The organism is Mesorhizobium sp. NBSH29, assembly GCF_015500055.1.
GTDB lineage: Bacteria > Pseudomonadota > Alphaproteobacteria > Rhizobiales > Rhizobiaceae > Neomesorhizobium.
The window spans coordinates 1-55,686 of the sequence record NZ_CP045493.1; the positions used below are offsets into that span (position 1 = coordinate 1).

General features: G+C 61.3%; 52 protein-coding genes and 10 pseudogenes (1 of these 62 only partly in view). 39 read left to right on the top strand and 23 right to left on the bottom strand.

Annotated elements, in window-relative coordinates; genetic code table 11:
* Positions 1-82 precede the first annotated feature (82 nt).
* Complete coding sequence (locus GA830_RS17960) at positions 83-808, bottom strand: IS6 family transposase (RefSeq protein ID WP_195165045.1); 726 nt, start codon at positions 806-808, stop codon at positions 83-85.
* On the opposite strand from GA830_RS17960, the gene GA830_RS17965 reads away from it, so the two are divergent.
* Positions 783-1,565, top strand: coding sequence for an FtsX-like permease family protein (locus GA830_RS17965; protein WP_195165046.1), 783 nt, complete (start codon positions 783-785; stop codon positions 1,563-1,565). The two genes, GA830_RS17960 and GA830_RS17965, sit on opposite strands and share 26 nt — an antisense overlap.
* Positions 1,566-1,619: 54 nt before the next feature.
* On the opposite strand, the gene GA830_RS17970 is transcribed toward GA830_RS17965, so the two are convergent.
* Positions 1,620-2,096: a hypothetical protein gene (locus GA830_RS17970; RefSeq protein WP_195165047.1), complete on the bottom strand. Its 477-nt coding sequence runs from the start codon at positions 2,094-2,096 to the stop codon at positions 1,620-1,622.
* Between the two features lie 164 nt (positions 2,097-2,260).
* Here GA830_RS17970 and GA830_RS17975 point away from each other — a divergent pair, with 164 nt between their 5' ends.
* The gene (locus GA830_RS17975) at positions 2,261-2,662 is read left to right on the top strand and encodes a PepSY domain-containing protein (protein ID WP_195165048.1); all 402 of its coding nucleotides are present in this window, start codon (positions 2,261-2,263) and stop codon (positions 2,660-2,662) included.
* A gap of 130 nt (positions 2,663-2,792) precedes the next feature.
* Here the strand turns inward: GA830_RS17975 and GA830_RS17980 are convergent.
* The 8 genes and pseudogenes from GA830_RS17980 to GA830_RS18015 all read right to left on the bottom strand — a co-directional run.
* Positions 2,793-2,986: pseudogene (locus GA830_RS17980) on the bottom strand (IS630 family transposase); the annotation flags it as partial.
* 35 nt (positions 2,987-3,021) lie between these two features.
* A complete protein-coding gene (locus GA830_RS17985; RefSeq protein WP_195165049.1) occupies positions 3,022-3,462 on the bottom strand; it encodes a CBS domain-containing protein in 441 nt (146 codons plus the stop codon).
* 99 nt (positions 3,463-3,561) lie between these two features.
* Positions 3,562-3,948 (bottom strand): succinate dehydrogenase, hydrophobic membrane anchor protein, encoded by a 387-nt coding sequence (sdhD, locus tag GA830_RS17990; RefSeq protein ID WP_195165050.1) that lies wholly within the window; start codon positions 3,946-3,948, stop codon positions 3,562-3,564.
* Between the two features lie 5 nt (positions 3,949-3,953).
* Positions 3,954-4,358: a succinate dehydrogenase, cytochrome b556 subunit gene (gene sdhC / locus GA830_RS17995; RefSeq protein WP_195165051.1), complete on the bottom strand. Its 405-nt coding sequence runs from the start codon at positions 4,356-4,358 to the stop codon at positions 3,954-3,956.
* Between the two features lie 23 nt (positions 4,359-4,381).
* On the bottom strand, positions 4,382-5,296 hold the full coding sequence (locus GA830_RS18000) for a succinate dehydrogenase iron-sulfur subunit (protein ID WP_258045709.1): 915 nt from the start codon (positions 5,294-5,296) through the stop codon (positions 4,382-4,384).
* Complete coding sequence (locus GA830_RS18005; protein WP_195165052.1) at positions 5,293-5,613, bottom strand: DUF6522 family protein; 321 nt, start codon at positions 5,611-5,613, stop codon at positions 5,293-5,295. Before GA830_RS18005 ends, GA830_RS18000 begins: the two co-directional genes overlap by 4 nt.
* Positions 5,614-5,666: 53 nt before the next feature.
* Positions 5,667-6,041: a hypothetical protein gene (locus tag GA830_RS18010; protein ID WP_195165053.1), complete on the bottom strand. Its 375-nt coding sequence runs from the start codon at positions 6,039-6,041 to the stop codon at positions 5,667-5,669.
* 171 nt (positions 6,042-6,212) lie between these two features.
* Positions 6,213-7,436, bottom strand: a complete 1,224-nt coding sequence (locus GA830_RS18015) for a hypothetical protein (RefSeq protein ID WP_258045710.1) — start codon at positions 7,434-7,436, stop codon at positions 6,213-6,215.
* A 504-nt stretch (positions 7,437-7,940) separates the two neighbouring features.
* Between GA830_RS18015 and GA830_RS18020 the strand changes: the two genes are divergently transcribed.
* From GA830_RS18020 to GA830_RS18045, 6 genes and pseudogenes are all read left to right on the top strand, one after another.
* Positions 7,941-10,469 (top strand): heavy metal translocating P-type ATPase, encoded by a 2,529-nt coding sequence (locus GA830_RS18020; protein ID WP_195165054.1) that lies wholly within the window; start codon positions 7,941-7,943, stop codon positions 10,467-10,469.
* Positions 10,470-10,528: 59 nt separating this feature from the next.
* Positions 10,529-10,795: a glutaredoxin family protein gene (locus GA830_RS18025; protein ID WP_195165055.1), complete on the top strand. Its 267-nt coding sequence runs from the start codon at positions 10,529-10,531 to the stop codon at positions 10,793-10,795.
* Positions 10,796-10,809: 14 nt separating this feature from the next.
* Positions 10,810-11,840, top strand: a pseudogene (locus tag GA830_RS18030) (2Fe-2S iron-sulfur cluster-binding protein).
* A gap of 84 nt (positions 11,841-11,924) precedes the next feature.
* Positions 11,925-12,122, top strand: a complete 198-nt coding sequence (locus tag GA830_RS18035; RefSeq protein ID WP_195165056.1) for a heavy-metal-associated domain-containing protein — start codon at positions 11,925-11,927, stop codon at positions 12,120-12,122.
* 56 nt (positions 12,123-12,178) lie between these two features.
* On the top strand, positions 12,179-12,559 hold the full coding sequence (locus GA830_RS18040; protein WP_195165057.1) for a YkvA family protein: 381 nt from the start codon (positions 12,179-12,181) through the stop codon (positions 12,557-12,559).
* Between the two features lie 29 nt (positions 12,560-12,588).
* Positions 12,589-13,464 (top strand): WD40/YVTN/BNR-like repeat-containing protein, encoded by an 876-nt coding sequence (locus tag GA830_RS18045; protein ID WP_195165058.1) that lies wholly within the window; start codon positions 12,589-12,591, stop codon positions 13,462-13,464.
* A gap of 84 nt (positions 13,465-13,548) precedes the next feature.
* Here GA830_RS18045 and GA830_RS18050 read toward each other — a convergent pair whose 3' ends face one another.
* Positions 13,549-13,812 (bottom strand): hypothetical protein, encoded by a 264-nt coding sequence (locus GA830_RS18050; RefSeq protein WP_195165059.1) that lies wholly within the window; start codon positions 13,810-13,812, stop codon positions 13,549-13,551.
* Between the two features lie 264 nt (positions 13,813-14,076).
* On the opposite strand from GA830_RS18050, the gene GA830_RS18055 reads away from it, so the two are divergent.
* Positions 14,077-14,478, top strand: a complete 402-nt coding sequence (locus GA830_RS18055; RefSeq protein ID WP_195165060.1) for a FixH family protein — start codon at positions 14,077-14,079, stop codon at positions 14,476-14,478.
* A gap of 215 nt (positions 14,479-14,693) precedes the next feature.
* Positions 14,694-16,643 (top strand): annotated as a pseudogene (locus tag GA830_RS18060) (efflux RND transporter permease subunit); the annotation flags it as partial.
* 188 nt (positions 16,644-16,831) lie between these two features.
* Here GA830_RS18060 and GA830_RS18065 read toward each other — a convergent pair.
* Both GA830_RS18065 and copM read right to left on the bottom strand, forming a co-directional pair.
* A complete protein-coding gene (locus tag GA830_RS18065; protein WP_195165061.1) occupies positions 16,832-17,164 on the bottom strand; it encodes a four-helix bundle copper-binding protein in 333 nt (110 codons plus the stop codon).
* Positions 17,165-17,212: 48 nt separating this feature from the next.
* The gene (gene copM / locus GA830_RS18070; RefSeq protein WP_374939337.1) at positions 17,213-17,647 is read right to left on the bottom strand and encodes a CopM family metallochaperone; all 435 of its coding nucleotides are present in this window, start codon (positions 17,645-17,647) and stop codon (positions 17,213-17,215) included.
* A gap of 179 nt (positions 17,648-17,826) precedes the next feature.
* Here copM and GA830_RS20085 point away from each other — a divergent pair, with 179 nt between their 5' ends.
* From GA830_RS20085 to repC, 6 genes and pseudogenes are all read left to right on the top strand, one after another.
* Positions 17,827-17,952 carry a hypothetical protein gene (locus GA830_RS20085; RefSeq protein ID WP_258045711.1) on the top strand — a complete coding sequence of 42 codons (126 nt, stop codon included), beginning with the start codon at positions 17,827-17,829 and terminating at the stop codon, positions 17,950-17,952.
* Positions 17,953-18,255: 303 nt separating this feature from the next.
* The gene (locus GA830_RS20090; RefSeq protein ID WP_258045393.1) at positions 18,256-18,684 is read left to right on the top strand and encodes a transposase; all 429 of its coding nucleotides are present in this window, start codon (positions 18,256-18,258) and stop codon (positions 18,682-18,684) included.
* Positions 18,624-19,037, top strand: a pseudogene (locus GA830_RS20460) (transposase); the annotation flags it as partial. The gene GA830_RS20090 and the pseudogene GA830_RS20460, both read left to right, overlap by 61 nt.
* Before the next feature lie 317 nt (positions 19,038-19,354).
* Positions 19,355-20,539: a plasmid partitioning protein RepA gene (gene repA / locus GA830_RS18080; RefSeq protein ID WP_195165062.1), complete on the top strand. Its 1,185-nt coding sequence runs from the start codon at positions 19,355-19,357 to the stop codon at positions 20,537-20,539.
* Between the two features lie 182 nt (positions 20,540-20,721).
* Complete coding sequence (gene repB, locus GA830_RS18085) at positions 20,722-21,735, top strand: plasmid partitioning protein RepB (RefSeq protein ID WP_195165063.1); 1,014 nt, start codon at positions 20,722-20,724, stop codon at positions 21,733-21,735.
* A gap of 160 nt (positions 21,736-21,895) precedes the next feature.
* Positions 21,896-23,224: a plasmid replication protein RepC gene (gene repC / locus GA830_RS18090; protein WP_195165064.1), complete on the top strand. Its 1,329-nt coding sequence runs from the start codon at positions 21,896-21,898 to the stop codon at positions 23,222-23,224.
* A 14-nt stretch (positions 23,225-23,238) separates the two neighbouring features.
* Here the strand turns inward: repC and GA830_RS18095 are convergent, their stop codons facing one another.
* The gene (locus tag GA830_RS18095) at positions 23,239-24,171 is read right to left on the bottom strand and encodes a recombinase family protein (protein ID WP_195165065.1); all 933 of its coding nucleotides are present in this window, start codon (positions 24,169-24,171) and stop codon (positions 23,239-23,241) included.
* Between the two features lie 154 nt (positions 24,172-24,325).
* Here GA830_RS18095 and GA830_RS18100 point away from each other — a divergent pair, with 154 nt between their 5' ends.
* Entirely contained in the window at positions 24,326-24,568 is a 243-nt protein-coding gene (locus GA830_RS18100; protein WP_195165066.1) for a type II toxin-antitoxin system Phd/YefM family antitoxin, read from the top strand.
* Positions 24,568-25,002, top strand: coding sequence for a type II toxin-antitoxin system VapC family toxin (locus tag GA830_RS18105; RefSeq protein ID WP_195165067.1), 435 nt, complete (start codon positions 24,568-24,570; stop codon positions 25,000-25,002). The genes GA830_RS18100 and GA830_RS18105 overlap by 1 nt, the downstream gene beginning before the upstream one ends.
* A gap of 27 nt (positions 25,003-25,029) precedes the next feature.
* Here GA830_RS18105 and GA830_RS18110 read toward each other — a convergent pair whose 3' ends face one another.
* On the bottom strand, positions 25,030-26,268 hold the full coding sequence (locus GA830_RS18110) for a site-specific integrase (protein ID WP_195165068.1): 1,239 nt from the start codon (positions 26,266-26,268) through the stop codon (positions 25,030-25,032).
* Between the two features lie 125 nt (positions 26,269-26,393).
* Between GA830_RS18110 and GA830_RS18115 the strand changes: the two genes are divergently transcribed.
* The 6 genes from GA830_RS18115 (at position 26,394) to GA830_RS18140 (ending at position 31,525) form a co-directional block, all read left to right on the top strand.
* On the top strand, positions 26,394-27,350 hold the full coding sequence (locus tag GA830_RS18115; RefSeq protein WP_195165069.1) for a DUF1403 family protein: 957 nt from the start codon (positions 26,394-26,396) through the stop codon (positions 27,348-27,350).
* 2 nt (positions 27,351-27,352) lie between these two features.
* On the top strand, positions 27,353-28,039 hold the full coding sequence (gene scpB / locus GA830_RS18120; protein ID WP_195165070.1) for an SMC-Scp complex subunit ScpB: 687 nt from the start codon (positions 27,353-27,355) through the stop codon (positions 28,037-28,039).
* Between the two features lie 526 nt (positions 28,040-28,565).
* Complete coding sequence (locus tag GA830_RS18125; protein ID WP_195165071.1) at positions 28,566-29,327, top strand: flavodoxin family protein; 762 nt, start codon at positions 28,566-28,568, stop codon at positions 29,325-29,327.
* A gap of 95 nt (positions 29,328-29,422) precedes the next feature.
* The gene (locus GA830_RS18130; protein WP_195165072.1) at positions 29,423-29,854 is read left to right on the top strand and encodes a DUF6789 family protein; all 432 of its coding nucleotides are present in this window, start codon (positions 29,423-29,425) and stop codon (positions 29,852-29,854) included.
* 63 nt (positions 29,855-29,917) lie between these two features.
* Positions 29,918-31,138, top strand: coding sequence for a bifunctional alpha/beta hydrolase/OsmC family protein (locus tag GA830_RS18135; RefSeq protein ID WP_195165073.1), 1,221 nt, complete (start codon positions 29,918-29,920; stop codon positions 31,136-31,138).
* Positions 31,139-31,291: 153 nt separating this feature from the next.
* On the top strand, positions 31,292-31,525 hold the full coding sequence (locus GA830_RS18140) for a hypothetical protein (RefSeq protein WP_195165074.1): 234 nt from the start codon (positions 31,292-31,294) through the stop codon (positions 31,523-31,525).
* A gap of 5 nt (positions 31,526-31,530) precedes the next feature.
* Here the strand turns inward: GA830_RS18140 and GA830_RS18145 are convergent.
* Positions 31,531-32,177: pseudogene (locus GA830_RS18145) on the bottom strand (IS6 family transposase).
* Positions 32,178-32,201: 24 nt separating this feature from the next.
* Positions 32,202-32,654 carry a hypothetical protein gene (locus GA830_RS18150; protein WP_195165075.1) on the bottom strand — a complete coding sequence of 151 codons (453 nt, stop codon included), beginning with the start codon at positions 32,652-32,654 and terminating at the stop codon, positions 32,202-32,204.
* A gap of 427 nt (positions 32,655-33,081) precedes the next feature.
* Here GA830_RS18150 and GA830_RS18155 point away from each other — a divergent pair, with 427 nt between their 5' ends.
* The 3 genes from GA830_RS18155 (at position 33,082) to GA830_RS18165 (ending at position 34,599) form a co-directional block, all read left to right on the top strand.
* Positions 33,082-33,402 carry a hypothetical protein gene (locus GA830_RS18155; protein ID WP_258045712.1) on the top strand — a complete coding sequence of 107 codons (321 nt, stop codon included), beginning with the start codon at positions 33,082-33,084 and terminating at the stop codon, positions 33,400-33,402.
* A 151-nt stretch (positions 33,403-33,553) separates the two neighbouring features.
* Positions 33,554-34,003, top strand: a complete 450-nt coding sequence (locus tag GA830_RS18160) for a DUF305 domain-containing protein (RefSeq protein ID WP_195165077.1) — start codon at positions 33,554-33,556, stop codon at positions 34,001-34,003.
* Between the two features lie 197 nt (positions 34,004-34,200).
* Positions 34,201-34,599 (top strand): host attachment family protein, encoded by a 399-nt coding sequence (locus GA830_RS18165; protein ID WP_195165078.1) that lies wholly within the window; start codon positions 34,201-34,203, stop codon positions 34,597-34,599.
* A gap of 21 nt (positions 34,600-34,620) precedes the next feature.
* Here the strand turns inward: GA830_RS18165 and GA830_RS18170 are convergent, their stop codons facing one another.
* Positions 34,621-35,952: a DUF2254 domain-containing protein gene (locus tag GA830_RS18170; RefSeq protein ID WP_308460482.1), complete on the bottom strand. Its 1,332-nt coding sequence runs from the start codon at positions 35,950-35,952 to the stop codon at positions 34,621-34,623.
* 107 nt (positions 35,953-36,059) lie between these two features.
* Between GA830_RS18170 and GA830_RS20565 the strand changes: the two are divergent.
* A pseudogene (locus tag GA830_RS20565) lies at positions 36,060-36,217 on the top strand (ATP-binding protein); the annotation flags it as partial.
* Between the two features lie 389 nt (positions 36,218-36,606).
* Here the strand turns inward: GA830_RS20565 and GA830_RS18175 are convergent.
* Positions 36,607-36,822: a hypothetical protein gene (locus GA830_RS18175; protein ID WP_195165080.1), complete on the bottom strand. Its 216-nt coding sequence runs from the start codon at positions 36,820-36,822 to the stop codon at positions 36,607-36,609.
* 312 nt (positions 36,823-37,134) lie between these two features.
* On the opposite strand from GA830_RS18175, the gene GA830_RS18180 reads away from it, so the two are divergent.
* The 4 genes and pseudogenes from GA830_RS18180 to GA830_RS20100 form a co-directional block, all read left to right on the top strand.
* Positions 37,135-39,948, top strand: coding sequence for a xanthine dehydrogenase family protein molybdopterin-binding subunit (locus GA830_RS18180; protein ID WP_195165081.1), 2,814 nt, complete (start codon positions 37,135-37,137; stop codon positions 39,946-39,948).
* The gene (locus tag GA830_RS18185; RefSeq protein ID WP_195165082.1) at positions 39,945-40,487 is read left to right on the top strand and encodes a (2Fe-2S)-binding protein; all 543 of its coding nucleotides are present in this window, start codon (positions 39,945-39,947) and stop codon (positions 40,485-40,487) included. The genes GA830_RS18180 and GA830_RS18185 overlap by 4 nt, the downstream gene beginning before the upstream one ends.
* The gene (locus GA830_RS18190; RefSeq protein ID WP_195165083.1) at positions 40,484-41,752 is read left to right on the top strand and encodes a cytochrome c; all 1,269 of its coding nucleotides are present in this window, start codon (positions 40,484-40,486) and stop codon (positions 41,750-41,752) included. Before GA830_RS18185 ends, GA830_RS18190 begins: the two co-directional genes overlap by 4 nt.
* A gap of 12 nt (positions 41,753-41,764) precedes the next feature.
* Positions 41,765-41,901: pseudogene (locus GA830_RS20100) on the top strand (DedA family protein); the annotation flags it as partial.
* A 107-nt stretch (positions 41,902-42,008) separates the two neighbouring features.
* Here GA830_RS20100 and GA830_RS18195 read toward each other — a convergent pair.
* Positions 42,009-42,386: a hypothetical protein gene (locus GA830_RS18195; protein ID WP_195165084.1), complete on the bottom strand. Its 378-nt coding sequence runs from the start codon at positions 42,384-42,386 to the stop codon at positions 42,009-42,011.
* Between the two features lie 183 nt (positions 42,387-42,569).
* Positions 42,570-43,200: pseudogene (locus GA830_RS18200) on the bottom strand (recombinase family protein).
* 125 nt (positions 43,201-43,325) lie between these two features.
* Here GA830_RS18200 and GA830_RS18205 point away from each other — a divergent pair.
* Together GA830_RS18205 and GA830_RS18210 are read left to right on the top strand one after the other, a co-directional pair.
* Positions 43,326-46,211, top strand: coding sequence for a Tn3 family transposase (locus tag GA830_RS18205; protein ID WP_195165085.1), 2,886 nt, complete (start codon positions 43,326-43,328; stop codon positions 46,209-46,211).
* Between the two features lie 295 nt (positions 46,212-46,506).
* Complete coding sequence (locus tag GA830_RS18210; protein ID WP_195165086.1) at positions 46,507-47,517, top strand: sensor histidine kinase; 1,011 nt, start codon at positions 46,507-46,509, stop codon at positions 47,515-47,517.
* Between the two features lie 92 nt (positions 47,518-47,609).
* On the opposite strand, the gene GA830_RS18215 is transcribed toward GA830_RS18210, so the two are convergent.
* Positions 47,610-47,969: a response regulator gene (locus GA830_RS18215; protein ID WP_195165087.1), complete on the bottom strand. Its 360-nt coding sequence runs from the start codon at positions 47,967-47,969 to the stop codon at positions 47,610-47,612.
* Between the two features lie 720 nt (positions 47,970-48,689).
* Between GA830_RS18215 and GA830_RS18220 the strand changes: the two genes are divergently transcribed.
* Together GA830_RS18220 and GA830_RS18225 are read left to right on the top strand one after the other, a co-directional pair.
* Positions 48,690-52,310 carry a chemotaxis protein CheB gene (locus GA830_RS18220; RefSeq protein ID WP_195165088.1) on the top strand — a complete coding sequence of 1,207 codons (3,621 nt, stop codon included), beginning with the start codon at positions 48,690-48,692 and terminating at the stop codon, positions 52,308-52,310.
* The gene (locus GA830_RS18225) at positions 52,267-52,641 is read left to right on the top strand and encodes a response regulator (protein WP_374939338.1); all 375 of its coding nucleotides are present in this window, start codon (positions 52,267-52,269) and stop codon (positions 52,639-52,641) included. The genes GA830_RS18220 and GA830_RS18225 overlap by 44 nt, the downstream gene beginning before the upstream one ends.
* 43 nt (positions 52,642-52,684) lie before the next feature.
* On the opposite strand, the gene GA830_RS18230 is transcribed toward GA830_RS18225, so the two are convergent.
* A complete protein-coding gene (locus tag GA830_RS18230) occupies positions 52,685-53,713 on the bottom strand; it encodes a chemotaxis protein CheB (protein ID WP_258045713.1) in 1,029 nt (342 codons plus the stop codon).
* A 330-nt stretch (positions 53,714-54,043) separates the two neighbouring features.
* Between GA830_RS18230 and GA830_RS18235 the strand changes: the two are divergent.
* The 3 genes and pseudogenes from GA830_RS18235 to GA830_RS18245 form a co-directional block, all read left to right on the top strand.
* A pseudogene (locus GA830_RS18235) lies at positions 54,044-54,393 on the top strand (IS256 family transposase); the annotation flags it as partial.
* A gap of 207 nt (positions 54,394-54,600) precedes the next feature.
* Positions 54,601-54,780, top strand: a pseudogene (locus GA830_RS18240) (recombinase family protein); the annotation flags it as partial.
* A gap of 148 nt (positions 54,781-54,928) precedes the next feature.
* A protein-coding gene (locus tag GA830_RS18245) for a sensor domain-containing diguanylate cyclase (RefSeq protein WP_195165091.1) crosses the window boundary here: on the top strand, positions 54,929-55,686 show its 5' portion. 187 nt of this gene lie beyond the right edge of the window; the window shows 758 of its 945 coding nt (coding positions 1-758); it begins with the start codon at positions 54,929-54,931; its stop codon lies off the right edge, out of view.

Here is a 55,686-nt window from a genome sequence, read left to right on the forward strand (position 1 = left end):
TCGATGGGATTAAGGTCAGGGCTGTAGGGGGTGGCGTCGCCTTAACCGAGCGTAAGACGCGATAGTTGCTTCGGGGTGAATTTCACGCCTCAATCGGCAAGCAGATTTCCCGCCAGGTCGTGATGGCGTGGGCCCGGAGTTGGCGATGACCGGCAGCGGTCAGGTGTTTTCGATGAAGATGGAAAAGATTGGCGATCTGGCCATGGGTTGAGATGAAGCACTGGCATTGTCGCGCCGACTTGAACCGCATCATGCGGCGCTCTCGTCGTCGCACAGGAAGGTGTGAATTCTCGGCGCGGTTGTTGAGCCCTTTGTGTGAACGATGCTCGACGCCCGGCATGATCTCCCGCTTTACTGCATCGTAAGAGCGCAGCTTGTCCGTTACCATCACGCGTGGCGTGATGCCCTGGCTCTTCAGCAGCTTTCGCATCAGCCGAAGAGCGGCCTTTCTGTTTCTGCAGCTTTGCAGCAGAGCATCGAGAACGTAGCCGTCAGCATCAACGGCGCGCCACAGCCAGTACTTCTTGCCTTTGATGGAGACGACCATCTCATCGAGATGCCACTTGTCAGCAAAGTTGCCGCGCGAGCGTCGCCGAAGTTGATCGGCGAATTGGCGGCCGAACTTTGCGGCCCATTCGCAGACAGTCTGAAACGAGACATCGATCCCGCGTTCCGCAAGCAGGTCTTCAACATCGCGCAAGCTCAACGGGAACCGATAATAGAGCCATACCGCATGGGCGATGATCTCGGCAGGAAAGCGGTGGCGTTTGTAGCGCGCTACCGTGTCGGCGTTTGAAAGCTTTGTCATCACAGGTGGATATCACCCAGATCAATGCATATCCGTTAAGGCGACGCTACCTACGATCAACCTTCGCCTGATCAACGCGAGCGACAACCAGTACCACGTCGTCCCCTTCAAATTCATCGGGGTGGCGCGTGAATTCCCGACCGCGCCACGGGATTCCTTCCTGGTGGCGAATTCAGCCTACATCGCCAAGATGAGCGGGACGAACGTCTCCGAATACGTTCTTATGCGCGCGACAGGTGACCCCGCGCAGCTCGCGAAGACGGCTAAAGCCGCTTTGGCGAGCGATCCCACGCTGCAGGTGAAGGATGTCGGCATGGCATCTCATATAATTGGCTCCAGCCTGACCGCGGTCGATCTGTCGAGCCTGACCACGACTGAACTGGCGTTCGCGGTTGCGATGGCTGCCGCGTCTGCGGGTCTGATGCTGGCCCTTGGCTTTATCGACCGCCGTCGGAGCTTTGCGATCCTGACCGCTATTGGAGCAAAGCGCGATCAACTCGGTTCGTTCCTTTGGGCTGAAGGCGCCCTTGTCGCCCTCGGTGGCACAATCTTTGGATTGCTCTCCGGGACAATGACCGCATGGATGCTGGTGAAGCTGCTCACCGGCGTGTTCGACCCGGCGCCCGATGCGTTGTCGATCCCATGGCTTTACATCGGCGCTGTCGTCACGCTGGTTATCGTATCGGTGATGGCGGCCGTGGGCTTTACAAACGTCCGGTCAGCAAGCGCCACCGTGGAAAGCTTACGCGACCTTTAACAGTCTCGTCCGGCGGCTGGGCAGTCGTCCAACCGCCATCTCCGCAAGCGCCCCCTAATTCACAGCCGGCTTACCCAGCTCTGCACATCCGACGGTCAATGCCGTGGTTAAACCAGCTCGTCTCGTCCTCGTTTCCGTACAACGAGCCAGGATGTTGTCATTGCGCAGGACATAGACTGTCGCTTGGACCGACACCGGCGTGACATGGTCGAGAAGAATTGTCTGAATCACGAAACCGTCCGAAATATAGTCGGAGAGCGTCTTGTCGACAGGTTTCCACTGATCCTGTATCTGGGCTCGTGCCGACGCTACGTGGGCCGCCCCAAGGGCGGCAAGGCCAACAACTATGATTGTACGGGCCATCGATTGGCGACCTGCAAGCATTTTGAAGGATCCTGCCTTTTTCAACCCAACCAGCGTATACGACCGCGCCACACAATGTCCTCTCAAATCGCGTATCTTCGACTGACATCGCAAGTTGCCGCGATTGACCAGCCCAGCAGGAAGGCCGCGAGACAGCGTGGTCAACATGAGCGCTCGGAACGCCGGCCGCTTCAAAGTGCCATTCCGAAATGAGGCAGCGATGCCTCAAGTCTTACGAATCGGTAACTGGCGCGCAAAGTGGCCGAGAGAACAGTGCGGCAATCTCCGTGACGAAGAGAAGGCATGGTGCCGTCTCAACAATGGAGACTAAAATGAAAAAGAACATGATTCTTGCCGCCGCCATGATCGCGGCCAGCGTCAGCGCAGCCAGCATCGGTGTCGCTCTCGCCGACAATCACGGCTCGAAAAACGAAGCCGCTGAAATCCAGTCCATGCTGGGCGCCAAGATCACCGCCGTACAGGCCGCCCAGGCAGCCGAGGTCAAAGCCGGCGGCAAGGCAGCGTCGGTGTCGTTCGAAGGCGAGAACGGAAAGCCGTTCTACGAAGTCGAGATCGTGACCACCGACGAGATGCGGCAGGATGTTTCCGTCGACGCGACCTCCGGCGAAGTGACCAAGATGGCCGCTGCTCAGGAAGACGAGCAGTCCGGTCAGAATGGCGACGAGAACGGGGAGTCAGAGAACGGCGAGTCGGGCGAGAACGTCCAGCAGTAACGCCGACGCTGTTGTCAACTCGCGTCGAGCGGCGTCCGAGACAACCTCGGACGCCGCTCATGTTCGGGAAATTCCGCGAGCGGGATTGCGCCTCATTATGGCCCGAATAACGGAGCCATCTTCCTGACAGTCTCTGCATGCACCGGCCCACCACCTTGCCGTCCACGTCAAGGCAGCAAATAAGGTCGTGGTGCCGTGGCGCTTGTAGTCATACGTCATGATTCGGGCGCGGCCGCGCCTCATTGGGAGCCCGGGATGAACGCGGTCGAGCGCCTGGATCTGGCTCTTCTCATCGATGGACAGGAATACGGCGCCAGCGTCCGGAAGCTCTTCCAGATGACGACAGGTCCGAATATCGATCAACGATATCCGATGCCCATCACATAGTCGCGCAGCAATAACTCCTCGTCTTCCGACTCATGCAGAAGTGCCTGAAGCGCGACCCGCGCATTAAGCACACCTATCGGCCGTGCCTCATCGTCAGTGATCGGAACGTTCTTCAATCCGTGCTCCTTCATCTGCGACCAGACGTCGTTCAAGCCATCGCCGGGGCGGCAGACGACAACGTCCCGGGTCATCACCAATGAAGCCGCCGTTGCGCAAATGGTCCCTTGGCAGTGGCTGATCTGACTGACGACATCGGTCTTCGTAATGACCCCCGCCAGTACACCGGTGGGACTGCAGATGACGACGAGATCGGTCCCGGCACCAAGAAGCTTTGCCGCCTCGATCAGCGGCGCGTCATCCGCAATCATGACCAGCTTCTCGCGCGCTGCCGGCAATACTCTCTCCACGAACATCACTTCTCCTTCCGGTCATATCGCGGCATTGAGCGTCCTTGTCGGAGGTCGATGCAAACCTTGCCCATCGATACCATACGCCCCTCATGCATCATCCGCTCAGCCGCCGAAGGCGATGCGTAAGGTGGCAATGACGCCGGAGGCAGCGAAAGCAAAGCAGCCAAGGCGGACCGCTACCACGATTGGGAGCTTAGCGCCGGTGTGAACGTAGTCCTCGACTACTACCTGGAGGCCGAGCGCAGTATGGTAGAAGAGCGCGATCAGCAACAGCACCATGAAGGTTGTCGCGAACGGCGTTCCAAGCCAGGCGATGAAGGCGGCATAGTCGCTGCCGCTGTGCGCGATGATCGAAGCGACGAACCACAGCGTCAGAGGCACGAGAGCGACCGCCGATACGCGCTCCATCCACCACTGTTGGGAGCCATGCTTGGCCGAGCCAAGCCCGACGGCTCGAGACCGCGGCGAGCGCGTGTCCTGACGATCCATCGGCTCTACCCCGCCACAAAGTAGCTGACAACCCATGCTGCCACGGTGAGCCCGCCGCTCGCTACCACCACCGCCCATCCCGAGATATAGATCGAACGCAGCTCGAAGCCGTGAACGGTGTCCCAAACGAGATGCCGGACGCCGCCGCACAGATGCAGAAAGAAGGCAAAGGTGAATCCGAACAGCACGATCTGCCCGAGCCAAGATGTGATGGCGCCTTGCACGACGGAATAGGGCTGGGGGCCCGCAGCCGCCGCGACCAGCCAGATGACCAGCACAACGGCGCCGGCGCTCAACGCGACGCCGGTGATCCGGTTTGCGATCGAAAGGACCGACGTTAACTGCGGGCGATAGATCTGGATATTGGGAGAAAGCGGTCGGATCCGCTTTTCCGTGGAATTGGGGAGCATCGTTTTTCCAGTTCTGAGGCGATTTAGATTTGCCGTTCGATCACCATCTTTTTGATCTCGGCGATTGCTTTTCCGGGATTCAGCCCCTTGGGACAAGTCCGGGTGCAGTTCAGAATGGTGTGGCATCGGTAGAGGCGGAACGGGTCTTCCAGATTATCTAGCCGTTCTCCCGTCGCCTCGTCCCGGCTATCGGCCAGCCAGCGGTAGGCTTGGAGCAAAACGGCGGGTCCGAGGAAGCGATCGCCATTCCACCAATGACTCGGGCACCCGGACGTGCAGCAAAAGCAGAGGATGCATTCGTAGTAGCCGTCGACCTTGGATCGTTCTTCAGGGGACTGAAGCCGCTCCCTCTCGGGATTCGGCGTCTTCGACTGAAGCCAGGGCTCGATCATCTCATACTGCGCGAAGAGATGCGTGGTGTCGGGAACCAGATCCTTGATGATCCTCATATTGGCCAGAGGGTAGATCGTCGCCGGCGTGCCCATGTCAGAAATGAACCTCGTGCAGGCCAGCCAATTCGTACCATCCATGTTCATGGAGCAGGAACCGCAGACGCCCTCCCGGCACGAGCGGCGGAAGGTGAGCGTCGGATCCACCTTGTTCTTGATCCAAATAAGCGCGTCGAGAACCATCGGCCCGCAGTCTTCGAGATCGACTTCGAACGTATCGAGGCGCGGGTTGCGATCGGCATCGGGATCATACCGATAGACTTCGAAAGTCTTCACGCGCGTGGCGCCGGCAGGAGCCGGCCATTTCCGTCCTCGCTCAATCCGCGATTCCGGCGCAACGTTGAAGTTCCTCGGGACCGGAAATCGCTTGAATAGCGTGGCGCGCGGCACTTGATCCGACGATTCAATGATCATCGGTAGCGCCTTGCCTTCGGCTGGAGGCACGAGCAGCGTGGCGCGTGGCAATTCATCCGACGGCTTGACAGTCATCGTTCGCTCTTTGCCTTGGGCTGGGGTTGTTCGCCCGGCCTGTGCATCGAGGCCGGAAGATTTCGCTCGCCGAAGTTAACTGACGAACGTTGGTGCACGTTCCCAGCCTCGTCGACGATCAGGCGGAAGCGCCGGCTTGCCGAAAAGAAAGTCAGCCGACAGAGGCCGTCATCCTCGTCGACCCCTCGCTCGCATAGGCTGGTAATCTTCCCTTCGCGCATCTGAGTCTGGACAAGCGAAGGCGCGATCCCAAGACCCTCTCCGACAATCGTCGCATCGACCTGAATGGCAGCGTCTTCGAACTCAATCTTTGGCATTTCAAGCTCCATTTACGCGACCGATCGCAGACGCGGCCGATCCGAGGATTTGTTTAGGACGGTTCTCCGCTGTGGAAGCGAGAAGCCCGCTCGACCAGATCAACCATGTGGTCCGCCGCACGAGTGGTCAGCGGATGAGGTATGAAGCCTGGCCTCGGAGATATATAGGGTGCCATTTCGCGAGCCAGCTCGAGCTGACGATCCGACGCGCCGGCGAGCAGGGCAATAACCAGGTTCTCCAGGGCGATGACCCGGATGTGGAGCGACACTAACTCCGCTTCGCCCATGTTCGGAACCGGAGCTGGATCGTTCGACGCCGGAGCTTTCTGTGGGCCATCTGGCCCGGCGCCACCCTCGTTGTCCCACCTGGAAAGCGCTCGTTGCCGCAACAGCGAGGCGTCGGGCGGATTGGAGTCCGGGTGCGTCATTCAGCTATTCCCTTCGAAGGCGTCTCGGTGACGCTCTGCTCTGCCTTGCACCAAACATCGAGAAGCAAGGTCCAGATCGGCGCCATCGCGTACCGAGGCGTGTTCATAATCCAGCGTGCCGATCAACGTCGAAACACCATGTCCAGAACGTCCGGAGTTTCGTCGCGTGCATCAGTCAGTGTCGCCGATCGCAGAGGGCTCGAAAAGCTCTTCCTCGCGTTGCGGGCCGTGCGGCTGTTCCGGACTGTAGGAATGGGTCGCCCTCTCTTCGGGCGTTGCATCGCCCTCCGCGCCAAAGAACGTGGCGTGTAGACCCCAGTAGCTCGACGCCACCACCACAAGCGCCATCGTGAGGCCCGCCGGTACGGCGACCAGTCGCCGCTTCTGATGCGCCGGCGCCGGTGCGATCGCTTCGGAGGCGTAATCCCTTCGAATGGGATCGACGGCGATCAGAACAAGGGCGGCCATGATCATCGCGTGGCCGACGAGATCGATGCGCCCGAACGGGTAAACGGCAGTGGTGAAGATCACGAGCAGCGAGATCGCTGACAGACGCCGCACCAGCGGGCTCCAGATCAGTCCGAAACCAAGCGTGAATTCAGCGATGCCGGCCATTGGAATGAACACGTCCCGCGGCAGCCCGAAGGTGAGGAACGGCCGCTCCTCGACCAGCGGGTAGAACCAGCTCGGATAGGCGAACTTCTCAAGGCTCGACCACATGAGTGCGATCGCCACGCCCCAGAAAAGGACGGTGAACCGCTTCTCGTGCCAGCGAGGGTTGTCGAGCGAGGCCAGAAGCAGATAGCCGGCGACGCCGACGCCGAGGGCGAGATAGTCGAGAAGATGAAAAAGTTCGTAGTCGCGCAGCGCGATCAACCAGAGGACAATAATACCCGCAGCCGAAAACGGCATGGTCTTGCGCGAGAAGATGCCTGCGGCGATGGCCAACTGTGCCCACGACACCAGCTCCGACGGCGTCTTCAGATCCGGCGTCAGATAGACGCCGCCTACGGCGAAGACCGCGACGAAGAAGGCGGCCGTCGTGGCCCGCATGAAATCGTCCGCCCGCCGCGCCCCCGGCCCAGTCAAGCGATCAAGGCCGGCGAGCACGGTTTGACCCAACGCGCGGAGTTCGACGACGATCGTGGCCAGAAGGAAGAGCAGAACCAGAATGATTCCGGTCCAGAACCAGGTGTTTGTCAGTGTCTCGCTGATCGGCTGCGGAGCTGCGTCGACGATATAGGGAGCAAACCACTTGACATGGGCCTCTGCCGCTCCGGACGAAATAGCGATCGCTCCGGCCGCCGAGAGGACGGTGATGGGAACGCGTTGCATGGCAGCGCCTTTGATCCGACTTGCGCTCGCCCGTGCAGCTGGCGGATTTTCAAAGAGCATAGCGTGTTATCCAGAAGCTGGCGACGATACAGGCTGTGATCGTCAGACGCGGCAAGGTGAATGATTTCGAGGTCCCCCGCTGGCGGATATTGTGAATGGACGCTGGGCGAAAGCCTAACGGATAGAACCTTAACCTGCATTTGCAAGATGGCCAACGTTTCCATGCTAGCCAGTCGTATTGGAGGAAACGACGAATTTGCGCCGATCTTCAACTAACTTAAGGCCTGTTGAGATTCGTCGCGGACAGGGCAGGGCGGCTCCACATGCAGTTTTATTAAACCGTACAAGTTCCAGTGACGGGAAGGTCAAGAGGAATACGTGACCACTGCCGCGTTTGTGAGTATGATGATCGCCAAGTCTCGCATGGCGCAACTGCAACGCTGTCGGCTCAGCCGCATAACCCCTTGTTCAAAAAGGCGCCGCGAACACAAAATAGGCCTTGACCTTCCAGTCGTGGGAAAGTGCAAACGTGTATGCACCACCGTTTTAAACCGGAGTTGCATCATGAATAATTCTTCACTTTCCGCTCCTGGCGGGACTATCCGCCAGTTCTCAATCGAGGGCATGACCTGCGCGTCATGCTTCGGCCGGGTAGAGCGCGCCATCGCTAAATTGCCGGATGTGTCCAAGGCATCCGTCAATCTCGCGACCGAGCGCGCAGAAGTCACCTTCGCAGGAGCGCCGGATGTCGGCGCTGTCGTGCAGGCCATCGCGGACGCCGGCTATTCCGTGCCGGAGGACAAGGTCGAACTCTCCGTCGAAGGAATGACTTGCGCGTCCTGCGTCGGCCGGATCGAAAAGGCGCTGAGGGCCGTACCGGGCGTGACCGACGCTTCGGTCAACCTCGCCACGGAACGCGCGGCTGTCCGCTATCTGCGCGGCGTGGTAGATATCGGCAGCCTGATCGGGGCCGTCCGCGCCGCCGGCTACGAAGCGCGCGCCGCTTCGACCGAAACCGGGAATCAGGAGCAGGAAGCCCGTGCGGCCGAGATGACGCGGCTGCAGCGCAGCCTCGCTGTCGCGGCGGCGCTGACGCTGCCGATCGTCGTCCTCGAAATGGGATCGCATTTCGTGCCCGCCATCCACGATTTTGTCATGAACAACATCGAGATGCGACAGAGCTGGTTCGTCCAATTCGCTCTGGCTTCCTTGGTGCTGTTCGGGCCGGGCCTGCGTTTTTATCAGAAAGGCGTTCCAGCGCTGTTTCGCTTCGCGCCCGACATGAACTCCCTGGTCGCCCTCGGCACGATCGCGGCCTGGGGCTATTCGGTCGTGGCGACATTTGCGCCGCAAACCCTCCCGGCCGGAACCGCCAATGTCTATTATGAGGCGGCGGCCGTGATCGTGACGCTGATCCTGCTCGGCCGCTTTCTGGAGGCGCGGGCCAAGGGGCGCACTAGCGAAGCCATCAAACGGCTGGTCGGGCTTGCGCCCAAGACCGCCCGCATCGTCCGCGACGGCCAGAGCCTCGAACTTGCGATCGAGGAGGTGCGGGTCGGCGACATCGTCCTTGTCAGGCCGGGCGAAAAGGTGCCGGTAGACGGCGAAGTCGTCGAGGGCTCGTCCTTCGTCGATGAATCCATGATCACAGGCGAGCCCATGCCCGTCTCCAAGGGAGAGGGTGCGCAGGTTGTCGGCGCCACCATCAACAAGACGGGAAGCTTCTCCTATCGGGCGACCAAGGTCGGTGCGGACACCGTGCTGGCGCAGATCATCCGGATGGTGGAGCAGGCGCAGGGCGCAAAGCTGCCGATCCAGGCGCTCGTCGACAAGGTGACGATGTGGTTCGTGCCAGCCGTCATCGCGGTGGCTGCGCTCACCTTCCTCGTTTGGCTCGTGTTTGGGCCGGAGCCTGCGCTCACCTTCGCGCTGGTCAACGCTGTGGCGGTGCTGATCATCGCCTGCCCGTGCGCCATGGGGCTCGCCACGCCGACCTCGATCATGGTCGGGACAGGGCGCGCCGCCGAGATGGGGGTGCTGTTCCGCAAGGGCGACGCGCTCCAGACGCTCCGGGACGCCGAGGTGATCGCTGTCGACAAGACAGGCACGCTGACCTGCGGCCGGCCGGAGCTGACCGACCTGGTGACCGTTCAAGGGCTGGACCGCAACGAGGTATTGGCTCTGGTCGCTTCGGTGGAGACACGCTCCGAGCACCCCATTGGGGAAGCTATCGTCGAGGCGGCCGGACGTCGGGGGCTAACGCTCGAAGCCGCCCACGGCTTCGAAGCCACACCGGGCTATGGAGTGCAAGCGATGGTCGGCCGCCGCAAGGTCGAGGTCGGCGCGGATCGCCTGATGGCGAAGCTCGGCCATGATCTGTCCGTGTTCGCCGATGCCGCGCGCCGGTTGGGCGAAGAGGGGAAGTCGCCGCTTTATGCGGCGATCGACGGCAGGCTGGCGGCAATCATCGCGGTCTCCGATCCGGTTCGGGAAACCACGCCGGAAGCGATCAAGGCGCTGCATGCGCTGGGACTGAAGGTGGCGATGATCACCGGCGACAACCGCCGCACCGCCGAGGCGATCGCGCGCCGGCTTGGCATCGACGAGGTGATCGCCGAGGTGCTTCCGGACGGCAAGGTCGACGCCGTGAAGCGGCTCGCCGCCAACTGCCGCAAGATCGCCTTTGTCGGCGACGGCATCAACGATGCGCCCGCACTGGCCCAGGCCGATGTCGGCATCGCCATCGGCACCGGCACGGATGTGGCGATAGAATCGGCCGACGTAGTGCTGATGTCGGGAGACCTGCGCGGCGTGGCGAACGCGATCGCGCTGTCCAAGGCGACGATCCGCAACATCAAGCAGAACCTGTTTTGGGCCTTTGCTTATAACGTGCTGCTGATCCCCGTCGCCGCCGGCCTGCTCTACCCGGCCTATGGCTGGCTGTTGTCGCCGATGCTCGCTGCGGGCGCGATGGCGTTCTCCAGCATCTTCGTTCTGTCGAACGCGCTGCGCCTGAAGGCCTTCCGCCAGCCACTCGGGCGCGGCGAAAGCGCTCCCGCGGTCGGCGAGACGCAGCTCGCCCCTGCTGAATGAATGTGGAGCCGCCGCCAGGCGGCTCCCTCATCCCATCCCGATTTTCGAAGGCAAAAGCCATGTCCAGCCATCACCATCCCTGGATCGAGATTTTTTCCACTCCGACCTGCCCCGATTGCCGCGCGCTGAAGGCATGGCTCGAAAGCCAGGGCATCCCCTTCGTCGAGCGCGACCTCCGCGACCCGGCGATCGCCGAGGAGGCCAAGCGCCGCACCGGCGTCCGCGTGGCGCCGATCACCATCGTCGCCGGCGACGTGTTTTACGGCACCTTCCCGCAACAGAAACCCCGGATCGCGGCCGCTCTCGGCCTCATCCAAGCCGCCTGAGAGGAGATACTTCCATGCCGAAAGTCTTCATTCCGCAGGCCGGACGCAGCCTCGAAGTCAATAACGGCCAGACGATCCTGCTCGCTGCGCTCGCCGCCGGCATTCAGTACCCGCACGGCTGCAAATCGGGACGCTGCGGCTCCTGCAAATCGCGCCTTGTCAGCGGCGAGGTCGCCCTTTTGCCCCACACGCCGTTCGCGCTCTCTCCGGAGGAGCGGGCGGACGGGGACTGATCCTTGCCTGCCGGGCGCAGCCGCTCACCGACGCTACAGTCGCCTGGCTCGGAGGCGCCGACGAGATCGCCGATATCCCGGTCTGCCGGTTCGAAGGCGCCATCGCGGCGGTGGAGGATGCGACCCACGACATCAAGCTGATCCGGGTCCGACTCGACGATCGCGGCGCTTTCACCTTTAGGGCCGGGCAGTATGCCCGCTTGTTCTACCCGGGCGCGCCGTCCCGCGACTATTCGGTCGCGAGCCGGCCGGACGAGGAACTGGTGGAGTTCCATGTCCGGCGTGTTCCCGAAGGCGCGGCGAGCCAGCGAATCTGGGCGCGCGCCGCAGTCGGGGACAGGATCGCCATCGAAGGTCCGCTCGGCTCAGCTTTCCTGCGGGAGAAGCATTCCGGCCCGATCCTCGGTATCGCCGGCGGCTCGGGCCTGGCGCCGGTCAAGGCGATGGCCGAGACCGCGCTCGCCAGGGGCATGGGCCATCCGATCCGCATCTATTTCGGCGCGCGATCGGAGCGCGACCTCTATCTGCTCGACCGGTTCGCCGCGCTGACGGAAAGGCACGCAAACCTCAGCTTCGTCCCGGTCCTGTCGGAGGATTCCGGCTCAAGCTTCCGGCCGGGCTACGTCTCCGACGCGGTCGCGGCCGACCTCGGCGATCTCGACGGCTGGAAAGCCTACCTGGCAGGTCCGCCAGCAATGGTGGACGCCGCCGGACCGATACTGCTGGAACGCGGCCTTCGCGCCGCAGACATCCATGCGGACGTCTTCTACACCCCGGAACATGGCGAGAGAACCACGGTAACGCATCCGTGATCGCGTTGGGGTTTGACCTTCCAGCGACTGGAAACCCCATGTTCAAGTCCTGGCGACATGCCAAATCATATGAAGGAGACTGAAATGCTGAAATTGAACGTGCCTGACATGACCTGTGGGCACTGCGTGGGAACCGTGACGAAGGCGGTGAAGAGTGTCGATAGCAGCGCGGCTGTGACCGTGGATCTCCCGTCGAAAATCGTGACGATCGAAACTACCGCCGATGCTTCAAAAATTTCGCAGGCAGTAGAGACTGCGGGATATGCGAACAAGGCGGCCTGACAGCGGCGCCTCTGTTCGGCTCGCGCAGAGAGCCTGTTCGGAGGTAGGATCATCCGATGCTCGACAGGCTGAAATACTGGGCGCGCACGATCAAGCGTGACGTGCATGCCGTCTACCTTGCCGCCGGCGACCCTCGCACACCTTGGTATGCGAGGGCGTTGGCGCTTTGCGTTGCCGGATATGCCTTGTCGCCGATAGACTTGATCCCGGATTTCATTCCGATTTTGGGATATTTCGACGACGTGATAATCGTGCCGGTCGGCATTCTGGCCGTGGTGAAGATGATCCCGCCGGAGGTTATGGCCGAGCACCGAACTGCCGCGGCTCTCGCTGGACGGCGTCCCGCGAGCCGAACCGCCGCAGTGGTGATCGCGTGCATATGGGCAGCGTCTATCGCGCTGACGGCATGGCTCGGGTATCGCTATCTCCGCAACTGAACTTCAATCTCACAAGCGCGGTGCACAAGATGAGAACATTTATGGGAATGATCGCCGCAAACCTGATCGCAGGCCTTGCAATTGCAGCCGTCGCGGCAGGCTCGGCGGCAGGAACCGAGGCCCTCTCGGCTTCGCAACTGAAGGAGCGCACGCACATTCACGGGCTGGCCGTCGACATGCAGGATACGGAAAAGCTTCTCATCGCAACCCACCATGGGATGTTCCGCGCCGGGCCGGACGGCAAAACGGAGCTCATTTCGCCCGTGCAAGACTTCATGGGATTCACGCCCGACCCATCCGACCCGAAGACGCTTTACGCCAGCGGCCATCCGGCTGGCGGCGGCAATCTGGGCTTCATCGCTTCCACCGACAATGGCGTCACCTGGGATCAGATTTCGCCGGGAGCAAACGGTCCAGTCGACTTCCACCAGATGACGGTCAGTTCTGCCGATCCACAGGTTCTCTACGGAGCCTATGGCGCGCTCCAGGTGAGCCGCGATGCCGGGAAGACATGGTCGATCGTTGGTCCGCTGCCGGAAAAGCTGATCGACCTTGCCGCGTCGGCAAAGGATGCCGACACGCTTTACGCAGCCACGGAGGCAGGCTTGTCCGTCAGCAGGGACGGGGGTCAAAGGTGGGAAACGGTCTTGGATGGCACGCCCGTCAGTCTCGTCGAGGTGGCGGCCGATGGTTCGGTCTACGCGTTCGTGCTTGGGCGTGGCCTTGTGCGGTCCGCTGAGTCCAACATCGACTTCAAGACGATTTCCGATATCTGGGGCGAACGAATCCTGCTGCATCTCGCGGTCGACCCGGCGGACAAGAACCGGATATTCGCGGCATCTCAACAAGGCGACATTCTGGCCAGCACCGACGGCGGCGCCAGTTGGACCGAACTTGGGGGTTGACGCAATCGCGCCCGGACATGAATGCGCTCCGCCTGCTGAGACTGGTCCATGGAAGGGCACGTCCGGACGACACCTTCTTGGAGATCACGTTACAATGATGAGTCTGTTCAAGCCTTCGGCGCTGTGACATCTTGGGTTGATGAACCTCTGGTCGCCCTTGAGCCGCCTCCTGCTGCCACTGGCCCTTTTCGCGCTGGTGCTTGCGCCTATGGCTGCTCCGTCGACTGCATGGGCGATGGCGGCGCCTGAGATGGCATCGATGATGCCGGTCGACATGCCCTGCTGCCCGGACGACCAGTCCGTGGTACCGGACTGCGCCAAGGATTGCCCATTTGCGGCGCTGTGCATATCGGGCCTCCTCAGCGGGACGGTCGCGGAGTCGCCTTCGTTTGTCCGTTTCCCGGTGCGGGACGGATACCTCAATGGTTGGGAAGCCGTCCTTACCTCGCTTGGCGGAGAGCCGCCGCCGAGACCTCCCAAATCCTGACTGCCATAGGCGCTCTCAGCGCCTGAACCCGTGCGGCCGAAAGCTGCGCGGGCGAAGCCGCATGGCGTTCGCCATGCCCAATGCCGCGCGAATACGCGGGTCCATGCCAGTCGGAACCTTGATCCATGAAATCGAATTTTTCCCTTCGCGCCGCGATGCTGGCGCTCGCGTCCCTCGTCGCTGTTTTCCAGGCGGCTGAGGCCGGGCCTAAAGACTACGAATTTCAGCTTGTCGACAATGAAATCAAGCAAGGTGACGGCGCGCCCGTGGCGGTCCGGCTAATCGACAAGCGGACAGGCAATCCGGTCACCGACGCGGTCGTCTTCGCTACCCGGATGGACATGGAGCCCGACGGAATGGAGGCGATGACCTCGCCCGTAGAGGCGATGCCGTCCAACGAACCCGGCGTTTATCGCTTCAGGACCAATCTGGTCATGGCCGGAGGCTGGCGTTTTTCGATCGCCGCAAAGGTGCAGGGCGAGGCTGAGACTGTCGAGAGCAGGCTGGTTCTTAAGGTCGTCCAATGAGCAGGGCCGGAGCATTCCTGGCGTTTGTTGTTGCCGTGGGAACCGGCGTCGGCGGATATTTAGCGGGACAGCGCGATCTGTCTGTCCCGACCGCCGGCGTGCGAGACATAAAGGCGATCGCGATGCGAGCGCTTGGCGCCGAGCCGGAACCGATGTCTTCAGATTCGCACCCGTCGGCAACGGTCATCTACTACCGCCATCCCGACGGAGATCCGATCGAGAACGCCCACAAGCATCTGGAGCGAGCACCGCCGGACAAGCCGAGGATCGAGGTGCTGATCGAGGCGGCGAGCGAGGTCGGCCCGGCGCTGTTTTTCAGCCTGCTGATCATCACGGTCTCGTTCCTGCCTATCTTCACGCTGGAAAGCCAGGAGGGACGGCTGTTCGGCCCGCTCGCCTTCACCAAGACGTTTGCGATGGCCGCGGCCGCGCTCCTGTCGGTGACGCTGGTTCCGGCGTTGATGGTGGTATTCGTGCGCGGCCGGATCGTGCCGGAGCACAAGAACCCGCTCAACCGGCTGCTGATCGCGCTCTACCGACCGATCATAAAGGGCGTGCTCCGGGCGAAGACTTTTACCATCCTGCTCGCGATCATGGCCCTTGCCGTGACTGTCTGGCCGGCGCGGCAGCTCGGGTCGGAGTTCATGCCGGCTCTCGACGAAGGCACGCTGATGTATATGCCGACGACGCTACCCGGCCTGTCGGTCACCAAGGCGGCGGAACTTATGCAGATGCAGGACCGCATCATCAAGTCGTTTCCCGAGGTGGAATCGGTGTTTGGCAAGGCCGGGAGGGCACAGACCGCGACCGATCCGGCGCCGATCGAGATGTTCGAGACCATCATCAACCTGAAGCCGAAGGAGGAATGGCGCGACGGCGTCACGTCCGAAAGCCTGAAGAGCGAAATGGACGCGGCGCTGCAATTTCCGGGCGTGTCTAATGCCTGGACCATGCCGATCCGCGCCCGCATCGACATGCTGTCGACCGGCATTCGCACGCCTGTCGGCGTCAAGGTCTATGGAACCGATCTCGGCGAGATGGAAAAGCTCGCGCGACAGGTCGAGGCGGTGCTGCGGAATGTGCCCGGCACTTCCAGCGCCTATGCCGAGCGCGTCATCGGCGGCTACTTCCTCGACATCGTCCCGAACCGCCAGTCCCTCGGCCGCTATGGCCTGTCGGTCGGCGACGTGCAGGACGTGATCGCGATGGCGCTCGGAGCGGAAGTCATCACCTCGACGGTCGAGGGACGCGAGCGCTACGGCGTCGCCATCCGCTATCCGCGCGCGCTCCGCAGCGACCCGCAGGCGATCGCGCGCGAGGTGCAGGTGGCGCTGCCCGGCGGCGGCTTCGTGCCGCTGGGCGAGGTTGCGAAGGTCGAGCTGACGCGCGGCGCGACCTCGATCCGCACCGAGAACGGCCAGCTCGCCGTCTACATCTTCGTCGACATCGCCGGCCGCGATCTCGGCGGCTATGTCGCCGACGCGCAGGCCGCGGTCGCCGCCGGCGTGGAGCTGCCAACCGGCTATTCGCTCGGCTGGAGTGGCCAGTTCGAATATCTGGAACGTGCGGAAGCAAGGTTGAAGATCGTAGTGCCGCTGACGCTGGCGCTGATCTTCCTGCTGCTGTTCCTGAATTTCCGCCGGATGACCGAGACGCTGATCGTCATGCTGTCGCTGCCGTTCGCGCTGGTCGGCGGCATCTGGCTGATGTGGTGGCTGGGCTTCAACACCTCGGTCGCGGTCGCGGTCGGCTTCATCGCGCTTGCGGGAGTCGCCGCCGAGACCGGGGTGATCATGCTGATCTATCTCGATCACGCTCTGACCGACGTCAAGACAAGATGCGCAGCTGAAAAACGCGCGTTCACGCGGGACGATCTCCATGCCGCCATCATGTTCGGCGCGGCGGAGCGCGTCAGGCCGAAGATGATGACCGTCGTCGCCATCATGGCTGGCTTGCTACCGATCCTCTGGAGCACCGGCGCCGGATCGGAAGTCATGCAGCGGATCGCCGTGCCGATGATCGGCGGTATGATCTCGTCGACGATCCTGACGCTGGTCGTCATCCCGGCCGTCTACGGGATCGTCAAGGGATGGCGGCTGCCGCGCGAGGCGATGGTCCGGGAGACGATCGAAACCGGAAATCCAGCCGGCGTTCCGGCTGAATAGGGAGAAATGCGATGATGAACGACATGATGTCGGGCGGAATAATGTGGGGCATGGGAATAGGCGGCCTGATCGTCCTGGCGATCATCGTTATCGTGATCGCCGCGCTTGTGAAGTTCGTATTTTTCAGGTGACAGCTTTGATCGAGAGGCGCGAGGCATGGAACCTCGCGCCTTCGAAAAATCGGCTGTCTAAGCCGCCATCGTCTGGCAGCTCTCCGCGCAGCGACGGCAGGTATCGACGCATTCCTGCATGTCGCCGAGGCGCTCGCAGTCATCCGCGCATTCGTTGCAGATTTCCGCGCATTCCCCGCAAATATGCTTGTGGTGCTCGGAGCCGATGAGCATGAAATGCGCCGAGGTCCGGCAGATTTCAGCGCAGGCCAACATCAGCGTGAAGTGCTGTTTTTCGGTGTGTTTGCCGCCCATTTCCAGGCAATGGCCCATCGCGGTCGAAAGGCACACGGAATAACAACGCAGGCATTCATCGATACAGTTTTTCATCTCGGGGCTGAGGTGATGCATGTCGGGATCCTTGTGTGGACGGGAGCGCCCTGCGGCGCTCCCTAGGGTTCACTTTGCGTTGGCTTCGAGCCACTGCGTGAACTCGCCGATCTCTTTGGTCTGGGCGTCGATGATCTTCTGCGCCATCTGCTTGGCCTCGTCGTTGTCGCCGAACTTCAGCTCGACTTCGGCCATGTCGATGGCGCCATAATGATGCGCAATCATCCCGCAGGCGAAGGCGACGTCCGGGTCTTTGGCCATCATCCCCGGCATCATGGCAGACTGCATTTTCATCATCCCTGCCATGTTTGCCTGCTGGGCTTCATCCATGCCCGACATGTCCATGCCGCCCATGTCTGGCATTTTGTGGTCAGCGGCCTGACCGCATTGCGCCGGCAATGGCGACGCAGCCATCGCCATCGGTTTTGATTCTTGTGCCGCAGCGGCTGAAACGAAGCCCGAGAGGAGCAGTGCTGTAGCGAATGCGAGTTTGGGGTTACCCATGATCTTTCTCCTGAATGCTGAACAATGACGTCCACGAGCCGTCTGGCTCTGGCGTCGCTCTACGAGGCGAAGCGCGCCGAGGATTTCGGGGGCCGGTCCAACCGGTACGGCATCAGAGAGGCGCCCAGACTGGCCGTTTCGGCGCTGACAAGAGACGCCGGTGGCACATTCGGCAAGGCATGTGGAGCTACCGCTATGCCAACCAGGCAATGAAGGACAGAACAGCATTGTCCGACGCCATGGGCGTCATTCGTGCATGGGATGGCTTTGCGGGCGGCGACATTCGGTTGTTCTGCCGCGTGTGAAACGAGCAATAGTGAGGCTGCGGATGGATGATTGCTGTCAGTGATTTCGGCAAACGCTGTTGCGGAAAAGATAACACACAGCGCCACAAGGATCGCGCAGACTGATTTCGCCCGATCGAGGAGCCGCAAAAAACCTGCTTGTGACATGTCGATTTAACGAAGGCCCGCGGGCTTTGTTCCGAGCGATGCTTCCAACGCCGCGCGGCTAGGCCGTGTGGACGAATTGACTCAGGTATAGCTTTTGGGGTTCCGCTGACCAATCCAGTCTGATTCATGGATTGTCGACTGATTTGGAGGTCGGCGATGTCCACGAGGATGACGGAAACGGATTGGGCGAACACGCTGGAGGTTTTCCGCGCTTGCCTGCCACGGCGAGGCCGCAAGGCTGCGGACGACCGGCTTTTTCTGGAAGCCATGCACTTCTTCACGGTGGAGAATGTGCGCTGGCGTGCGCTGCCGGAACGCTTTGGCCACTGGAACTCAGTGTGGAAGCGCTTTGACCGGCTGAGCAAAGCCGGCGTGTTCGAAGCCTTCTTCGACACGTTGGCCGAGATGAGCGCATCGGCCCATCTGATCCAGATGTTCGATTCCACCATTGTGCGCGCCCATGTCTCGGCAGCGGGCGCAAAGGGGGGCAGCAAGGCCAGGCGCTCGGCCGCTCGCGCGGCGGGTTCACAACGAAAATCCACGCCAAGGCGGACAATTCGGGCGACATCATTGCGTTCGATCTGACCGGTGGCCAAGTTGCCGACACAACCCGCTTTGAGACCCTGCTCGACATAGGGCCGGACATCACCCCACGTGCCGCGCTGGGCGACAAAGGCTATTCCAGCAAGGCCAATCGTGCAGCCGCGCGGACACGCGGCATCGCCCCGGTGATCCCTCACAAGGCCAACGAGAAAAACAGGCCAGCCTTCTTCGCCCAGACGCTCTACAAGGCGCGCGCCCGTATCGAACAAGGCTTCGGGCGGCTCAAGCGCTTCAAACGCGTCGCCCTGCGATGCGAAAAGACAGCACGAAATTTCCGCTCAATCGTAAGCTTCGCAGCAGGCCTATGCTTGATCAAATTCGTCCACACGGCCTAGTAGAAGTATGAGTGATTCTGCTGAGCTTGGTCGTGAGTCGCTCGCCGGATCGCCGCAGGCGGGTGGCGGACACCCGTGTGCACCCTAATAGAAGTATGAGTGCCCAGTTTTGATACGAGAGTTCCCAAGATCTGGTAAGACATTGAAATATCAAAGAAAAACAACGCGAGTTAGAGCGATTTCAGGACGCAGGCGGGTATGGCGTTAAGACTTCGTTAACGCAATTTCTCTTGCCGTATCGAGGGAATCGCACATACTGGCGCTAAATCGGTGCGTTATCCTAAGTTAGCGCTATTTTCTCTTGAGACGGAAACTAGATGGACGCGTTGCCCTCTTTCGAATTCGACGACAGGATTCTCGCCCAAGGCGCAGAAATCTCGCGCAAGCTCGACCAATTGCGTATGGAGAAGTTTCCGCCGAATGCCGAAAAGACGTTGCGGGCCTTCGGCATGGCAGAAGCTGCTCACTACCTGGGCGTGACCCCCAACAACCTCAAGCGACTGCATCTCGAAAGCAAGGGCCCTACCCCACAGATCGGCGGCGGCGGTCGGAGGTCGTACACGGCACAACAGATCGTCGAACTCAGGCACTATCTCGACAAGAACGGTCGGTCAGACGCTAAGAAATACGTGCCCGGCCGCAAGCGGGAAGAGAAGCTGCAGGTCATCGCCGTTGTCAACTTCAAGGGCGGCTCTGGCAAGACGACCACGGCGACCCATCTCGCCCAACACCTCGCGCTGACCGGGCATCGGTTGCTCGCCATCGACCTCGACCCCCAGGCCTCCTTGTCAGCATTGCATGGCTTCCAGCCGGAGCTCGACAAGAATCCGTCGCTCTACGACTCCATCCGTTACGACGATCCAAAACCCTTGGTGGACGTCATCCAGGCCACGAATTTCCCGCTCCTCGATATCGTCCCTGCGAACCTCGAACTTCAGGAGTATGAGTATGAGACGCCGCTGGCGATGCAGACATCGCAGGAAGGCAAGCGCTTCTTCACCCGACTCGGAAAGGTGCTTGAGAGCGTCGACGACCGCTACGACGTCGTCATTATCGATTGTCCGCCGCAGCTCGGCTACCTTACCCTCACTGCGCTCAGCGCCGCGACCTCGGTATTGATTACGGTCCATCCACAGATGCTGGATCTCATGTCGATGAGCCAGTTCCTGCTCATGCTCGGCAACATCGCCAAGACAATTAAGAAGGCCGGGGCCAACTTCAAGCTGGACTGGCTCCGATATCTGATCACCCGGTTCGAACCGACCGATGTCCCGCAGGCGCAGATGCTTGGCTTCATGCAGTCCATGCTAGCAGAGGACATCCTCAAGAACCCTATGCTCAAGTCGACGGCGGTCTCGGACGCCGGCCTCACCAAGCAGTCGCTCTACGAGGTCGAGCGCGCGAATTTCAATCGGGACACGTACGACCGCGCGATCGAGAGCCTCGACGCGGTAAACTTCGAAATTCAGGGGCTCATTCACCGAGCGTGGGGGCGGCCATGAAGTTGACGGCCGTAAAAGACGCTAAAAAGCCACGAGTTTTCAAAGGACTAGCTTCGTGGCGCGAGTGCGATCATGACACGCTTGTTCGCAGAGTAGGTATCGGCTTCGGGAAGTTGACGGCCGTAAAAATCACCGAAAAAACATGGCGGATCAAAGCTCTAACGGCTTGGGGAGGGGGCTAGATGGCACGCAAGAACCCGTTCTCAAGCGTGCTCAACAGCGACGATACTCCTTCCGAAAACCGCGCGGTTCTCGATTACGCAGCCAAGGGTGCGACCCGCTCACTGTTGAGTTCAATAGACGAGATGGCTGCCCAGGCCGGCAAGCTGCTCGAAGGCGAAACAATCGTCGAGCTAGACCCTGCTTTGATAGACGACTCTTTTGCCAAAGACCGGTTCTCCCTCGAGGGCGACGACTATCGGGACGAGCTTGAGCGCGTCGTAGCGGCCGTGCGGGAGCGTGGGCAGGACACGCCAGTTCTCGTCAGGCCGCATCCCCAGCAGCCAGGCCGATATATGCTGGTCTTCGGCCATTTGAGGCGCCTGTCAGCCGTCAAACTCGGGCGCAAGGTTCGAGCCGTCATCAAGCAGATGACCGACCGCGAGCACGTGATTGCGCAGGGCCAAGAGAACAACGGCCGCGCGAACACCTCATTCATCGAGAAGGCTGTATTCGCCGCAGATATCGTCAATCGCCATTTCGACGATGATAACTCGACGGTTATGGCAGCCCTGGGAGCCGACAAGTCCACGCTGTCAAAGATGCTCGCGGTTGCCAGCTTGCCGGAACCACTCTTGAAGGGCATTGGGCGCGCGACGCGGATCGGCCGTGACCGCTGGTACGACCTCAAACTGCTGCTCGACAAGCCAAGTAACTTGGACAAGGCGCTCCAATTCGTCGCGTCGCCGGCAGGCGCCGCGCGGTCGAGCGACCAGCGCTTTGAGACCCTATCCATGCACCTCAAGGCAACCAAGGCCGGCGCGGGTTCGAAGAAGGCGGCCCCAGCCCGGAGCAGCTGGGCGCCCGCAGACGGCCGCCTCGCAGCTGAGACGGTATCTCATGGGAAGAAGTTCACCCTTGCTCTCAAGGCAAGGGGACCCGACGCGCGAGCGTTCGGAGGCTACCTGACGGAGCACCTCGATCGACTCTACGAGGAGTTCCGGCAGCAAAACGACACGAGAACCAACGGAGAATAACCCCGCAAAAGAAAAAGGCCCCCGAAAACAGATTCCGGAAGGCCCTTCTCGGCGTGTGGTAGCCCGAGAATCGCACTTCCTCGAATCGCAGTCAAGGCCCCGTAGGGCCAGCACCGCTTTGGCGGCCGGACTTCTTTTGCCTTTCGATAGGTGAAAAACAATGCAGACGCATGTAGCAACGACGCCCTTTGGGCGGCGGCCGATGACGCTTGGCCTGATTTCAAGCCAGGTGACGGCCAGGAACATCGAACATGGCGCCAAGGTCTCGAAATGGCAGGTGTTCCGGGACATCCGCGAAGCAAAGGAACTTCTCGGGGCGACAGATCGCGCCTTGGCGATCCTGAACGCCCTGCTGACCTTCCATCGCGACGAGGAACTGACGGGGGAGGGCAACCTTGTTGTCTTTCCATCAAACGAGCATCTCATCAGGCGCGCGAACGGCATGTCGCCGGCGACGCTGAGACGTCACCTTGCCAACCTTGTGAGCTCCGGCCTGATCATTCGCCGGGACAGCCCGAACGGCAAACGGTTCGCTCGGAGAGGGCAGGGCGGCGCGATCGAGCAGGCCTACGGCTTCGATCTCTCGCCAATCCTGGCGCGAGCCATTGAGTTTCGGGAACTGGCGGAAGCCGCCGCAGCCGAGCGTAAGGCTTTTCACTTGGTCAGGGAGCGGCTGACCATCTGTCGGCGCGACGTGGTCAAGATGATCGAGGCCGGCATCAACGAGAACGTGCCGGGCAACTGGCACGGCTTTCTGCGCCGCTACGAGACGATCATTGCCCGACTTCCGAGAACGGCGCCGCGCCAGGTTCTCGACGCGCTTGCCGACGAATTGGAAGACCTTTGGGCGGACGTCCATCAGACGTTGGAATTATTTGTCAAATCAGAAGATATGAGCGCCAATGAGTCTCATTTTGAGCGCCACATACAAAATTCAAGCCCAAATAATCATCCTACCGGTGAAATTAAAAACGGCTTAGGAAACAGAGATGAAGCGAGCGGCGGCGCCGAGCATACTGACAATTTGCGCAGCCTGCCAAGACGGGATCTGCCGTTGGGGATGGTGCTGAGCGCCTGCCCGGACATCGTGCCCTACGCCGAAGGCGGGCAAATTCGGACCTGGCGGGATCTTGCCGCCGCCGCCGGTCGAGCCCGACCGAGCATGGGTGTGAGCCCGACGGCCTGGCAGGAGGCGACTGAGGCCATGGGTCCGCAAAACGCCGCGATCGTGTTGGCGGCGATCCTGCAGCGGGCCAAGCATATTCACAGCCGCGGCGGGTATTTGCGCGACCTGGTGGAGCGAGCCCGGCAGCAGAAATTCTCGGTGTGGCCGATGATTACGGCGCTACTCAACGCTAGGATGGAGGCGATGGAAAAGGCCGCGGCAGCCAGTACGTCAAGCGGGCAGGGTGCTGACGCCGGAACCATCACCGGTTCGCTCGAGATCAGCAGCGCGCTGCGCGACAGCATGAAGAAAAAAGGCTGGTGACGATGTCCGGCTTATTATCCGGCGCCCACTCCGCCGATCAGCCCGGCGCGTCGGGCCCTGTCGATCAGGTTCTTGACCGAAGACGGCGACCATTTCGAGCCGCCCCTGGGCGTCCGTTCGTGGAGCCGCTCGAGTTGGCCAGCGATCTCGCGCAGCGTGAGATCGCTGTTGGATGCGTGAATGCCGGCCACCAGTGTCATCAGCCGGTCTTCCGGTAGGCGTGGCGGTGACTTCTTGAGCAGGGCCGGATCGGCCAGGTGCTCGGCAATCAGCCATTTGACAGCCCGGCGGAGGCGTTCCGGAGTCCAGCTGAGCCCCCGCTGCTTCAGCACGCGGGCAATGTCGTCCCAGGTGTGATCCGGGCGCATGCGCCGCACCGTCGGCAGCCATTGGTTGACTGTTGCCTGGACGCGCGTGCCATAGGCCGCCTTCTGAGCCGCCGTCATCTTCGCCAAGGCTTCCGGCCGGCCTTCGCGGACCCCTGGATTGCCGGGAAGCTTGCCCTTGGCCTTCGCCGCTCGGATTCCAGCCTTGGTGCGTTCCGAGATTAGCGCGCGTTCGAGCTGTGCCACGGCGCCGAGGACCTGCAGGGAGAACATTCCCTGCGGTGTCGTGGTGTCAATCGGGTCCCGCAGAGACCGGAAGTGGGCGTTCTTTAAGGTCAGGTCATCGATGACCTCAAGCAGGTGGCTGACGGAACGGGCCAGACGATCTAGCCGCACGACGACCAGCGTGTCGCCGGCGCCAATCTCGCGTAGGAGTTTCGACAAAGCAGGGCGCGCACGCGATGCGCCAGATCCGTGTTCCTGGACGATGACGTCACAGCCAGCCGTGCGCAGTTCCATTTCCTGCGCCTGGGTCGCTTGCTCGTCCGTTGAGACGCGCGCATAGCCGATCAGCCGGCCCTGTGGTCGACGGGAAGCTTGATTTTTGGTGTCAGCGGCCATCTGGATCGCCTAAGAGAGCCCATTGAGAGCGGTTTTCCAAACACAGAGGATAAGGATAACCGATCGGATGTAGGCGTCACTTGCCATCCGACCACTTGTTAGCGCGACCCTATCTTGCTATATGACCACTATAGTCATTATGGGAAGTGCGCGAATGAGAGAGATCCAGCTCAAGGACGCCAAGGCGACGCTATCTGCTGTCGTCGATCAGGCAATTAGCGGTAATCCGGCGATTATCACCCGACACGGTAGAAAAGAAGCAGTCGTGCTTTCGTTCAACGAATACCAAAAGCTGTCCCACGTTCCAAGTTTTGGACGGCTGCTGGCGTCATTTCCAGGTGACGAAGGCGATATTCCGGCGCGTGGAGACAAGCCAAGCCGTGCTGTCGATCTCTAATGTTCCTGGTAGATACAAATGTCATTTCCGCGTTGGCGCCAGCCAAACGACCGGGCTCTAGTGAATTGGTCGAATGGCTCGACAAGGCCAGTTCTCAGCTTTTCCTATCGGTGATTTCGGCTGCCGAGGTGAGATCTGGGATCGCCAAGGCAGAACGGGATCGAGCTACCACGAAAGCGCGGCAACTGACGGAGTGGTGGGAAAGCATCGAGTATCTCTACGCGGAGAAGCTCCTTCCTTTCGATTTGAAATGTGCGCATGCGGCGGGTCATATCCTGGACGATGCTCGCGCGCATCAGCCGGGTTTCGAAGACATCGCCATCGCGGCGACGGCTCGCGTGTATGGCCTAACAGTGCTGACTCGCAACCTGAGGCATTTCGAACCGCTTGGCGTTCGAGCAGTAGATCCTTTCACAGCCCTTCCCGAGCTATAACGGGGTAGGGGAGGGGGCTTTTTATCTCTACAGCCCTGAAGCCTTGGTGAGATTGACCCGAAAGCGGTCGCGCCGCCGCTGATATTTGCGGGTCATCTCGGCCGACGCGTGGCCAAGTTGCTTTTGCACATAGCGTTCGTCGACCTCGGCCGAGGAGGCGAGGCCGGCCCGCAGCGAATGCCCGGCAAACAGCTTCCCGCGTTCGCCCTCCGACAGATCGCCACGCACGCCGGCGGCGAGCGCCGCGCGCTTGACCAGCCGGGCGACTTCCTGATCGTTAAGTCGATCCGCGCCGACAGCTTTGCCTTGGCCTGAGACCCGCCGGAACAGCGGGCCATGGGCTATTCGCGCGAACTTCAGCCAGCTCTCCAATGCCACAACCGGACAGGTGGCGTCGGCGGAACCACGGCCGACCTCGACCTCGCGCCAGCCGGTTTTACCGCGCAGCGTGACCAAAATGCCTTTCTCTAGAACCTCGACCCAGCCGCAACCGTCTTCGGTCTGATCCCTACCAACGTCGAGACCGACGATTTCGGAACGGCGCAGCCCGCCGGCAAAGCCGAGCAGAAGCATGGCGCGGTCACGCAGGCCGCGCAGCGTGCCGCGGTCGAGCGTCTCCAGCATGGCAATGAGATCTTCCGGAAGGATCGCTTCCTTCTGGCGGGGAGGCGAGGCATGTCTATTGCGAATGCCGGCCATGACCGTGGCGATGTGACGGTCCTTGCGGTCGAGCGGCTGGCCCCGCTGTGTATAATTCCAGGTCAGGGAGGAAAGGCGGCGTTGGATTGTCGCCACCGAGTTCGGCTTTTTGTCCCTGGTCGTCGTGCCTACGGCACTTCCGGAGGCGCAGGCGGTGATGTAGAGCCCGACGGTCTGTGGATCTGGCGGCAACACCTCCAGGTTTTGCCGGCGGCACCAAGCGCAAAAATGCTTCCAGTCGGCGGCATAGGCCCGGCGGGTGTTGGCCGAGCTCGCGGCCTCTATATAGTCTCGGGCACGGCCGGCGAGGTTTTCCAGATGCGCTGGAACCCGTTGCTGAGAACCGATCGCCGGCAACGCGGGGGAGGGGGCATCGACCAGATGGTAGTCCGGCGCCTTGCCCATCTCCATGACGAGGTCGATGATATCCGGCAGGTCGTCTTCTCTAAACGTGTCAGGCTCGGCCGACGGCCGCGCGGAAACATCGTCATCCGCGCCCGTGCTGTGGGACGGTCCGGAAGGTCGCTCGACGTGATTTTTTGGGTTTTGCTCAACGTTTCGGGTCATTTCTCATATAGAGAACAAAACGAACGATAATGCAACATTATCAGTCGTTATTTGTCCACGACAGGCTGTGCGTTTTTGTGCGGCGATGATGGTATAAAGCGCACGGTCGATTTATCATCCATTTCATGATTCGTGCCGAGCCATTGCCTGCTGCCTCGCCGTCGCCGCCACGCGTGCCAGCCTGGGCGTTGCCGGCCGGACCGGTCGAACACGAAACCGATGCCGCTTTCTTTGTCGGCGCAGCCCTGAATTCGCTCGACTTTTCTGTTAGCTCCGAGCCGACATGGGCCGGCGCCTGGCGCCAGCGGCTCGCCCTGAAATGCGCCGCCGCGGCCGTGCGCCTCGCCGGCCGCTCCGAGGACGAGGCCGCGCTGCGCGATGCTTGGTATCTGCGTCCTGCCGACGGCGATCCCGGTCCCGCCGGCAGAATTCTGGCCGCATGGCGGCAGCTGGCATCGCGCCCGCCGGCAATCGACGCCGAAAGAGTGGCCGAGGTGGTCGAACTGCTTGGCCTGCGCTGGGATGACGGTTTTGCCGATCTTCCGGGGGCAGTTGACGATCTGATCCGCTCCGGTCGGCCGGCGCCATTTGCCGTCGCGGCAGTCGCCAGCCGTATTGTTTCGGTGTCGCCGGGAGCGGAATTGCTGGCCTGGTGGTGTGCCGATCTGGTGCTAGCGCAAAAACTGCGTTGGCTCCGGCCGGTGCCGCTGTTGATGGCCAAGGTATTTTCCCCAGCCTTCCGAACCAGTGACGATCGGGGCAAGCGGATTCGGCCGGGAGAGCAAAAGGAATTTGAAAGGGCGGTGTGCCTGGCGCTGGCGCAGGGCGCGGATGACGCCTTGCGGCTGGCCGCAGACCTGTCGCGGCGCGCCGGGCGGCTTGCGGCGGTGGTGCCAAAGCTGCGCGCCAAGGGGGCAGGGGAGGTGGTCAAAAAACTGCTCGACGATGATGCTGTGCCCGGCTCGCTGACCACCAAAACCCTGTCGCGGTTCGGGGCGCGGCGTCTGTTCGAGCGGCTGCAAACATTCGAGGCAGTACGGGAGCTGTCCGGTCGCGACTCCTTCCGGCTGTTTGGGCTGTAACCATGGCCGGATCTGCCGCACGCAAAGGGCCAATTGGCCAGCCGGCGCTGCTCGACACCGAGCTCGAGCACCTGCCGCCGGAACTGCGCTGGCGTGAATGGATGGGCCGGGTCGAAGCGGTGATCTTTGCCGCCAGCGCGCCCGCGACTCGTGAGACTCTGGCGCGCGTCGTCGGCAAGACCTGCAACATCGAGCTGATCATCGACGACATCCGCGCCGAGCTCGCCGGCCGGCCCTACGAGCTGGTCTCGGTCGCCGGCGGCTGGCAGCACCGGACCAAAAAGGCGTTTGGTGACGTCATCCGCACCGCCTCAGGCCAGGCAGAGAGCTTACGGGCACTGTCGCAATCGGAAGGATTGGTGTTGATGTGCATCGCCTATTTCCAGCCAATCACGCGCAGCGAACTCTCTTCGTTCTTCGGCAAGGAGGTGTCGCGCGACCTGATCGGGGTTCTCCGCTCGCAGGATCTTATTGCGTCCGGGCCACGCTCACCGCAGCCGGGAGCGCCCTATACCTATGTGACGACGAAGGCGTTTTTATCCCACTTTGGCTTCGACACGCTGCGCGATTTGCCGGATTTCGAGGCGCTCGAGGATGCCGGGTTGTTGTCGAAGGACAAAATGCTGGCAGGGGATATCCCCTTTGGATTGGCTGGCGGGGGAGACGTAGACGATTGCGACATCGCCTGACGATCTAACTCAAAGCCCAGCAGTTATTGCTGCCGGCAGGGCGCTCTTGGCCTCATTGGCGAACTCAGACTACGCAAGATGAGGGCAGGACGGCTTCGCGCGTGCGGAATTTTATATGATCAATCGCTGTTGCCTGCAGCACTCGCGAGCTTTACGCAATTATCGAACTTGGCGAACTTGCATTCTGTCTCAACATTGACGGAAACCGGTGGTTGTCGTCATGGCCGGTGCAAAGCGCAGCAATCATAGCGTGACCGCGTCGGATGTGGGAGTCGTGTTCTTAAGCTTCACAACAGATCTACCGGCACAGGCTGGCCCAAGGGCCTCCGGTGTGTAAGAACTCAAGGCAAGCGGCGATCCGGCTGCATTTTCAGCTCGCATCGATCCGCCGGTATTGGCGAGTGACCCGAGTCGTGCTTGCCTCACTTGCCCTGTCATTCGACATCATGCGTCGCTGCAGCCGCTGAGTGAGGGACCGCTCGAAATGCTCGGCAGAACCGTAGCGTCATTCGATGAAGGAATCATCATGCCCCTGAGTCCCCAACAAGCACGGGTCTGCGCCGCGAGTACGATTGACTTTTCAGGTCTCTCGGCCCTGTTTATCAATACCTCGCTCAAGAGATCGTCGGGCGACAGTCACACACGGCTGCTGTTGGGCGTGGCCGGCGACATGATGCAACGCGCCGGTGTCTTGGTCGAACACATCCATATGCTCGATCACATCATTCCGCCCGGCGTGCAGCCCGACATGCAGGAGCATGGCTGGGACCGCGACGACTGGCCAAAGCTGTGGGACAAGGTCAGGGCCGCAGACATTCTCGTCATCGGTACGCCGATTTGGCTCGGCGAGGAAAGCTCGGTCTGCCGGGTGCTTATCGAGCGCCTCTACGGCATGTCGGGACTGCTCAACGACAAGGGGCAATCAATCTATTACGGCAAGGTCGCGGGCAGCGTCGTCACCGGCAATGAGGACGGGATCAAGCACGCCGCCATGACCATCAGCTACGCCCTGTCGCATCTCGGCTACACCATCCCGCCTCAGGCCGATTGCGGCTGGATCGGGGAGGCCGGGCCGGGCCCATCCTACGGCGACGAGAGTGACGACGGCACCCGCGCCGGCTTCGACAATGACTTCACCCAACGCAATACGACGATCATGACGTGGAACCTGATGCATTTGGCGCGCATGCTGAAGGCATCGGGCGGCTACGACAATCATGGCAATGACCGCAACGCCTGGAAAGCCGGGTGCCACTTTGGCTTCGAAAACCCCGACTACCGGTCGTAAGCCAGACACGTGCCGGTCCCTTCGCCTCGTTGGAAAGAAACGCATTCGGGCAAGGATGCCTGTCAAGGAAAAGGTTATGGAAAAGGTTAGAAGCCATGACCCACCTTACTTCAGGTCTCCTGGCCGAATTTGTCGCTACCGCCGTGTTGTCCGTCCTGATGGTCGGCAAGTCGATGATGGGCATCATGCCTGAGCTCGATGTCATCGCCATGCTGAGTGACATGATGCGCGCGCCGCTCGCCGCGGGCTGGATCGTGCATTTTGTGATTGGAACCATCTTTTGGGGCGGGGGCTTCGCGATCCTCTACGATAAGATCCCCAGTGCCAGCGCTGTAAAGAAAGGCATCGTCTTCGGTATCGTCGCCTGGCTGCTCATGATGATCCTGATCATGCCGATGGCAGATGCGAGACTGTTCGGGATGTCGCTCGGTATCATGGCCCCTGTGATGACACTTGTGCTCCATCTCGTTTTTGGCGCAGTTCTCGGTGGTGTCTACGTGGCACGCGCACGTGCCATACTCAGCTGAACCAATCCCGGTTGCGACAGACTTCGTTCTCCGCAACCGGGTGATCGCAAACCGGAGGGCGCCATGCAAACCGAACGCATCACATTCCAGGGCCATTCCGGTGACACTCTCGCGGCGCGGCTCGATCTACCTGACGGCCCCGTCCGTGCCAGCGCGATTTTCGCGCACTGTTTCACCTGCTCCAAAGATATCCCAGCCGCGCGCCGCATCGCTGCGCGGCTGGCGATGCAAGGCATCGCGGTCCTCCGGTTCGACTTCACCGGGCTGGGTCATTCAGAAGGCGAGTTTGCCAACACACATTTCACCTCGAATGTCGCCGATCTCAGGTGTGCGGCGGACTATCTGGCGAACCGCGAAATGCCTCCAAAGTTGCTGATCGGCCATTCGCTGGGCGGGGCCGCGGTCATCAAGGTTGCGCCCGACATCAAAGGGTTGCGCGCTGTCGTCACCATAGGCGCCCCCTTCGAACCGGCGCATGTCTCGAACAATTTCGGCGCCAAACTTGATGAGATCAAGGAAAACGGCATTGCCACGGTCACTCTGGCTGGTCGCGATTTCATGATCCGCAAAGACTTTCTTGACGACATCTCCACCGCCAGCCTGCAATCGTCGCTGGCGCATCTTGGCGCGGCTCTGCTGGTGCTGCACGCGCCGCGCGACGCCACCGTCGGGATCGAAAACGCCAGCGAGATTTTCCTGGCGGCCCGGCACCCCAAGAGCTTCGTCACGCTGGACGACGCCGATCACCTGATCACAGACGAGGCGGACGCGACTTACGCAGCAGACATTATCGCGACGTGGTCTTCTCGATATACTGGCGATGCCAAGGCTGCAGATGCCTCGTCAGTTCCCACCGGCGTCGTGCGCGTCAGCGAACATGACCTGGCTGGGTTCAGGCAAGACATTTTCATTGGTGGGCGCCACCAATTGCTCGCGGATGAACCAGTGGAAGTTGGGGGCATGGATACCGGACCGACCCCCTATGAGTTCCTGTCCGCGGGTCTTGGCGCCTGCACTGCGATGACCATCCGACTCTATGCACGTCGCAAAGCCATCCAGCTGACCCATGTGGCGATCGACGTTAGGCACGACCGAGACCACCGGAAAGATTGCGAGGACTGCGACAAGAGCACGCGCAAGATCGATAGGTTCAGACGGACCGTCCGGCTGCAAGGCGACCTTTCCGATGACCAGAAGGCCGCCTTGTTGCGTATTGCCGACAAATGTCCGGTGCACCGTACGCTTGTCGAGACGAGTGCAGTGGAAACGACACTGGAAGAATAGATTGCGCCGACAATTCCTATTCCTTGCACTATAGGCTGGACGGTGACGAGGCCTAGCAGAGCAGGGCAAAACCGCCGTCGCCCGCGGCGGCAGCCGGACCCCGCAGCATGCGACAAACCAGGCGGCGGCTATATCGGTGCAGCAAGACGGAGGGTGCGTCCAAAGCTCGATCCGTTCATCGCCGTCATCGATCAGATCATGAAGGAAGACGGCGAACAGCCGAGGAAGCAGCGCCACACCATGAAGGGGATATTCGAGGTGCTGCGTGACGAACATGGCTTTGTTGTCTTCAAATCGGTGTCGCAAAATCTCGCCGACACGCCGCATGGTCACTCTCTCCGCCGGCATCTGGTTCCTCCTCCGGACAAGCCAAAGAAGCGAACCTGAACGCATCAACAGACCCTGCCCACCGCCCCGAAATAGGGGGCGGCATCATCTCGGAACCAGGGGGCGACATCCCTCGGAATCAGCAAGAAGACCGAGGGATGAACGGATGCGAACATTTGTAACGTTCGCATCCCCCGCTCCCGTATTCGGAATGGTTGGTGCGAATTCTCCGCTCTCCGATGCGGAGTTCACGCAGCGCCGCCCCATACGATCGCAGACGATCCGTCACGATCTCATCAGCGGGGCCATGCCGCTTCTTGGTTTTCTTCAGGAGTTTCAATGCAGGTTTCTGTCCCGCGGCTTCGTCACGAAGCTCTCGAGAACTTCGCCTCCGTGATCGACAGCCCGCCAGAGGTAGTGCCGCTGGCCGTTGATCTTCACGAAAACCTCGTCCAACTGCCACCGCCACGTGCTTGATCGCATCCCCCTCCCGCCGCTTTCGGATCTCCGCGACAAACATTGGCCCGAACCGGTGCCACCAGAACCAAACCGTCTTGTGGCAGATGTCGATGCCCCGCTCGTGCAGCAGGTCCTCCCCGTTCCGAAGCGAAAGTGAAAATGGATATACAGCATCACGACCAGGCGGATGATCCTCGGGGCTCGTCTTGAAACAACGAAACGGTGTGCCTCGACAATGGCCGAAAGCCCTCAAGATCAAGGTTCATGGCAAGCACTTTCAGCGTCCGAAGAGCGTCACCTTCTTTTGGTCGTCGATCATGGCGGCGACGATGCCAACGATCGTCAGGCCATTGCTGAGCACGGCAGAGGCAAGCGCATCATTGCCGGTTATCGATTTCCGAAGCTTATCAATGGCTGCTGCGTTTTCGGCCATTGACGTGTTGAGTACCGCCGAATTTGAGCCGCCAAGCAAGATGGAAATGTCGCGAACGTCGACGTGTTTGGGTTCGACAGTCTCAAGGTCCTTGGCCGTCTGCGCGGAACGCGAGATTGCTTCGACAAGGTCGGCAATATCGTAGGCAGAATTCTCTATCTGGGACGACGCAGGCGCGTCCGAACGGCCGCGTCCGCTTTGCTGTTGCGGAACGTCTGAGGGAGGTATGACGATGATCGTGCCGCCTGGGGGAGCCGGTTCGACGATCTCCCCATCACCAACTTTCGGCGGAGCCAAGACCCCGTTGCAGTCGTTCAGCTGTTCGCTAAGCGATTTGTCGTCGGGAGACGCCGCCGGATTTGCGGCGCAAGGGTTTGTTTCTGGCTTTGTTGTCTGTGCAACTGACGCGCCGCAAATGACGCACAAAGAGGCAGCAGAAGCGAGGGTGAGAATTCGAGGTCTCATGGATCACCTGTTTCGTTTCGGCGTACTGCTACAGATGATTTTTACGCCAGCGGACGGGAGGTCTAACGCTAACCGCCCGTGATGAGAATGGTTCCGGCCTCACGCACGGCCTGCCGTATGCAAGCGTCGAAGCCTGATCCCAAATGATACCCATAGCTATGGCAACGTTTCGCGATTTCAGGGGTTGAGTGGTCACCAAGTCCCACGATTGAATTGGAGGAAGTCAATGTCGGCAGGACAAAAGAGCGGAACTGGCGCAATGGATGAACTCGACGACGATAAAGTCAGAAAGAACGACATCCTCAGCAACCGGGACAAGGCTCAACGTCAACCTGGGCAAAGCATGGATGGTACCGGCCTTCAGATCGATGAATATAAAGATATTCCGACAAATAGGCGCCCAAAGAGCGAAGAATCTTTGGGAAACGACGAAACAGATGCGACAGAGGAGAACGGTATGCCGGCGACTGAAGCTGATGAATCAGACTCGACCGACCCTTCGCAGCAGGTAGACCGACCTGGCTTTGATCTGGGAGGGTCAACGGGAAAGACTCATGCGGGTCGAGGCTTGGGGTTGTGAACTGACGCAAAGGAGGATGGTAAAGGGCAACGGCTGCCGAGATAGCGCACTGCTGCGAGTCTCACCCGACATGACGGCGCGGAGTATCAGGAAACATCAGTGTGGAGGACCCGCCCGGGCAGTCGCCGCCGCAGAAAGAAGGGAGATCAGAATGAGCTATGCGCGCTTTGGAGCGATGATTTTCACATCGACCATTGTGATGTTCGTGCTTATGTATATTAATACTTATGCGCTCGACCACGTGTTCTTTAGTCAAACTCGTGCATGGATGGCTTTGCTCATGGGCGCGACCATGTCGGCAATCATGCTGGCATTCATGCTGAAAATGTATTCAAACAAAGGCGCCAACTTTGCCATCTTCGTCGGAGCCGCTGCCGCTTTTGCTGTTTCGCTGTGGCTCGTCCGGAGCCAAGAGACCGTTTCCGATGTTTCGTACATGAGAGCTATGATTCCGCATCATTCGATTGCCATTCTCACCAGCGAGCGAGCCAATATGTCCGACCCGCGCGTCAGGAAGCTCGCGGATGAGATCGTCGGCGCACAGCGCCGGGAAATCGATGAAATGAAGGCGCTCATTCAGGATCTTGGCGACAGGAACTAAGAATCGCCTCCCGTGCGCCAAACCTGAGATCGCGGATCGGCCATGTTACCCTTGAGCGGAACGGTTCGGAGTCTAATGCCAAGGTGAGACGTCAAGGTGATCGGTGACCGGCAGGACTGAGGTGAGTCCACAGGCCAATGAGTTCTACCCTGCTGGTGAATCCGGCATCCATGACCACAAAAATAGGAGACGACGGTATGCCGAAATCCGTTCCCCATCACGCGCTTGTCGTCGTGGCTGACGGCCATGGAGCCATCCTCCTCCGCAACGAAGGGCCAGCAGGGGACGTGTCGCTGCGCGAGGAGCGGCGGCTTTCGCCCAAGAATTTGCGTGACGAGGGGCCTTCCGGCTCACGTCCCCCGGAGCAGACGCCGCGCCAGACAGACGAGGCTACCTTTGCCAAACAACTGGCGGAGGCGCTCTACAAGATGAAGCAGAGCGGAGATTTCAAGGATCTCGTCTTGGTGGCTGATCCGCAGACGCTCGGCCAGTTCCGCGACGCGATGCACAAGGAACTGGAAGCCAGCATCGTGCTGACCCTCGCCAAGGAGCTCACGAACCACTCCATCGCTGAAATCGCCGACGCGCTCAGGTAGCGGCCGCCGCCGGCTGGCGCGTCAAGACGTTCCGCTGCCAATCTCCGATTTCGCTTGAATCTTATGTCTGTCGAAATCGAGTGACGCCTTCTTCCGACTCTCGCGGTGGATCTCCTCGCTCAGATCGGCGATGGCCCTGCGCGTCGCCGGTTGTGCCGCCCGGCTCAGCGCTGCCATGGACGTCAGAAGAAGCGCGACGACATCCGCGTCTGCCAAGCCGTAGCGGGCGATCGCGGCATATGCCGGGCAGGCCAGCGATTCGAGAGAGGTGACCTTGGTCAGGATGCGCAGTCGGTGATCGTCGTCGAACCGCACGCCCGAAGGGATGTCACGTTCGGCAAGCCGGCCAAGCGCCTCGCCGAGACGGTCGATGCAATATAGCGCAGTCGTCGGGTCGTTGATGCCGGGCGACAAGGCACGCTGCGCGATCTCGACGATACGCCGGATCGAGAACTCCAAATCCTGATCCGGGGTGCGTTCCAGACCGACGACGAGCGTGCTGCGCAGGCGGTCGGCGACGTCGTCGGAAACGCGGTCGGAAGGATGCGCGGTGAGGATGGTATCACGCTCCGTTACAAAGCGGCCCGGCCCGGCGTCGATACGCACTATGAGATCATGGTCGGTTGCGTGCCCCATCAGCGCGTCCACGTCTACACGCTGGACATAGCCGCTGGCTGCGGCGCGAACCGCTCGGGAGTCGCGATCGAAGCCGCTCGGGATCAGCTGCTCGACCGGCCTCCCGACCGGCGGCGGTTCGTGGCCAGTCCGCTCCGGGTAGATGCGGTCGATTGTGGCGTGCGTCTCTGCCGCAAGTTGCGCGAGCAGATTCTCGATTCGGATCGCGGTGGCGACGTGGTGGATGAAGTAGATCAGCACGGCGATGCTGGCCAGGGCGAGGAGAACGCCGAACGCTACAGAGATATGCGGAACGAAGCTCGCGTCCTCTGTGCCGCGTACCGTTCGCAGGACGAGCAGGCAATAGACGAAAGTCGAAATGAACGTGCCGAGCACGATCTGATTACCGCGGTCGCGCATGAAATTGCGCAACAGACGCGGCCCGAACTGCGATGACGCGAGCTGGAGCGTCAGCATGGTGATGGAGAAGGTGAGGCCGGCGACCGTGATCATAGAGCTCGCGATCGCGGAGAGGATCGCCCGTGCTCCCTCTGGCCCAAAGGCGTAGCTCCAGCCAAGTTCGCGGACGACCTTCACGCCGAGCCAAGTGTCGACCTGAACGAGGATGAACGAAAGAGCGATGGCGAGTAGAGCCATCGACGACGGCAGAAACCAGAAGCTTGTGCGGAGGCGGTCCCAGAGGTTGGAAAGCCATGTGATGGAGAAGGGGAACCGGATCTTCGCCTCCTGTTGCTATGTCGGCACTCTACCGACGCCACCGGTCCCCGGCCGCCGATGCCGACTCGCAGCACTTCAGGCCTGCCCCGAACCTCGCTCCACGAGCGCTGACCCACCATGCCATATCCTAATGATGAATGGCGACACCTACCGGCTCAAGCAACCCGCCGGCCGTCGCGGAGCCGCCTCGGCGGACGGGGCGGAGCAAAACCAGACCACCACGGACATCGTCGACGGAGACACTGGCGAGATCAGCAAACCCTAATCCTCGAGCTTGGCCCCCGACACAGCAAAGACGCCCGATTCGGCCCCTTTGCTGTGTCGGGCACTCTAACGCCAATGGCATGCTTTTACTCCGCCGCGCTGGCCTGGAACTGCTCCGCCCTTGACACCGCATGACCACCGCCCTCGTCCTCCGTGATGCGAGGCCTGCGACTTGCGCAATGGGCACGCTTGCTCCCCGGCGGCGGGCGATCTGCACAGCCCATCTTCTCAGCCTCGACAGGCGCTCCCCGCTGTGCATCAGCACTGTTGCGGCAATTGCGCAACGCGCGCATGTTGACGCCACCTGCCTTGTTGATGCCGCCCGAGAAGTGGCGCTCGCCAGACTGGTTGCGCGCTGCACGCCAAGCCGACCCACTTTATGGTAGTGACTCAGTTTGCCTCTGGAGTCTGGTGGGCATCACGCAACCTCTCCCATCGATCCAGGAGTTCTTCTGTCTCAGCGATTAGAAGGTCTCTTTGGGTATCATATACGCGGCGCGATGCTTCGCCACCTAGCAAATTTGGATGCGCCTCTTCCTTCGCTATCTGATCCAGGCGGCTATGAATCGCCGCGAGGCGTTTCGTGATCTGATCGTCGTATGCCATCGATTCTATCCTCCTGCCATCAACATATAGGAACCGCCGGCGGGACGCGACACCTGCGTCGAAACCCCAAAATTTCAAACTAAGACACTGCCTGCCTTCCGCCTTTTCGAAAGGTGAAGCGGGCGGGATCATCGACATATGGTCGCACCTCAGGCGGCAGTTTTGCGTCCTGTGGGTGGCGGCCCACAAAGCTGGCCCCGGGGCGGGTCCCCGAGGCCAGGCCGGCCTTTGTCGCGGCTTCACGGAACCTCATGCCGACGTGTCACGTTGAGCTGTGACTCCCGTCTACGCGCAGAACCTGCAGGAGAATTCATGCCCCCCGCCCATATGACCCGACGCGGTTTCCTGACCACGGCGGCAGCTGGCGCTGCCATCAGCATATTGCCGCTGCGCTCGGGGCTGGCGGACCTTCAGACCGGCACTGTCGGGCAGCCTCCAAACTGGATTGAGGGCGGCCGTGTGCGCTTCCGGCGCGACGGAATCCAGAAGGTGACGGGCGACAAGGTTTTTGCCATCGATATTCGCGCGCGCGACATGAAGGGTTGGCCCAAGGCGCAATCCCACGCGCTGATCCTGCGAGCGGCCCGCACCGATGCGGTTTTCGACGGCGTGACGGTCGAGCCGCTTGGCGCGCTGGCGCCCGACATACTGGTGACCGACGATGAACTGGAACGCGATGGCGTTCAGATGGTCGATGCTGATTTCTACGGCCGACTGCTGCTGAAGAGGGGCGAAGGTGCCACCTACCTCGGTCAGCCGCTTGCCATCCTGATTTGGCACGACTACGGGCGCTTTCGTGCGGCGAAGGCACGCTTGCGGTTTAACCAGGATGCTGTGCGCTATGGCGCGGCTGCCACGCCGCCCCAACGCGCGCCCTATGGTGCCGCTCGCTTCGTGCGGATCGGCGGCGAGCGGCCCGAGGCGCCCGACGTGTTCTCGCCGTTGAAGGACACATTGGTGTTTGCAGACTTGTCGTCTGGCGAGGTGCAATGGCCGGTCGGCGATGCGCAAGGCGATGCGGGCGGCCGGGCGCTGAACCATGCACGGACGCTGCGCGACGAGCTTGCTAACCCGCCGACGCGTTGGCGGGTCTGGAAACGCAAATTTCATTCGCAATCGGTCGATCCAGCAGCACTCGAACCCGACAACGGAAACGCTTGGTTCGATGCGGCCAACGGTACCCTGCATGTCGTGACCGGATCGCAGTCGCCGGTCACCAACGCCCAGCATATTGCCCAGATGGCAAAGGCCGCACGGTTCGGTTTCAACGATCTGAAGTTCTACCCCGGCTACACGGTCGGCTATGGCCAGAAGGAGCATCACGTCCATCCCTACTACGTCGCGGTCGCGGCGCTTTACGGCGACGGGCGCCCCGTTCGTCTTGCGCTCGACCGTTACGAGCATTTTCAGGCCGCGCTAAAGCGCCATTCGTTCGACATCGAAACGACGATTGCAGTAGATGAAGCCACCGGCACGTTTCAGTCGCTCGCCGCCGATCTGGTCGGCGATGGCGGGGGGGTCATGAACTTCTCGCCCTCTGTAGGCACTGTGGCAGCCTCGGCGCTGCAATCGGTCTATTACTTCCCGAAAAGCGATCTGGCGGTACGCGTTGATGCGTCGCGCGCGGTAACGGCGGGATCGATGCGTGGCTACGGCACGCTGCAATCCATGGCCACGACCGAAATGCTGGTCGACGAGATCGCTGATGATATGGGCCTTGACGCCATCGACCTGCGCCGCCGCAACGTGATTCATACCGGCTGGAAGAACACGCAAGGCGCGGTACCCGGCGGCGCCCTGCGCGCCGACGAAATCCTGGCACTTGCCGCGCAAGATCCGCTCTGGACCGGACGGGCCGACCGCAAGGCGGAATGGGAAGCGGCGCATCCCGGATTGCGCTACGGCGTGGGCTTCGCCTGCGTGCACAAGGATTACGGCACGGGCGCCGAGGCTGCGATGGTGCAGATCGAACTTTCGCCGAAGGGCAAGCTGCACATGCGCCACGTCACCTCTGAGATCGGCTGCGGCTCGACCACGGCGCAGATGCTGATTCCGGCCGAGCATCTCGGCCGCCCGGCAGACACGGTGGATTTCGCGGCGGTGGAATGGCCCAGCCTGCCGCTCACCTCCACCGATGAGCCGTATACGATGAGCCAGGAAGAAGAAGATCGCCGGTCGCAGAATCCGCGCTGGGTTCCGCGCATCACCTCGCCGCGCTCGGCCTCGAACTCGGCCTATTACATGGGGCATACCACGCGCGAGGCGGCGCGGCTGCTATTCGAATTGGGCCTCTGGAATGCCGCTCTGTCGATCTGGACCGAGGGCATCGGTGGCGGGCAGGCACGGCCGCTGGTAGTGCGTCTGGCTGACGCTGAATGGCGCGACGGCCATCTTGTGGCCCGCGGGCTCGAACCCCTTTCGCTGGAACGGCTTGCCGGGCGCGCCCACGCCCGGGGCGATATCACCGGCGTCGCGGTGCACACCTTCAACCGCTGGGCTTGGGCAGAAGCGCAGTTCAGCCTTGATGGCGCGACCCTCGAATGCCCCATCGACGCGATGGCCATCAAGTGGGGCGAGGGCGCGCCGCACGGGCGGAAGGCATTGATGACGGACGGCGGATATCATTTCGTTCAGCGCACTTCCGTCAATTATCCCCCGGTGCAGCGCAACAATGCCTCGGTCGTCTATTACGCGCCCTGCGCTACGATGGTCGAGCTTTCGGTTGCGCCGGGGTCGGGCGAGGTAAGTCTGATCTCGCACCGCTCGTGGCTTGAGTGCGGCACTCAGATCGTCCCTGAACTTGTTTCGGGCCAGCTTCAGGGTGGCATCGCGATGGGCATTGGCCACGCACTGTTCGAAGAACTGCCGCTTTATGAGGATGGTCCCGGCAACGGTACCTGGAATTTCAACCGTTACCGGTTGCCCCGCGCGTCCGATGTCGCGGTCTGGTCGCAGACCGGCCATGTACTGCCGCCGCTGTCGTCGACAGATCCTCCCAAGGGTATGGCCGAGGTGGTGATGATCCCTGTCGTCGCCGCAATCGCCAATGCGGTTCACAACGCGACGGGCGTGCGCTTCTACGCCTTCCCCCTGAAGGCCGAGACAATCCGGCGGGCACTGGCATGACCGAGATCAGCATGACCGTGAACGGCAATTCCGTGGGCCCGATCGACGTGCCCGAGGATCTGATGATGCTCGAATTTCTGAACGAGTATCTGAACCTGACCGGCACGCGTTACGGTTGCGGCCAGGGGGTCTGCCGCGCCTGCGCGGTACTTGTGGACATGGCCGATGGCGCGCGCACCATGGCAGCCTGCGTCACGGGTGCGATCTGGTTCGACGGGCGCAGCGTGCGCACCGTCGAAGGCCATGCGACGCGCGACGCGCAGGGCCAGATCGCGCAACTCTCCCCGGTCCAGCAGGCGTTCCTCGACCACTTCTCGTTCCAGTGCAGCTATTGCACGCCCGGCTTCGTGAACGAGGCAACGGCGTTGGTTGAACGCCTTGCCCGCGCGCCCATTGCCCGCGCCGATGTAGAGGCGACCGTGCTGGAGGCGCTGAACGGCAATATATGCCGCTGCACCGGATATGTCCGCTACCTTGGCGCCACGCGCGATCTGATCCTTGAGACCCCCGGCCTGACACTGACGGAGGATGGGGCATGAGGCGGCTCGTCGGCTGGTCCGCATTCCTGCTTGTGGTCGCTCTGGTCGCGGTAGGGGGGCTCTGGTGGCAGAACGCCGGTCCCGGCCCCGTCGAGCCTGCGACGGTCGATTTCACTAGACTCGACGCCGACCAGCATGCGGCGCTTCTGGAACGGGGTCGCGCCGTTGCGCGAGCGGGCGACTGCGTTGCCTGCCACCAGTCGCAGGACGGACTGGATTATGCCGGCGGCTATGCGATGCATCTGCCAATGGGCACGATCTACGGCACCAACATCACCCCATCACTCGAGCACGGCATCGGGCGTTGGACGGCGGATAACCTCTGGCAGGCGATGGTCTGGGGGGTGCGTGCCGATGGCGCGAACCTTTATCCTGCGATGCCCTATGCCTCGTATCACCGCGTGGGCCGAGCTGATGTCGATGCGCTCTGGCTCTATCTGATGAGCGTGCCGGCGGTCGAGACGCCGAACCGTGCCCCAGAACTGCCGTTTCCGTTCAACATCCGGCCCGCAATCACCTTTTGGAACATGGCCTTCCTGCCCGAGGATCGCAGCCTGCCCCCTGTCGAAGGCAAGTCCGATGCCTGGGCGCGCGGCCGTTACCTTGTCGATGTGCTGGGGCACTGCGGCGAGTGCCACACGCCGCGCAACCTCGCCTTCGCAAAGACCGACCGGCACCTTCAGGGCGAAGTGCTCGAGGGAGCGTTGGCGCCTGATATCACTGCGGCCGATTTGGCCCGCCGCGGCTGGACCGAGGCCGATCTGGCCGGTTTCCTGAAGACCGGGATGTCGACGCAGGGCACCGCGGCGCTGACGATGTGGCCGGTGGTTCATCATTCGACGCAGCATATGCCGGACGGGGACTTGCGGGCGATCGCCACCTACCTGATGGATGGCGCTCCAACGACAGCGCCTATCGTCGCCGCCGCCGACCTGCCTCAAGACGGCGCAAAGCAGTATCTCGGCCTTTGTGCCGGGTGCCATGGCGTGGACGGCGAGGGGAAGCCACACGCCTCGCCGCCGCTCGACAGCAACACGACCGCGATGCTGCACGATCCCGGCAACCTTTTGCGTATCATCGCCGAGGGCATCCCTGCCCACGCCTTTCCGGGCGAGGCACGGATGCAGGCGATGCCCGCCTATGGCGACCGGATGAGTGCGGCCGAGATGGCGGCCCTCGTCAACTACATGCGCCAGCGCTGGGGCGGCCTGCCGGGTGGCGTGACCGAAAGCGACGTGGTGCGACTGCTCAACGAGCGGCTTTGACCGGAGGACTCGATGTTAGATTGGATCAGCAGCGCGATCGAGGCCAAGGGGTGTTCGGCATCGCCTTCCTGACGCTGCTGGAGAATATATTTCCGCCGATCCCCTCGGAACTGGTGATGCCAGCTGCGGGCTACAACGCCGGGGCTTCTTCGGCACTTTTCCCGCCACGAAACCTACGGCAACTGCTTTGACGCCGCATTCGCTTTGGCGTTGCTTCGATGCCCTGCGGGTGCTTGCGTTTCAGCGCAATGCGAAATTAGCGTCCTTGGACACAGGCGTCGATGAAAGCCATGCTGATCCCGGTCCATAGGATCGCGAGAGTCGCAAGGAGCGCGACAATGCGACCGGTCGTCAGCAATCCCTCACGACGTGCAGTCACAAGTGGAAGACCGAACAGCGCCGCGGCGCGCTCCGTATGCATGATGTAAGCTGCCATCACCGCAAGCGCGACGATCGTTGCCGTGCTGATCGCGGCGCCGGACCACCATTGCGACTGCCAGACCTTGCAAGCCAAGGTGTTGACTCCGTAAGCCACCAGAAACTGCGCGGCCCACAACAGAAGCCCAAACGCGATGAAGATCAGCGTGCCAACGGTGGATGCGAGGCGACGTTCTTCCTTGTCAAGCGACGTCATAGGGCGACCCTCGGGAATCCATGGATGAGGAGGAGACCGAACAGGAGCTGCACCACAGCATAGTGGTATAGGATGGCGCCATTGTCGAAACTCACGCGGCGCACGCTGTCGGTGCGGCCGGCTGCCAGGCGCGCAGCGGCAAAGCTGGCCATGATGGGGTCGTTTGCGGGAGGGGGCTAAATCCTACGCTAAGCCGAGGACACGCTTCCCATAATCTCTGAGTTCGCCCTTTGGGCCGACATATCGGTAAAGGGTGACGCGCTCGATCCCGAGTTCCTTGCACAGATCGGAAACGGAAGTGTCCCGTTGCGTCATTGCGTCATTGCGTCATTGCGGCTTGCGCGAGGCGCACTTGCGCCTTGGTGAGGGCAAACTTTCGACCGCCTTTACGGCCGCGCGCTCTGGCAGCCGCGAGTCCGGCCATGGTGCGCTCACGGATCAGATCCCGTTCGAATTCGGCCAAGGTGGCGAAGATGCCGAAGATCATTCGGCCGGATGCGGTCGTGGTGTCGATCTCCGCGCCTTTTCCAGTCAGCACCCGCAGGCCGATCTTACGGTCGGACAGATCCTTCACCGTATTGACCAGGTGGGAAAGCGACCGCCCGAGGCGATCGAGTTTCCAGATCATCAGCACATCACCGTCGCGCAAGGATTTGAGACAGGCCGCCAAACCGGGGCGATCATCGCGGCTTCCTGAGGCGCGATCTTCATAGATATTGTCCTGCTCGACGCCGGCGACGCGCAGAGCGTCGTGCTGCAGGTCGAGAGACTGCGAACCATCGGCTTTGGAGATGCGGGCGTATCCGATCAGCATGTTCCTTAAACGGTGGTTTGAGGCGGCGCGCCGGCCACGGGTGTTTTGTTCACTAGAAATGTATCTCAACCAGCATCATAAACAAAGCATCTTGAACGCTATCTGGTTTTGAAAAAGGAACATAAATGCCGCGTCGCGTCACTTTAACCGATCGGCAGAAGGACGCGCTATTGCGCCTGCCGACTTCGCAGCCGGATCTGCTGAAGCACTATACGCTGAGCGATGAAGACCTTGAGCATATCACGCAGCGCCGACGCCCGCACAACAGGTTCGGCTTCGCCCTGCAATTATGCGCACTGCGCTATCCAGGACGGGTTCTGACCCCGGGCGAACTGATACCGGCGGAGGTGGTCGAGTTTATCGGCGCGCAGCTTGGCCTGCACGCCGACGATCTCGTTGACTACGCGGCGCGGGAGGAGACGCGCCACGAGCATCTTTCCGACCTGCGGGCACTCTATGGATACCGCACCTTCTCTGGCCGCGGCGCGGGTGAGCTGAAAGACTGGCTGTTCTTGGAAGCTGAGATGGCGATGTCGAACGAGGACATTGCCCGTCGCTTTGTGGTCGAGTGCCGTCGCACCCGCACGGTTCTTCCCGCGACATCCACGATCGAGCGGCTTTGCGCCACGGCTCTGGTCGATTCTGAGCGGCGGATCGAGACAAGAGTTGCCAACCGCCTGTCTTTCTCGATCCGGGAGCAGTTGCTGAAATTGCTCGAAGAGACGGTTGACGATCGGGTGACCCGGTTCGTCTGGTTGAGGCAGTTCGAGCCTGGCTCGAACTCTTCATCGGCCAACCGCCTTCTCGACCGGCTGGAATACCTTCAACGTCTCGATCTTCCAGAGGATCTGCTGGCCAGTGTTCCTGCCCATCGGGTGACAAGGCTGCGCAGGCAGGGCGAGCGTTATTATGCCGACGGCATGCGTGATCTCTCGGAGGACAGGCGTCTTGCTATACTGGCCGTTTGTGCATCTGAATGGCAGGCGATGCTTGCCGATTCCGTGGTCGAAACCCATGATCGGATCGTCGGCAGGCTCTATCGTGCCTCGGAGCGCATTTGCCAAGCGAAGGTCACGGACGAAGCTACTGCGGTGCGCGCCACTTTGAAATCCTTCGCCGAAATCGGTGGAGCCTTGGTCGATGCACAGGATGACGGCCAGCCGCTGGACGACGTCATCGCGAGCGGCTCGGGTTGGGACGGCTTCAAAACCCTTGTTGCCACGGCGATCAGTCTGACCGTGACCATGTCGGGCGATCCTCTCAACCACGTGCTCAATGGCTATCATCGCTTCCGCCGCTATGCTCCGCGTATGTTGCGCTTGCTCGATCTTCGGGCAGCGCCAGTTGCCGCGCCGCTCATCGAGGCGGTGATAACGCTCCGCGGTGGCGCGAGGGTTCCGGCACGTTCGGACTTTTTGCGGCCGACCTCGAAATGGCATCGCCATCTTCGCGCCCAGGCGGCTGGCGATACTCGTCTTTGGGAAATTGCTGTGCTGTTCCATCTGCGTGACGCGCTCCGTTCCGGGGATATGTGGCTTGCACGTTCGCGGCGCTATGCTGATCTGAAACACGCTCTCGTTCCTGCGCAGGCAGTAGCCGAAAGCGGCCGTCTCGCAGTGCCATTGCGGCCAGAGGAATGGCTGGCCGACCGGCAAGAGCGCCTCGACATGCGGTTGCGCGAACTTGGCCGCGCCGCGCGCGCAGGCACGATTCCCGGCGGGTCGATCGAAAACGGCATTCTGCATATCGACAAGCTCGAAGCCGCCGCGCCGGATGGTGCCGAGGATCTGGTTCTCAATCTATATAAAGAGATTCCGCCCACACGCATCACCGACCTCTTATTGGAAGTGGATGCTGCGACCGACTTCTGCGAAGCCTTCACTCATTTGCGCACGGGAGCGCCCTGCGCCGACCGGATCGGCCTGATGAATGTCATTCTCGCGGAGGGGATCAATCTCGGCCTGCGCAAGATGGCTGACGCGACCAACACCCACACCTTCTGGGAATTGATCCGCATTGCCAGGTGGTATACCGAAGGCGAAGCCTATGACCGGGCGTTGGCCATGGTGGTCGAGGCGCAGGCTGCGTTACCCATGGCCCAATTCTGGGGGATGGGCATCTCAGCATCAAGCGACGGTCAGTTCTTCGCCGCGACAGAGCAAGGCGAAGCCATGAACCTGGTCAATGCGAAGTACGGCAATACCCCGGGGCTGAAGGCTTACACCCACGTCTCAGACCAATATGCGCCATTCGCGACCCAGGTGATTCCTGCAACGGCGAGTGAAGCGCCCTATATTCTCGACGGCCTGCTCATGAACGATGCCGGCCGCAACATCCGCGAGCAGTTCGCCGACACGGGCGGCTTCACCGATCACGTCTTTGCCGTGTGTGCCATTCTCGGCTATCGGTTCGCTCCTCGAATCCGGGATATCCCCTCCAAGCGGCTCTATGCGTTCAATCCATCGGCTGCGCCGGCACACTTGCGACCCCTGATTGGCGGGAAAATCAACCAGGCCATGATCGAGCGTAACTGGCCTGACATCCTGCGGATCGCTGCCACCATAGCTGCAGGAAGCGTCGCGCCCAGCCAGATCCTGCGGAAACTCGCCTCCTATCCGCGGCAGAACGAACTTGCCACGGCTTTGCGCGAGGTCGGCCGCGTCGAGCGCACATTGTTCATGATCGACTGGATTCTGGATGCCGATCTGCAACGCCGCGCCCAGATCGGGCTCAACAAGGGCGAGGCCCATCACGCGCTGAAGCGAGCCATCAGCTTCCATCGCCGTGGCGAAATCCGCGACCGCTCCGCCGAAGGCCAGCATTACCGGATCGCCGGCATGAACTTGCTCGCCGCGATCATCATCTTCTGGAACACCATGAAGCTTGGCGACGTCGTCGCCAGTCAGAACCGCGAAGGAAAACAACTGCCGCTCGATCTGCTGGCTCATGTCTCGCCCCTCGGATGGGAGCGCATCAATCTCACCGGAGAATATCGTTGGCCAAAACCTTAGCGTAGGATTTCGCCCCCTCCCGCAAACGACCCCACCATCGACGAATTCGAGGGCGACAAGGAACTCAAGATCAAGTTTGCCCGAATCCTCGATCTGCTGGCGGTCGATCAGGACGAGATGGAGGCGACGGCGGTGGAGACGGCCGCGCACATGACGGATTTTGAGGCGATCAAGGTCGCCCATCTGATCTGCGATTTCTATTCGGACCTTGAATAAGTCCAGATTGCACGCACCCGTCGCACTCTGCCATAAACCCAAGTTCTTCCGTCTTTCATTGTAGCGCCCTCGAGGATCCATGGCCATCACGGCAGAACAACTAAAGCCGCTTCTTTGGGAACCGAAGAACCTGGTTCGTGCGATCGAAGCCGCAGGGGTCACCCTGTGGTCGTGGAACGTGGACACGGACGCCCTTGCCATGGATGACGGCGCCTATGATCTGTGGGGCATACCGCGCAGTACAGAGGTCAAATTTGAAGACCTGTCCGCCCATATCCACCCTGCCGACCGCGACCGCGTGCGAGCCGCGTTCAACGCCACGCGTGCGATCGTCGGACCTTACGAAATCGACTTCCGCATCATGATCGGCGACGAACTCAAATGGATCTCCGCCCGCGGTCAGGGCGATGACGCCGGCATGGTCCGGCGGATCATGTTCGGCATCTTCATCGACGTGACCGGTCGCAAGCAGGCGGAGGAGGGCCGCGAGCTTCTGGCGGGCGAGATGAGCCATCGCGTCAAGAACCTGCTGAGCATTGCCTCCGGCCTTACCGCCATCACCTCGCGCTCGACATCCACGACCAACGATATGGCCCGCGAACTGACACAGCGTTTGACGGCCCTGGGGCGCGCGCATGATCTTGTGCGGCCGGTGCCCGGCCAGACCGAGGCCGCATCGGCGCTGCTCGGCGACCTGCTCACCGTCCTGCTCGCGCCCTATGACGATCTCGGCGCATTCAGCGGGCGGATTCGGGTGTCTGTGCCAAGGATGAGTGTCGGCGAATCGTCGACCACGATCCTTGCGCTTATAATCCATGAACTGGCGACCAACTCTCTCAAGTATGGCGCCTTGTCCGTCGAAACTGGCACGCTGGATGTCTCATGCTCGGCCCATGGCGAAGCCGTCACGATCATGTGGACCGAAAGTGGAGGGCCGTCTGTTGAGGAGCCCACGGTTGCGCGAGGCTATGGAAGCAAGCTGTTGGAGCGAAGCGTCACGGGGCATCTGCGCGGCTCGATTGCCTATGACTGGGCGAAAGACGGGCTCGTGGTCACGCTGAAAGTAAATCCCGACCGCATCGCTCAATGACAGCTCTCGGCGTCGGCTGGGCAGGAGGCGCAAAAGCCTCGGCTCCAAGCCGAGTCGCAAGACGGGAATGCTGATACGTGATGCCGCTAGCTTTAGAGAAGGTCGCGCAACGATGCGGCTATCGCGGCGTGGTCATACGGCTTGGCGTAGAACGGGCTGCCTTCGGGAAGGTCCGTCAGCGCAACCGCGCGGTGGCCAGACGTAACCACTATCCTGACCGGCGGCCAGCGGTCGCGCACTGCCGCGGAAAGTTTGAGGCCGTCCATGCTGCCGGGCATGTCGACGTCCGTAAACATCACCTGGATCTGGTCATTTGCTTCCAGGATGGCAATGGCCTCATCTGCGTGGGCGGCCTCGAACACCTCGAACCCTTCGACCGACAGGTAATCGACAAGGTCCATACGGATCAGAAATTCGTCTTCAACCACCAGTATATTGATCTTGGACGACATCCCACCCCTTCCACCTTCTCCGACCGAGCTGCCCACAACGCGCGCGTGCACCAATGGCTCCATAAACATTAGTCGACACAGGCGTTTGTGGCAAAAAAATAGACACAAGCGCGTCGCTCCGGGTGGTGAACCGCCCTGGGAGAGACGACGCCCAAGATCCCGACACCGCGAACGATCGCATGCCTGACAAGCGGCGTTAAGGTGGTCTTTACAGGTTGGCGACATGGGCGCATGGGCGATTTCACGGAGATGGCGTTCACGGCGTAGCGGCAATTAGCCGTCTGTCTGGCACAGAATTCAGAAGCGATGTTTCCTGGCGCGCAGCCGTTGAACAAAGCTGCGGCGTTCCCTGACGACGAGGTGGGCCCGTCGTCAGGGATAAGATTGCCGCCCACTTGACCGAGCCAGCGCCTCCGCGCTGGGCGCTCCACATCACCGCGCCCAGTCCTTTCAGTGTTACCGGCGCTCCGTCAGCCAGTAGAGCCAAGAAGCGCTCTGGGCGCCGGCTCGAATGATTTGTGACCTTCCATCGCGCCGGACCAGCCGCGAGAGTCGCCTGCGACGCGACGGAACGACCGAAGGCTGACGCCGGCCTGTCCCTTGCGGGACGCGCGCGCGCGTGTAACAGTCAACCCGGCAGCCCGCCGGGCATTGTCGCGTGGCCGACGGTGGCGTCGGGGACCACGGTGGTGTCCAGCAGATTGTGCGGGTGAGGCGTCCATGACCGGGGAATCGAACGGCGAAGGCAATCGCCCGTGGCGCAAGCCCAAGGCGAAAACGAACGACGCGCGAGAGGCATCGGGCCGCGTGGCCGAAACAGCGGCAATTCCGGTTATCGGCATCGGCGCGTCGGCCGGCGGCATCGAGGCGCTGGGCCTTTTCTTCGACGCCATGCCGACAGACTGCGGCTGCGCCTTCGTGGTCGTGCTGCATCTCGATCCGAAGCGCGAAAGCGAGTTGGCGCGCGTCCTGGGCGCCCGCACGGCCATGCCGGTCGTTCAAGTCAAGGACGGCATGCGGCTTGCGCCCGACCACGTCTATGTGATCGCGCCCGATTCCGACCTGACGGTTCGCGAAGGCGCGCTGCACATGGCCAAGCCGGTCGCGCCGCGCGGCCACGGTCATCCCGTCGACGTTCTGTTTTCCTCGCTCGCTAAGGACCAGCGTGAACGGGCGATCGCCATCGTGCTGTCCGGCACGGGGAGCAATGGCACCGAGGGGCTGAAGGAGATCCGGGCGGAGGGTGGCATGAGCCTCGTGCAGGCGCCCGAGACCGCCAAATTCGACGGCATGCCGAGAAGCGCGATTTCGGCGGGCATGGCCGATCACATCCTCGCGCCGGAAAAGATGCCGGAGATCCTGCTGGCCTACATCCGCCACGATTACATTTCGGCGCCCGTCGATGCCGAGATCGCCTCGCCGGGTGGCCAGGCGACGCTCGATCATGTTCTGGATCTGTTGCGCGCGCGCGGCGGACACGATTTTCGCGGCTACAAGCAAGCGACGCTCGGGCGGCGCGTTCACCGGCGTCTTGGCCTGAGAAACATCGAAACGCTAGACGCATATATCGACGAATTGCGCGCCAGTCCGGATGAAGCCGCCACGCTGATCAGGGACCTCATGATAAGCGTCTCGGGATTTTTCCGCGACACCGACGCATGGAAGACGCTTGCCGAACTGGTAATTGCGCCGATGGTGGCCGAGCGCGAGACAGGCGCTTCGATCCGCGTCTGGGCGCCGGCCTGCTCCACGGGCGAGGAAGCCTATTCCGTCGCCATGCTGGTCACCGAACTTGCCGAGGCGGCCGAAAAGCGGTTCGAACTAAAGGTATTCGCGACCGACGCCCAGGAAGGTAATCTGCGCAAGGCGCGCGATGGCATTTATCCAGCCGCCGCCGTGGCGGGCTTTCCATCGACCCGTCTCAAGCGCTTTTTCGAAAAGCTCGACGGGTCCTTCCAAGTCAGCAAGGAGCTTCGCGAAATGGTTGTGTTCGCGCCGCAGAACCTGCTGCGCGATCCGCCGTTTTCGCGACTCGACCTGGTGTCGTGCCGTAATGTCCTCATCTATCTTGAATCTGACGCGCAGCAACGGATTATCGCGCTCTGTCATTTCGCGCTGCTCCCAGGCGGGCATCTGTTTCTCGGCAGTGCCGAGACGATCGGACGGCACGAAGACCTGTTCGAGACGGTGTCGAAGAAATGGCGGATATACCGAAGGCTCGGGCCGACCCGGCACGACCTCGTTGACTATCCGCCGCCGCGCGGCCCCGCTGAACCCCGAACGAGAGACAAACCGTCGCTGTCTGCCGAGGCGATCGCACCGGCCTCCGAACTGGCGCGGCGCGCGCTCCTGGAGCGCTACGCTCCGGCCTCGGTGCTGATCGACCAGAAGGGCCGCGTTCTCTATTTCCACGGCACAACCAGGGACTATCTGGAACACCCGGCGGGCGAGCCGACCAGGGATCTTCTGACCATGGCGCGCGACGGAATGGCCGCCAGGCTGCGCGCCGCGATTCGCGAAGCTTCGAAAGAAAACCGAAGCGTGACCGTCAACGCCCGGATCAGGGAGACGGGCCGATCCGTCGCCATGACGGTTGCGCCACTGCCCGCCTCGTCGCAAGGCAGCGGCTTTATTCTTGTCAGCTTCGCGCCGGCATTGGCGCAGTCCGACCCCGCCTCGGCCGCTGTTCGCGACGACGCTGGAGAGGGGTCGTCCTCCGAACGCGCGCTTGTCGACGAATTGAAGGCGACCCGCGCCGAACTGCAGAACACCATCGAATATCAGGAAACTACCAATGAGGAGTTGAAGGCCTCGAACGAGGAAGCCACCTCCATGAACGAGGAGCTTCAATCCACCAACGAGGAACTGGAGACCTCGAAGGAGGAACTGCAATCGTTCAACGAGGAACTGAACACCGTCAACAGTCAGCTTCAGCACAAGATCGGAGAGCTTGAAAACACCACCAACCACCTCGACAATCTGCTGGCCGGATCGGAGACGGCGACCCTGTTTCTGGATACCGGTTTCCGCATTACATGGTTCGCCCCGGCGATGAAGGATTTGTTCGATTTCGTCCCGTCCGACATCGGCCGCCCGATCGCTCATTTCGCCCGCAAATTCGCCGACGAGAATCTGCTGCGGGACGCCGAGACGGTGCTGAAAAAGCTTACCGCCATCGAGGCCGAAGTGCCCACCGATGCGGGCCGCTGGTATGTTCGCCGCGTGCTTCCCTATCGCACGCAGGACAACCGGATCGCAGGCGTCGTCGTCACGTTTAGCGACATCACTGACCGAAAACGCTCCGCCGATGCGATCAACGATGCTCGCGTCTATTCCGAAACCATAGTGCGGACGGTTCAGCATCCCCTGATCGTTCTGGACAAGAATTTGCGTGTCCAAACCGCCAACAAGGCTTTCCGCGAACTATTCGCTGTTTTTGACGAAGAACCCAAAGGGCATATTATCTTTGAACTTGGAACCGGCGAGTGGAATAACCCGCCTCTGCGGCCCCTTCTGGATAGAGTTATTTCGGCGGACGAGGATATCCACAACTTCGAAATCGAGCAGGATTTCCATCTGACCGGACTACGATCGATGCTGCTCACTGCGAGCAAGTTGCCACAAGAAGGAGGCCGTGACGCCCTGATCCTGCTTGCCATCGAGGACATCACCGAGCGCAAGCGTTTCGAGGAGCATCGCGAAATCCTGGTTGGCGAACTCAATCATCGCATCAAGAATGTCATGGCGACGGTGCAGGCGATCGCATCGCAGACGCTGGGCAGCGCTGCTTCGATAGACGAAGCCCGCGCCGCCTTCGGGTCGCGGCTTGTCGCGCTGGGCAAGGCGCACGACCTGCTGACCCGCGAAAACTGGGCAGGCGCGGATCTGGTCGATGTCGTCTCGGACACATTGGAGCCGCTTGCCGGGGGATCGAACCGCTTCCGGATCGACGGTCCCAGCCTGCGGCTCGCGCCAGGCCCGGCGCTCTCCATTGCCATGGCCATCCATGAATTAGCCACGAACGCCGCGAAATACGGCGCGCTCTCGACCGGGGAAGGCCAAGTCGATATCGCCTGGCGCCTCGACGGTCAGGACGAGGATCGGCGGCTATACTTGCGCTGGACCGAGCGAGGCGGGCCGCCTGTCACCGCGCCGACGCGCAAGGGTTTCGGCACCCGCCTGGTCCAGCGGGTGCTGGCTACGGAACTGGGCGGCAAGGTGAGCGTTGCCTACGAGACGTCCGGTGTCGTTTGCACCATCGATGCGCCGATGCCAGAGGGGGAAAGGACGAAACAGGTTGACCGACCAGACACCGAAGCGGGTGCTGATCGTCGAGGATGAAGTCCTGCTCGCGATGTATCTGGAGGATTTGCTGACCGACCTCGGGCATGAAGTGGTCGGTCAAGCCACGCGTATCGACGAAGCCATGACGCTTGCTCGCGAAAGCGACATCGACTTTGCGATTCTGGATATCAATGTCGCCGGCACGAAGTCCTTTCCAGTAGCCGACATACTGCGGCAGCGCAGCATTCCGTTTGCGTTTGCAAGCGGATACGGGGCCGAGGGTTTTCCCGACGGATATCGCGACGAACCGGCATTGCGCAAACCATACGCACAAGAAGATCTGCAACGAACCATCGCGCGGGTTTTCGCGGATCGCCCGCCGGTATAATGCTGTATCTGGCTGAATTTCGAAAGGGGAAGCGGTCGGCGGCCTATTCCGCGAGTGGGGCCGAACCATTGGATGCCGACGCGACGCGTCTTACGCTCTCCGGCGTCAGCCAGTTCTGCTCTACGAGGTCTCGGAGCTTGTAGGCACGATCCAGCGCCTGCCTGCTCGCCGCGTGCCAGTCGGCGGAGAGGGCGTGTTCCGCGGACCGGGTGTGATCGGCCATCTGAAGGCAGAATTCGGCCCGCTCGTTGAGGAACCGCACCGCGGCGCGCATGACTTTTTCCATTTCCTCGAACTGCGCCCCCGCCATGATCTCGGCGGTATAACTATGCCCGATGTGACAGCCGAATTTGATGATTGAACCGACCTCGAATTTTTTCAGCGCGCCGCCACATTCGGGGCAGGTGACCGTCAAAGGCCGCTCGAATGTTCTGGCGTCGGTCAACTCGGGACTTTGCCCGGAATCCGGTTGAGAAGAGGATATCGGCATGGCTGGATCCTTTCCGTCCTTTCCGTTGACCAGTTCTATCAGCAATTTGGGCATTTCCGCGAGCGGCGGGCAGTAATCGAGCGCGACGTGCGCGGCCGCGCTTCTCGGCATGTCCGGATAAGCGGCGTCGTCGGGAGCCTGGGCAATCGCGATGCCGCCGCGCCGCTTGATTTCAAGCAGGCCGAGCGTGCCGTCGTTCAGATTGCCAGTCAGGATCACGCCCAGCGCGTCGGTGCCATAGTGCTCCGCCGCGCTGCGGAACAGCGGGTCGATGGCCGGCCGCGCGCAGTTTTCCTTGGGACCACGCAACAGGCGCAGCCGCCCGTCGGCGACGATCATATGGCGATCCGGCGGAGCCACATAGATGCGGCCAGGATGGATCGTTTCGCCATCTTCGGCATGTTTTGCGGGAAGCGGGCCGGCGGAATTCAAAAGTTCCGGCAATTCGCTTCGATGGGCGCCGATATGCAGCACCACCAAAACAGGGGCGGGAAACGTATTCGGCAGCGCAGCGGCGAGAAAGCGCAACGCACCTACTCCGCCTGCGGATGCGCCGATGACGATGATTGAGGAAGATGCCATGAGAGCCTTCGGGGCTGGCCGGATCGGAATTAAAGGTCAACGCATTCGACCTGGAAAAGTTCGAGAGGACAGCGCACGGCCGCATAGAGCAAGAGCGCTATGAGAATTAGCCCAAGACTGCCACCCCCCGCTACCCAGGCAACGATCATCTTCGATTTCGTCTTTCTTTCGACCAAACGCGGCTCCATCCGATGGCGCACGGCGACAGTAGTGACGGTGCCGTCGCGGGAGTGGTTGGAATTGAAGTTGGCGTAGTCTCCGGGGTGTTCGACCTCGCATCATCCGGCGTTGAAGCGCCGGACAGGAGACCACGCCATGAAGAACGATATCATGAAGTCCGGTTCAGCAAAGTCGGGAGCTGAAAACGCCCCCTATCTTTTTGACGACTGGTTCGACCCGATCGAAGCAGGCCTGCGCGAGCGGGTGCGCGGCTTCATCGAGACGTTGCGAGAGACAGAGTTGGACGAGGTGCTTGCCGGCCCCGTTATGGCCGACGGCCGACCAAAGCCGAACAGGGCGATGACAGCGCCAGCATTGCAGGTCACCGCCACGGCAGCCGGACGCGCCGGCTGACGGGGTCACTCGGCATGACCGAGATTGCGGTGCCGCGGGCGCGCCTTGAGGCTGGCGATGGCAAGACGGTGGAATGGAAGAGCAAGGTCCTGCGCGCCTATCAACGCGCACGATAACTGTCGGCAAATCTAAGCATTTTGGTTGCGGCTCATGCCGAAGTGATGGTTCGCTTCACGAGCTTTTGGCCCACTAGGCCAATCTCATGACCTCCCACCCAACCCCCATTTGGGGGCCGCTGGCACGCTGGCCGCGGCTTTATCGTCAAATGAGCAGCTTCTATTCCTCACAGATAAGCTAACGGGACAAACCGCTAATTTTGCGCGCCGACGCAGCAGTTCACCACCACGACCTCGATGGGACGGCTGACCCTCAATGTCCTCCTGTCGTTTGCCCAGTTCGAACGCGAGGTCACGACAGAGCGCATTCGCGACAAGATTGCTGCATCGAAGCGCAAACGTATCTGGATGGGCGGCACCGTATCGCTCGGCTACCAGTGTTCCCCGGCTATGCGAACAGCCTGCCTAACAAGCGCGTTAATGTGGTATTCACAGGTTGGCCACATGGTCGAGTGTATCGTCGGCAGGGCCATCGCCTTTTCACGATATGAAAACACAGGGACAGTGAGCCGTCGAGGATAAGATTGTGACACCGATACTCGAATCGAAGGGCTTCGCGGCCGCCGTCATAGACGCGCTCGCATCGCATCTCTGCGTCGTAGATCGGGAAGGTGTCATTATCGCCGTCAACCACGCCTGGCTGAATTTCAAACGGGAAAATGCAACCGCGCCTGTGCAATCCGATATCGGCACCCACTACCTGAGGATTTGCCGAAGCGCCACTGGTCCTGGTTCCGAGGAGGGCGAACCTTTTGCGATCGGGGTCCGGGCTGTCCTCACTGGGAAGACCGCGCTTTTTCAGATGGAATATCCCTGTCATTCCCCGACGCAGAACCGATGGTTTTTGGGCCGGGTGACGCCGCTCAAGGCAGAGCAAGGGGGCGCCGTAATTTCCCACCTGAATATCACCGACCGAAAGCTCGTGGAGCTAGAACTGGCCCGCCTGGCGGCGACCGATCCGCTGACAGGGTTGCCAAATCGACGGTTCTTTCAGCAGACAGCAAACCTTGAACTGGAGCGGGTGCGTCGCTTTAGCGGTTCGACTTCCGTTATCATGCTGGATGTGGACCACTTCAAGTCAGTAAACGATACTTACGGTCATGCCTTGGGCGACGAAGCCCTTCGGTGTATGACCCGAATATGCAACGGGTTACTACGTCAGATGGACGTATTCGCACGCCACGGCGGGGAAGAATTCGTCATCCTGCTACCGGGAACGGAAGATGCGGGAGCATGCAGCGTTGCCGAAAAACTGCGCAGCGCGATCGCCCATATGCCCATAAG

What these genes read in the sequence shown, in the direction of transcription:
- GA830_RS17960 (WP_195165045.1), bottom strand. Translation starts at nt 808, where the DNA reads ATGACAAAGCTTTCAAACGCCGACACGGTAGCGCGCTACAAACGCCAC.
- GA830_RS17970 (WP_195165047.1), bottom strand. Translation starts at nt 2,096, where the DNA reads ATGTTGACCACGCTGTCTCGCGGCCTTCCTGCTGGGCTGGTCAATCGC.
- GA830_RS17975 (WP_195165048.1), top strand. Translation starts at nt 2,261, where the DNA reads ATGAAAAAGAACATGATTCTTGCCGCCGCCATGATCGCGGCCAGCGTC.
- GA830_RS17985 (WP_195165049.1), bottom strand. Translation starts at nt 3,462, where the DNA reads ATGTTCGTGGAGAGAGTATTGCCGGCAGCGCGCGAGAAGCTGGTCATG.
- sdhD (WP_195165050.1), bottom strand. Translation starts at nt 3,948, where the DNA reads ATGGATCGTCAGGACACGCGCTCGCCGCGGTCTCGAGCCGTCGGGCTT.
- sdhC (WP_195165051.1), bottom strand. Translation starts at nt 4,358, where the DNA reads ATGCTCCCCAATTCCACGGAAAAGCGGATCCGACCGCTTTCTCCCAAT.
- GA830_RS18000 (WP_258045709.1), bottom strand. Translation starts at nt 5,296, where the DNA reads ATGACTGTCAAGCCGTCGGATGAATTGCCACGCGCCACGCTGCTCGTG.
- GA830_RS18005 (WP_195165052.1), bottom strand. Translation starts at nt 5,613, where the DNA reads ATGCCAAAGATTGAGTTCGAAGACGCTGCCATTCAGGTCGATGCGACG.
- GA830_RS18010 (WP_195165053.1), bottom strand. Translation starts at nt 6,041, where the DNA reads ATGACGCACCCGGACTCCAATCCGCCCGACGCCTCGCTGTTGCGGCAA.
- GA830_RS18015 (WP_258045710.1), bottom strand. Translation starts at nt 7,436, where the DNA reads ATGCTCTTTGAAAATCCGCCAGCTGCACGGGCGAGCGCAAGTCGGATC.
- GA830_RS18020 (WP_195165054.1), top strand. Translation starts at nt 7,941, where the DNA reads ATGAATAATTCTTCACTTTCCGCTCCTGGCGGGACTATCCGCCAGTTC.
- GA830_RS18025 (WP_195165055.1), top strand. Translation starts at nt 10,529, where the DNA reads ATGTCCAGCCATCACCATCCCTGGATCGAGATTTTTTCCACTCCGACC.
- GA830_RS18035 (WP_195165056.1), top strand. Translation starts at nt 11,925, where the DNA reads ATGCTGAAATTGAACGTGCCTGACATGACCTGTGGGCACTGCGTGGGA.
- GA830_RS18040 (WP_195165057.1), top strand. Translation starts at nt 12,179, where the DNA reads ATGCTCGACAGGCTGAAATACTGGGCGCGCACGATCAAGCGTGACGTG.
- GA830_RS18045 (WP_195165058.1), top strand. Translation starts at nt 12,589, where the DNA reads ATGAGAACATTTATGGGAATGATCGCCGCAAACCTGATCGCAGGCCTT.
- GA830_RS18050 (WP_195165059.1), bottom strand. Translation starts at nt 13,812, where the DNA reads ATGCACAGCGCCGCAAATGGGCAATCCTTGGCGCAGTCCGGTACCACG.
- GA830_RS18055 (WP_195165060.1), top strand. Translation starts at nt 14,077, where the DNA reads ATGAAATCGAATTTTTCCCTTCGCGCCGCGATGCTGGCGCTCGCGTCC.
- GA830_RS18065 (WP_195165061.1), bottom strand. Translation starts at nt 17,164, where the DNA reads ATGCATCACCTCAGCCCCGAGATGAAAAACTGTATCGATGAATGCCTG.
- copM (WP_374939337.1), bottom strand. Translation starts at nt 17,647, where the DNA reads ATGGGTAACCCCAAACTCGCATTCGCTACAGCACTGCTCCTCTCGGGC.
- GA830_RS20085 (WP_258045711.1), top strand. Translation starts at nt 17,827, where the DNA reads ATGTGGAGCTACCGCTATGCCAACCAGGCAATGAAGGACAGAACAGCA.
- GA830_RS20090 (WP_258045393.1), top strand. Translation starts at nt 18,256, where the DNA reads ATGTCCACGAGGATGACGGAAACGGATTGGGCGAACACGCTGGAGGTT.
- repA (WP_195165062.1), top strand. Translation starts at nt 19,355, where the DNA reads ATGGACGCGTTGCCCTCTTTCGAATTCGACGACAGGATTCTCGCCCAA.
- repB (WP_195165063.1), top strand. Translation starts at nt 20,722, where the DNA reads ATGGCACGCAAGAACCCGTTCTCAAGCGTGCTCAACAGCGACGATACT.
- repC (WP_195165064.1), top strand. Translation starts at nt 21,896, where the DNA reads ATGCAGACGCATGTAGCAACGACGCCCTTTGGGCGGCGGCCGATGACG.
- GA830_RS18095 (WP_195165065.1), bottom strand. Translation starts at nt 24,171, where the DNA reads ATGGCCGCTGACACCAAAAATCAAGCTTCCCGTCGACCACAGGGCCGG.
- GA830_RS18100 (WP_195165066.1), top strand. Translation starts at nt 24,326, where the DNA reads ATGAGAGAGATCCAGCTCAAGGACGCCAAGGCGACGCTATCTGCTGTC.
- GA830_RS18105 (WP_195165067.1), top strand. Translation starts at nt 24,568, where the DNA reads ATGTTCCTGGTAGATACAAATGTCATTTCCGCGTTGGCGCCAGCCAAA.
- GA830_RS18110 (WP_195165068.1), bottom strand. Translation starts at nt 26,268, where the DNA reads ATGACCCGAAACGTTGAGCAAAACCCAAAAAATCACGTCGAGCGACCT.
- GA830_RS18115 (WP_195165069.1), top strand. Translation starts at nt 26,394, where the DNA reads ATGATTCGTGCCGAGCCATTGCCTGCTGCCTCGCCGTCGCCGCCACGC.
- scpB (WP_195165070.1), top strand. Translation starts at nt 27,353, where the DNA reads ATGGCCGGATCTGCCGCACGCAAAGGGCCAATTGGCCAGCCGGCGCTG.
- GA830_RS18125 (WP_195165071.1), top strand. Translation starts at nt 28,566, where the DNA reads ATGCCCCTGAGTCCCCAACAAGCACGGGTCTGCGCCGCGAGTACGATT.
- GA830_RS18130 (WP_195165072.1), top strand. Translation starts at nt 29,423, where the DNA reads ATGACCCACCTTACTTCAGGTCTCCTGGCCGAATTTGTCGCTACCGCC.
- GA830_RS18135 (WP_195165073.1), top strand. Translation starts at nt 29,918, where the DNA reads ATGCAAACCGAACGCATCACATTCCAGGGCCATTCCGGTGACACTCTC.
- GA830_RS18155 (WP_258045712.1), top strand. Translation starts at nt 33,082, where the DNA reads ATGGATGAACTCGACGACGATAAAGTCAGAAAGAACGACATCCTCAGC.
- GA830_RS18160 (WP_195165077.1), top strand. Translation starts at nt 33,554, where the DNA reads ATGAGCTATGCGCGCTTTGGAGCGATGATTTTCACATCGACCATTGTG.
- GA830_RS18165 (WP_195165078.1), top strand. Translation starts at nt 34,201, where the DNA reads ATGCCGAAATCCGTTCCCCATCACGCGCTTGTCGTCGTGGCTGACGGC.
- GA830_RS18175 (WP_195165080.1), bottom strand. Translation starts at nt 36,822, where the DNA reads ATGGCATACGACGATCAGATCACGAAACGCCTCGCGGCGATTCATAGC.
- GA830_RS18180 (WP_195165081.1), top strand. Translation starts at nt 37,135, where the DNA reads ATGCCCCCCGCCCATATGACCCGACGCGGTTTCCTGACCACGGCGGCA.
- GA830_RS18185 (WP_195165082.1), top strand. Translation starts at nt 39,945, where the DNA reads ATGACCGAGATCAGCATGACCGTGAACGGCAATTCCGTGGGCCCGATC.
- GA830_RS18190 (WP_195165083.1), top strand. Translation starts at nt 40,484, where the DNA reads ATGAGGCGGCTCGTCGGCTGGTCCGCATTCCTGCTTGTGGTCGCTCTG.
- GA830_RS18195 (WP_195165084.1), bottom strand. Translation starts at nt 42,386, where the DNA reads ATGACGTCGCTTGACAAGGAAGAACGTCGCCTCGCATCCACCGTTGGC.
- GA830_RS18205 (WP_195165085.1), top strand. Translation starts at nt 43,326, where the DNA reads ATGCCGCGTCGCGTCACTTTAACCGATCGGCAGAAGGACGCGCTATTG.
- GA830_RS18210 (WP_195165086.1), top strand. Translation starts at nt 46,507, where the DNA reads ATGGCCATCACGGCAGAACAACTAAAGCCGCTTCTTTGGGAACCGAAG.
- GA830_RS18215 (WP_195165087.1), bottom strand. Translation starts at nt 47,969, where the DNA reads ATGTCGTCCAAGATCAATATACTGGTGGTTGAAGACGAATTTCTGATC.
- GA830_RS18220 (WP_195165088.1), top strand. Translation starts at nt 48,690, where the DNA reads ATGACCGGGGAATCGAACGGCGAAGGCAATCGCCCGTGGCGCAAGCCC.
- GA830_RS18230 (WP_258045713.1), bottom strand. Translation starts at nt 53,713, where the DNA reads ATGGCATCTTCCTCAATCATCGTCATCGGCGCATCCGCAGGCGGAGTA.